Origin of the sequence: Neobacillus drentensis (assembly GCF_021560175.1) — a bacterium.
GTDB lineage: Bacteria > Bacillota > Bacilli > Bacillales > Cytobacillaceae > Neobacillus > Neobacillus drentensis_A.
Genome location: NZ_CP091110.1, coordinates 840686 through 898356 on the forward strand (window position 1 = coordinate 840686; position 57671 = coordinate 898356).

Below are 57671 nucleotides of genomic sequence, written 5' to 3' on the forward strand. Positions count from 1 at the left end.
TTTAGTTATGTTAACTCCTATTTTATTGGTTAATAAAACGTAAATATAACTAAATTAAAGGTAAAATTTATGAAAATAGATAATTTACTAAAAAATAGCGTAAAAAAGTATTGAATGAAAGCGCATCCTCTGATATATTAGGAATATAAAATTTAGTTAATTTAACTAAATGGATTGATGGTGAGAAAATGATAACGATAAAAGATATTGCCGATCAGGCAAATGTATCGACGGCAACAGTTTCCCGGATCTTAAATAATGATCCCACACTTTCCGTATCTGATGATACGAGAAAACGGGTGATTGAAATCGTAAATGAGTTAAATTATAAACCATTGCGAAAAAAGAGTGGGAAAACGGATAAACCTAATGAGAATTTTAATATTGGCGTTATCATGTTAAACGACGAAACGATTGACCCGTATTTTCAATCGATTCGCCTAGGAGTAGAAAGGACATGTAACCAATACTCTCTAAATATTGTCTCGACCATGATGGTAGGTAAGAGCAATATTACTGCAGAAAGCTTAAGTGGACTTGATGGACTAATTGTTCTGGGGGACATCGATATCGGAGATTTAAAAGAAATTTACTATGAAAATAACAATCTTGTTGCAGTAGACTATTTGCCCCAAGATTCTAATGTTGACGTTGTAATTGCGGATTTTGAAGGAGCAACACAAAAAGTCTTAGAGCATTTAATTGAACTTGGTCATACCGATATCGCTTATTTAGGTGGACCAGGGATGGTATTTGGAGTAAGCCGTCAAAAGTCCAAAGAGAAAGTAGAAGCTAGACATAATACATTTGTAAAGGTCATGAAAGAAAAGGGACTTTACAATCCAGACAAAGTCTTAATAGATGATTGGGGTCCGACCAGCGGCTATTCGTTAACAAAACAATTAATCGACAACGGGCAATTGCCAAGTGCGATCGTAGTCGGCAGTGACCCAATGGCGCTTGGAGTCCTCCGTGCTTTGCATGAAGCAAACGTGAAAGTACCTGAAGATGTATCGGTATTCAGCTTTGATGATATCGAAGCAGCTGCCTTTATGAATCCACCCCTCTCAACCGTAAAAGTTTATGGAGATGAAATGGGGAAAACGGCAGTAAAGCTGCTATATGATCGTTTGAAAGGAAGAACGATTCCACTGAAGGTGACTATTCCAACGGACCTTGTTTTACGAGAAAGTGTAAGCGCTAAAAAGTAATAAAAGTGCTCGGAGCGGTTAAGGGTTGTTGAACCGCTCTCCAATCCTTTTGTTAGTTTTAAAAATATTAAACTATTTAAAAATTATGGAGGGTTTTCTATGAAAAAATCAATCTCGTTAGTAGCAACTGGTATGATCGCACTTTCTGTTCTATCAGGCTGCGGGAGTAATGACGAAGCTTCAGGGAGTTCAAATGGTAAAGTGAAGATTGAGTTTCTGCAATATAAAACAGAAGCAAGAGGCACTTATGATGAGCTGATTAAAAAGTTTGAAAAGGAAAATCCAAAAATCGATGTCGTTCAATCCAATCCACCTGATGCGACAACCGTGTTAAAAACACGTGTAGCAAAACGTGACATTCCTGATGTAATGGGAACAGGCGGAGATATTTCTTATTCAGATATTGCAAAGGCGGGTGCTTTTAAGGAAGTTACCAACGACAAATTATTAAATGACATTCAGCCTGCTTATGTTGATATGTTAAAGGATATCTCAAAACAGGATAAAGTCTACGGAATTCCGTATGCAGCAAATGCGGATGCTGTTATCTACAATAAAGCTATTTTTAAAGAGTTAGGCTTGCAAGTTCCGAAAACCTGGGATGAATTTATTGGTGTGGCAGAAAAATTAAAAGCTGCTGGTAAAACGCCATTCTACTTTACTTTTAAGGATGCATGGACTGCACTGCCTGCATACAACGTATTAGCTGCTAATACACAAGGAAATGATTTTTTCAAAAAGTTAGATGATCAGAAAACCAAATTTGTAAAAGGGCACTCAGAAGCAGTGGATAAGTTTTTAGAACTAATTAAGTACGGTAATAAAGATCAAACAGGTAAAGCATACAATGATGGAAACGTTGCTTTTGCAAAAGGTGAATCAGCTATGTATCTGCAAGGGATTTGGGCGATTCCGGAAATTAAAAAGGCCAATCCAAACATTGACCTCGGAGTGTTCCCATATCCTGTAGGTGATTCCAAGGTTGTATCCGGGGTAGACGTAGTCCTAACCCAATCATCCCAAACGAAGCATTCAAAAGAAGCTAGAAAATTTATCGAATTCCTTTTACGTGACGATAATATCAAACAATACCTTAAAGAGCAAAATGCCTTTGCAGCAAAGAAAGGAATTGTCCAAGAAGCGCCTGAGTTAGAAGGATTAAAAGAAAGCATTGCAAAGGGTGCTCTAGTTGATTTTCCGGATCACTATGTACCATCAGCGGTTGCTCTTGACAAACAATTACAAACGTTAGTACAAAACAAAGATAAAAAGAAGTATCTAACAACTCTAGATCAGGAATGGGAAAAGGTAGCAAACAGACAATAATTTTGAGGGAGAGATTGGGGAATCCCAGTTTCTCCGTTTTCAATAAGGGAGTGTAAAGATGAGTAAAAACGAACTTGCCTTAAAAAAGGTTACTAAAAATAAAGCAATTGAATCGGGTGAAAAGAGGAAAAGAATCCAAAGTAAAGACCTCCCCTTCTATTTGATGACAGTGCCTGCTTTTCTTCTTTTTCTTGTTTTCCACACATTTCCGGCATTACAAGGCATTTTTTATTCTTTTACAAATTGGGATGGATTAAGCTTAGATTATAATTTTGTTGGATTAAAAAACTATCTTAATTTATTTAAAGATGGAAATATATTGAACTCATACCTCTTTACTTTTAAATTTGCTATCCTCTCCACCATAATCGTAAATATTTTGAGTCTAGTTATTGCGATGGGATTAAACGCTAAAATTAAAGGCAAGAACTTTTTCAGGGCGGTATATTTCTTGCCCAATGTTCTCGGGGTATTAATTGTAGGATTTATCTTTAACTTTATCTTTTCTAATGTTATTCCACAATTAGGGACGAAACTTGATATTGGTTTTCTCTCATTGAACATTTTAGGCAGCGAAAAGTATGCCTGGTTAGGGATCGTTATTGTAGCCGTTTGGCAAGCATGTGCATTCAATGTCATTTTATACTTATCAGGTTTACAAACAGTTCCAAGTGAACTTTATGAAGCGTCCAGTCTTGATGGAGCGAATAAATGGCAGGAATTTTGGAAGATTACCTTCCCGATGATTGCTCCTTTCTTTACCATTAATATGGTCCTATCTATGAAAAACTTCTTAATGGTCTTTGACCAGGTCGTTGCATTGACCAACGGGGGACCAGGTCGCTCTACTGAATCGATTTCACTATTAATCTTTAAAAGCGGCTTCGCAGGAGGAGAATTTGCCTATCAATCGGCAAACTCGGTTATTTATTTTATCGTGATCGTGGTAATCTCAGTATTCCAAATTAAAGTATTACAAAAAAGGGAGATGGATATGTAATGTTAAGACAGAAGACGAATTGGACCGTTACGATTTTAGTGGCGTTAGGTTCATTATTTATACTATTCCCTTTGTATATTACGATCTCGATTGCTTTAAAATCACCTTCCGAGTTAGCGGATTCGGTTTTGTCTTTACCGACCAGCCTGCATTTTGAAAACTTCACAAAGGCCATTGAGGCAACGAACTTTTTTGCAGCCTTTAAAAACAGTGCCATTATTACAGTGGTAACCGTTGTTTTTACGATTTTGACAAATTCAATGGTTGCTTATGCTATAGCAAGGAATTTACACAGAAAATTTTTTAAAGGATTATATTATTATTTTGTTAGTGCTATGTTTATCCCATTTCCGATCATTATGCTGCCGCTTGTAAAACAAACTTCTGCTTTAGGTATGGATAATCAAGGTGGACTTATATTCTTATATATTGTGTATGGAGCTGCTTTAAATATTTTTATTTACACAGGGTATATCCGCTCAATTCCGAAAGAATTAGAAGAAGCTGCGATAGTGGACGGATGCAGTACGTGGGGAGTGTTTTGGAAGGTCATTTTCCCATTATTAACCCCCATTAATGCAACGGTTGGAATTTTAACCTGCTTATGGGCTTGGAATGACTTTATGCTTCCATTGATTATCTTAAATGATCCATCATCCGCTACCTTGCCATTAGCTCAGTATATTTTCCAGTCTGAGTTTGGTACTGACTTTAACTTAGCGTTTGCATCTTACCTGTTAGCGTTATCCCCAATGGTCATTGTGTATATCTTTGCACAAAAATGGATTATTGGCGGTGTTGTAAAAGGGGCAATTAAATAGAATTAGGAGTTGATTTGTTCGTGGGAATTCAATTTGATTCAAAAAATAAAATCTTTCATTTACAAGCAAAAGGTACTAGCTATGTCATGGAAATTGTCCGTGATGGCTATTTAGTCCACCATTATTGGGGGCGAAAAATAAGAGAATACCGTCATTCCAATTTTCTGCAATCACAAGACCGCGGTTTTTCCGGGAACCCTTATCAGCATAAAGAGGATCGGACCTTCTCCCTGGATACCCTTCCGCAAGAGTATCCACAGTACGGAAACACTGATTTTCGGAAGCCGGCCTATCAAATTCAGCTAGAAAACGGCTCAACGATTACAGACTTGAGGTACCAATCTCATGTCATCTTTAAAGGAAAAGCTCCTTTGGACGGACTCCCTGCAACGTATGTAGAGAGTGATGAAGAGGCAGAAACACTTGAAATTACCCTGGAAGATTCACTAATCGGCTTAAAAGTGGTTTTAAGTTATACGGTTTTCGAACAGTTTAATGTGATTATCCGTTCGGTCCGCTTCGTAAATGAGGGCGAACAATCATTAAAGCTGTTAAGTGCATTAAGTGTGAGTGTCGATTTTAGAGATGCGGATTTTGAGTTTTTACATCTTCATGGTGCCCATGTAAAAGAAAGACATATTGAGCGCCTACCGCTTCGCCACGGAGTTCAGTCAATTGAAAGTACGAGGGGAGCAAGCTCTCATCAGCATAATCCGTTTATTGCTTTGTTAAGAAAAGGTACAACCGAAGATGCAGGCGAAGTTTATGGGTTTAACTTTGTATATAGTGGGAATTTCTTGGCACAGGCGGAGGTTGACCAGTTTAGTAATACCCGTGTCACAATGGGTATTAATCCGTTCGATTTCAGCTGGAAGCTGGAAGCGGGTGAGGTATTCCAAACACCGGAAGCAGTAATGGTCTATTCCGCTGAAGGTCTCGGTGATATGTCACGGACATTCCATGAGCTTTATCGTACCCGATTGGTCCGAGGAACATACCGCGATCAAGAGCGGCCGATCTTAGTGAACAACTGGGAAGCGACGTATTTTGATTTCAATGCTGAGAAGATCCTCGAGATTGCCAAAGCAGGAAGTGAATTAGGGATTGAATTATTCGTCTTGGATGATGGCTGGTTTGGAAAACGAGATAATGATAAGTCTTCATTAGGGGATTGGTTTATTGATCATCAAAAGCTCCCTGAAGGATTAGATAATCTTGCGTTAAAAGTGAAGGATATGGGAATGGAGTTTGGACTCTGGTTTGAACCGGAAATGGTTTCGGTTGATAGTGACCTTTATCGTGAGCATCCAGACTGGTGCCTGCATGTTCCAGACCGCCTTCGTTCGGAGAGCCGCAACCAGTTGATTCTCGATTTTTCAAGAGAAGATGTCTGTAATGAAATTACAAAACGAGTTAGCGATATTTTATCGACGGTTCCAATCTCTTATGTGAAATGGGACATGAACCGCCACATGACGGAAATCGGCTCGGCAGCCCTCCCTGCGGACAGACAAAGGGAAACAGCACATCGATATATGCTCGGTTTGTATAAAGTGATGGAGACGATTACGGCTTCGTTCCCGCATATTTTATTTGAAAGCTGTTCTGGCGGCGGAGGCAGATTTGATCCTGGGATGCTTTATTATATGCCACAGGTTTGGACTTCGGATAATACTGACGCAGTTTCACGTTTAAAAATTCAATATGGTACAAGTCTTGTCTACCCGATTGTCTCAATGGGTTCCCATGTATCAGCAGTGCCTAATCATCAGGTTCATCGGAGCACTTCGATGGAGATGCGCGGTGATGTCGCAATGTCAGGTAATTTGGGGTATGAACTAGACTTAACAAAGATATCAGATGAAGAGAAAGAAACCGTTAAACAGCAGGTTGCTCACTATAAAGAAATACGTCAATTAATCCAGTTTGGTGATTTTTACCGGCTGCAGAGCCCATTCGAAGGAAATGAAACAGCTTGGTTGTTTACTACTAAGGACAAGTCTGAAGCGATTGTCTACTATTTCCGGGTAATAGCTGAACCAGCTGCACCAACAACTGTTATAAGGCTAAAGGGAATTGATGATAAGAAACAATACCGAGTAATCGGAACTGACAAAGTATATGGCGGGGATGAACTTTCCTATGTAGGTTTAAGTATACCTGCTAATATAAATGGCGATTTCCAAAGTTACGTTTGGCACCTAAAAGAGTGGAGTAATTAAGGTAAAAGTGATGAACAACAGTATTTGTTGTTCATCGCTTTTCTGTATTGACTACCCTGAAGAATCATTTTGGGGGTAAACAGTCGTCAATAAGCGCTATTGACTACCCTGATGAATCATTCTTGGAATTAATTGTCTTCAATGCTCTTCCTGAATTAGAAAAAGCATTTGATGAATAATATCCGGAGGAATAAAATGTTTACATTTGATAATAAACTAGAGTTTCATAATAAGAGCAATGACATCCTCACTGTTGGTGAGCTCCTGATTGACATGATATCTGCAGATTATGATGAAGATTTCGAATCTAACACATACCATAAGTTTTTTGGAGGATCTCCTTCCAACATTGCGATGAACGTAAAAAAATTAGGGATTAACTCCCTTGTTGCTTCTTCCGTTGGTAAAGACGGACTAGGCAGGTTTCTTATCAATCATTTAGAAAAATCTAATATAAATACAAGCTGTGTTCAGCAGGTAGATTATGCTACCAGCATGGTATTAGTTACAAAAAGTAAAAATAGTCCTGTGCCTATTTTTTACCGAGAGGCAGACTATCATCTAGACTATACACCAGAGTTAGCGGATGCTATAAAGAATTCTAAGATCATTCACTTTTCCTGCTGGCCAATTTCAAGGATGCCGGTGCGAGACACGATTGAAAAAGTGATTGTCGAGGCAAGAAAGAATGATTTGCTAGTTTGCTTTGATCCTAATTATCATCCAATGATTTGGGAAAAGGGTGAAGATGGCTTAGATTATGTGAAATCCATTATCAGTAAAGTTGATATAGTAAAACCCTCTGAAGATGATGCTGAAAGATTATTTGGAAGAGATACTTATGAAAACCAAATTGAAAAGTTTATCGAGCTAGGAGCTAAGCTAGTCATCATGACCTTAGGTAAAGATGGAGCGATCGTGTCAAATGGCAAAGAGACTATTAAATTAGAAACCTTAGCCAAAGAAGTAGTAGATACGACAGGAGCAGGCGATGCATTTTGGTCGGGTTTTTATACGGCAGTGGTTAAAGGATATCCAATTCAAGAAGCACTAAAGCTGGGGATGGCAGTCAGTGCATATAAGCTGCAATATGAGGGTGCCGTTGTCAATTTACCAACGCTTGAAATAATAAAAGAATTGTATGAATTATAGGGGGGCAAAAGAGATGACTGTTAAAAATCAAGTACAGCTGATTACTTATCCTGATTCACTAGGGGGAAATTTAAAGGTATTAAATCAGGTACTCTTAACGCATTTTGCGGATATTTTCAAGGGTGGAGTTCATATACTTCCTCCATTCCCGTCTTCAGGAGACCGAGGATTTGCTCCCAAGACCTATTTAGAAATTGAGCCAAGCTTCGGTACTTGGGATGACATAAGAGCGATCGGTGAAAACTTTGATGTTTTGGTCGATTTAATGGTCAATCATATTTCCAAGCAGTCTGTCTATTTTCAGGACTTTCTTAAAAAGGGCCGCAAGTCCGAATATGCCGATTTATTTATTACGTTAGATAAGATTTGGGAAGATGGGGAGCCTGTACAAACGGACATTGATAAAATGTTCCTTAGGAGACCGCTTCCTTATTCTACTTTCAACATTGAGGAAACAGGTGAAGAAGAAAAGGTTTGGACGACCTTTGGCAAAACTGATCCTTCGGAACAAATAGATTTAGATGTCAAATCGGAAAAAGTAAAACAGCTTCTTACGGATTTCTTTACAAATTTCAACGAGCAGAATGTAAAAATTGTCAGGCTGGATGCTGTTGGTTATGTGATTAAAAAGCTGGGGACAAGCTGCTTCTTTGTTGAAACTGAAATCTACCAGTTTTTAGATTGGATAATGGACCTAGCTAATTCGTTAGACATTGAATTACTTCCTGAAGTTCATAGCCATTATAGTATTCAATACAAGTTAGCTGAACATGGCTGCTGGATTTATGATTTTATCTTGCCATATCAAATTCTTGATACGTTAATCAATAAGTCTAGTACCACTCTTGTTGACTATTTAAAGAATCGCCCGCATAAGCAGTTTACGATGCTGGATTGTCATGATGGTATTCCAGTAAAACCAGACTTGGATGAATTGATTGATACGAAGGATGCCAGAAAAATAGTGGATGTATGTCTGGAGAGAGGCTCAAACCTTAGCTTGATTTTATCAGATGAGCATAAAGCAGAGGATGGGTTTGATGTGCATCAAATCCGAGGAACGTATTACTCGGTACTTAATTGTGATGATGATGCCTATCTGGCTGCGAGGGCAATTCAATTTTTTGCACCAGGCGTGCCTCAGGTCTATTATGTAGGATTACTGGCAGGAGAAAACGATTATGAAAATGCTGAAAAAACGGGAGATGGCCGTGAAATTAACCGTCATAACTACAGTGTTGAAGAAATCGAACAATCTTTAGGAAAAGAAGTCGTACAACGACTATTAAAGCTGATTAGATTTAGGAATGAGTATGATGCTTTTAACGGAGAGTTTAAGGTTTTAGATTCTGCAAAGGATGAGGTTCGACTTTCTTGGGAAAAAGATGCTCTCTATTGTAGATTATTTATTGACCTTAAGACAAATAAGTCGGTAATATATTATATTGATGAAGATGGTAATGAGAACAGATATTTATTGTAATATAAAGCAGTGACCCAAATGAGGCCCCTTCTCAATTTTGGGTCACTTTTATTTTCTAGACTAGAAAAATCTATAAAAATACAATGGTAGGACTAGAAAGGATATGTTAAATTGAATTAATAATAAAACTAGATTAGAAAAAATGCATAAAACTGTAAGGGTTTACTTAAGCCTTCAGGAGGACTGATATGTTTTTTTCCTTACGTAATCGATTATTTATCGTATTTACTTGTTTATTAACAATCCCGTTAATTATATTGTCCTTTATTATACCAAGCTGGTTCACATCCATCATTGAGGAACAGACGAAAGAACTGACAGTGGAGGCTATGGACCAATATTCGCTTTTTATTGATTCCATCACAACGCAAGCGAAAGATTTAGGGAATCAGGTACTCGTAAACCAAACGACACAAAAATGGATCAAACTAGAAAGCAAGAATGCCAATATATCCGAAGGACAGAGGCTCTTGCAGAAGAATCAACTCAAAATGCTGCTATCGTCGATGATGGTAAACAATTCAAATGGCATGTCGATTTCAGTTGTTTTGAATGATGGCACAGGGACCTGGGGAAGTATCCCAAACTTGAATAAAGTAGATTGGTATAAAGACTATTCTCAAAATAAACAGCGATATATTAGGTCGCATATTGATCTACTTCAGCCATCTCAAGGTCACATTAATAGCTATATCTTACCCCTCTTCGATATGAATACATTTGTTTCATATGGAATGATTAAGGTGAATTTTCCTTCAAAATTGCTTGAAGCATCGTTGAATAAAACCAAGATTGGAAAAAACGGACATGCTTATTTGATCAATCATAATGGCGAAAATATGCTGACTGGAAAGATTCGAACTCCTAAAAAGGTTTTGAAACAAACCTTAATTAAATTAAGCGATGATAAAAATCAAAAGGGATTAGTCGAAACGAATGATCATGGAGAAAAATATTTAGTTTTTTATCAAAAGTTAGGGGTAGGCGATTGGATTTTAATTAGTGAAGTAACTAAGTCTGAATTATTCGCTAAGGTCACGCGTTTACAACGGAATCTGCTGTTAACTAGTGCGATCGTGTTTTTAATAACAATTGCAGCTTCTTACATGATTTCTTCGAATATTGTCAGCCCCTTAGGTAAGTTGGCAAAAGCAATGAGGTATATTGAAAACGGTGATTTTCCCGGTGCCAAACGCTTTATGCCGACCATAAAATCAGCTAATAATGAAGTGGGTTACCTAATAACCGTTTTTAATCAGACGATTGATCGGTTGAAGATTTTAATTGAAACCGAATATGAGGCAAATTTACGCCAAAAAGATGCAGAATATAAAGCCTTATTACTACAAATCAATCCACACTTTTTAAATAATACGCTTGAAATTATTGGTGGATTAGCTATGCAAGGAAAAAATAAACAAGTTATGGATGTAAGTATTTACTTAGGCCGAATGATGAGATACTCCTTGAACACGCACAGTGATGTAGTAAATTTGGGAGAAGAATTAATGTATATCCGCAGTTACACTGAAATAGTAAAGCTAAGATATGAAGATGCTATATCCATTGAGATTGAAGAAGATTTAGAGACAAGAAGTCTCCCTATTATTAAATTTATTTTACAGCCTCTAGTAGAGAACGCTGTGAAATATAGTTTTATTGAAAAGACATCCGCAGAAATCTTTATTAAAACCAAACAAAGTAATCATTTAGTATTTATTGTTATTGAAGATAAGGGGATCGGAATGTCTGAAGAAGTGATCTCCGATCTAATGAGTGTCGAAACGAAGAATGATAGTAATAGTGTCCTCATGAGTAAAGGAAGCAGCATTGGACTAAGGAATGTACTAAGTCGCTTGAAGATTAACTATGGTCCAAATTTCTCGTATAGGATTGAATCTGAAAGGAATGCAGGCACACGGATTACGTTATGCATCAATACAGATCGGGGTGATAGACATGTTGAAGGTGATCATCACAGATGACGAGATTCAAATACGTAAAGGCTTACGAATGAAAGTGAACTGGGAAGAACAAGGATTCCAAATAGCAGGAGAGGCATCCAATGGGGTGGAAGCGCTTGAATTGCTTCAGGATTTGAATATCGATGTGGTTATCACGGATATGAGGATGCCGATGATGGATGGAATTGAATTAGCGAAACGTTGTCAGCAAGAATTTCCGAACGTAAGAGTAGTTGTTTTATCGGGTTATTCTGATTTTGAATATGTAAGAGGTTCATTGAAAGAAGGGGTAAAAGACTACTTGTTGAAACCCGTTGCCCCTGATGAATTAATAGAGGTATTGAGTAAGATTCGTGAGGAAGTGGAAGAAGAGAAGAGGGTCCAAGCGGAATCAGCTCGATTGCGCAGGCTTGTTCATTCTCAGCTTCAAGAAGTTCAGGAGCAATATTTACTTTACCTTGTTAAAGAGGAATGGCTAGAGCTAAACATGGTAACAGAGAGATTGCGCCAATTGCAGTTAGAGGATCTTGTAAATGATGACGGAGAGGTACAATTTGTTACGGTAGAAATAAGAGAGAAAGGATACAATCCGAATCGATTAAAGGAACTATGGCTTCCCTTTCAGATGTTATGTAAGGAAATTGCAAAAGATCATCCCAAAACGTATTCGTTTTATGACCCTAGTTATGCAAATATGATTCACTTTTTACATCTTCTCGATTCCGACAATAGAGACAGTCCTTCAAGGCTAGTAAAAGAAATACAACAGACGATTAAGAGACTCTTGAAATTAGAAACGGTTGTTGGAATTGGAAATGTGATTTGTGGAATCACAAATTTTAAGACAGGTTATATCTCTAGTCTACTTGCATGGAGTCAAAGTCAACTTGGCTCACAATCACAGGTCTTGGATGGGTCGAATGGAAAAGAAGAAGTATTTGAGTTTTCACCTGAGATTGAAAGAAAGTTAACGAATGGAATTGAAAGTGTCAATTACGAGACATTTAAAGAGAATATATACTTTTTATTGGAAGGGGACCGAAACCTCTCGATTATGTCCTTTACCTTTGCGGCCAATCGTGTGTTGTTTTTGTTAGGCTCACTCGCAAGAAAATATAATATGGAAACAAACGATTTTCAAAAGGCAATGTGGAATTGTCAGCAAAGCATTTGGGAACTCAATTCGCAAACTAAAGTAATCGAGCATCTTCTTCAATTAGCAAAGCTAATTATCGAGAAGGTCCATGTAGCGCGTTTTTCAAACGGAAAAATGATCGTAGCAAGTGTTCAGCAATATTTGGAACAGCATTACGCAAATGAAATTTCTCTTTCCATGTTATCGGAACTCTTCCATATCAATAGTGCACATTTATCCGAAACGTTTAAACATACTGTTGGACAGAATTTCAGCGATTATCTTGTTCAATTACGACTACAGAAGGCCCGACAGTTCCTGAAAGATAGAGAGCTTAAAATCATTGATGTGGCAAACTTGACTGGCTTTTCTAACTCAGGGTATTTTAGTACCGTTTTTAAAAAGTATTTTGGACAAACCCCTGTTGAGTTCCGAAATTCACTAGATTCATAAGTTGATTTTTTAAAGCAGGAAGGTGAGGGAATGTAGATGAAAAAATGGTTATCTTTGATTACTTTTACCATTTTAATTATAAGTAGTTCCTTGTATGCGCTATCTTTCCTTGGTACATTCTCTAGCAGTAAAACAGAAAATGTTGAAAAACCAAATAAAACCAACCCAATCGTGCTAACCTTCTGGCGCAATAATGGAAATGCAGCAGAAAATAAGGCATATGAAAAATTAGTTTCTTCTTTCGAAGCAGCTCATCCTGCTATTAAAGTTCATATGAAATCATTTTCTTATAGTGATTATGAAATAAGACTGCGAACCGAGCTTGCCACTGGAAACCCTCCGGATGTGCTGACGATTGACAGCCCGACCTTGGCTCTTTATGCTAATACAGGTTCATTATTATCACTCGATTCATATATGAGAAAAGAGGGACATATTGAGGATATCCCTGAATCGACATTAAAAGGAATGAGTTTTCAGGGGGACATTTACTTGGCCCCGCTCGCTGAATCTAGTATTGCATTATTTTATAATAAGCGGCTTTTTAAAAAGGCAGGCATACCTTTTCCTTCAGGCGATCCCAATAAGCCAATGACATGGGAGGAAGTGCTGCAGATTGCCAAAAAACTAACCCATCCTGAAAAGGGAGTGTATGGGATTGATCCTGCAGATGGCTTTAATGATGGCGAGTCTCCCGCTTATTTTAAAATGCCTCTCCTTTGGCAGTTTGGAGCGGACGCGCTAAGTCCAGATGGTACAACTGCAAGCGGGTATTTGGATTCAAAAGAGGCATTAAAAGCCCTGCAATTTTATCAAGATTTATATTATAAAGATAAAGTTGCCGGTTTTGAATTACCGCCAGACCCATTTATATCAGGGAAACTCGCGATGGCTGTTCTTGGCTCTTGGGGATTGAAGGATTTGGAAAATAGTTCTGAGTTTAAATTAGGTGAAGATTTTGGAGTTGCCCCTTTGCCAAAAGAGAAGGTTCAAGTTGTTCCAAATGGAGGATGGGCCCTCGGTATCTCCTCCAAAACTAAATACTCAACCGAAGCTTGGGAGTTTATCCAATATGTTACAAGTTATGAAGGGATAAAAATGTATGTCGAGGAAACAGGTGATATACCTGCTAGATACTCTGTTGCGAAAGACTTTCCTGAATTTAATCAATATCCTAAAAATATCTTTTTGCAACAAGCACAAAAATTTTCTAAAAACCGCCCGGTTACCGCGGCTTATCCTGTGATCAGCGATGCCCTAAAGACCTTATTTGAAGAAGTTGGACTTGGCGGAAATGATGTAGGGGCTTCAGCAAAAGAAGCGGTGGAGAAAATTAACACTAGTTTAAAACAAATACAAAATCCATAAAAAGTAACCTCTAGTTCAAAACTAGAGGTTTTTTTATTTGTTCAAGTGTAACCGATTTCAAGTGCCGAAAATATTAAATACCCTAAACCGAAAATATTGAAATATTCATAGGAGTCATTTTGTTAAAGTAAAGTCACAAGAAGAAAATACCCCTGAGAGGAGGAAGCAATTGTGGAACAGATATACCAAAAGGTAGAGAATGGTTCAAACGAAGTAAGGAAAGCAGAAGCGGGCACCAAAATGTCGAGGAATTTAAAGTATATGAAGACCAATTATCAATTATATCTCCTTGTTCTTCCAGCCTTAATCCTGCTTATTATTTTTAAATATGTACCCATGTACGGAGCCATCATTGCCTTCAAAGATTTTAATCCACTACAAGGAATTATGGGTAGTCCGTGGATTGGATGGAAGAATTTCGAGAAGTTTATGAGCACCCCAGATTTTATGGATCTCTTAAAGAACACCTTAAAATTAAGTGCCTTTGGATTGATATTTGGCTTTCCTGTACCTATTATTCTAGCACTTATGATTCATCGAATTAAAAGAGTGTCCATTAAGAAAAATATTCAATTAGTCTTATATGCTCCAAATTTTATTTCAGTCGTTGTTGTAGTTGGGATCGTTTTTATTTTCCTATCACCGGTTGGACCTGTTAATCGATTCATCACTTTTTTGGGTGGAGACAGTATCTCTTTCATGACAGAACCTAGTTATTTCAGGTCGATCTATATTATAAGTGACATTTGGCAATTTGCAGGTTGGGCCTCGATTGTTTATTTAGCAGCACTTTCCAATGTAAGCCAAGACTTAATTGATGCTGCAAAAATAGATGGAGCTAATATATTGAAGCAAATACGTCATATCGATTTGCCAACGATTAAACCGATTATGGTGATTCAATTTATTTTAGCTGCCGGAAACATCATGAGCCTTGGGTTTGAAAAAGCGTATTTATTGCAAACATCAATGAACCTTCCTACATCTGAAATATTGCCAACCTATGTTTATAAAATTGGCTTGCAAATGGGGGACTATGGTTACTCAACAGCAATTGGGCTTTTCAACGCCGTGATTAATGTCATTTTACTAATCAGCGTTAACCAAATCGTAAAACGGTTAAACGAAGGAGAAGGTATATAAATCTACTAGATGGAGGTGAGAGGTATGTTTAAGCATCAAACGAGGGCTGATAAAGCCATCTTAACAACAAACGGGATTATCCTGACCTTAATCGTATTTGCTATTTTAATCCCATTAATTTATGTCATTTTGGCATCGTTTACAAATCCAGCAACTTTGTTAAACAGTGGGATTACCCTTAATCCATCCAAATGGACACTTCAGGGATACTTACGAGTATTTAAAGATGGATCACTATTAATAGGTTTTAGGAATTCACTTTTTTACTCCACTGCTTTTTCGATTATTTCAGTCACAATCACGTTATTCGCCGCTTATCCATTATCAAGGAAGGATTTTGTCGGCAGAAAACTGATGATGACTCTCTTTATTATAACGATGTTTTTTGGCGGGGGATTAATCCCAACGTATCTGCTAGTCAAAAATTTAAATATGCTGGATACGATTTGGGCCATTTTATTACCAGGTGCTGTAAATGTATGGAACATTATTTTAGCAAGAGCCTACTTTCAAGGCATTCCAGATGAATTACGAGAAGCCGCTATTGTTGACGGTACATCGGAAATCCAGTTTTTCTTTAAAATATTGCTTCCACTAAGTAAACCAATCATAGCTGTGTTAGTGTTATATCAATTTGTCGCACAGTGGAATTCTTATTTTGATGCCATGATTTATTTAAAGAGCGAGAATTTACAGCCCTTACAAATTGTCCTTCGATCCATTCTTGTTCAAATGCAGCCTAGACCTGGCATGATTCAAGACGCACAAAACACAGCCCAGCTGCAGCAAATTGCGGAAATGGTCAAGTATTCAAGTATTGTCATTTCCAGTTTGCCGCTAATAATAATATATCCATTCTTCCAAAAGTACTTTGAAAAAGGAGTAATGGTGGGTTCAATAAAGGGTTAAAAAATTAATTTTAAACTATTAAATGGGGTGAAAGATCATGAAGAAAAAGAAAAAGATGAGTTTTTTAATAACAGCAGCGCTCGTTACAAGTTTACTAGCTTCAGGTTGTTCGAATTCCGCCAGTTCGAAAAAAGAGGCAGATGGGGCTAATTCATCACCAAAGTATGAACTGAAAAATATCAATTTTCCATTAGATAAAAAGGTGACACTTAAATTTTTAACACAAAGTTCACCAATTGCGCCAAAGGATCCAAATGATAAATTAATTTGGAAAAGAGTAGAAAAAGATACAAATGTTCATATCGATTGGACGAATTATCCTTGGGAACAATTTGGAGATAAAAGAAACTTGGAGCTTGCTAGCGGCGACCTGCCGGATGCCGTTTTTCATGCTGGCTTAAGTGATAATGATATTCTGAGATACGCGAAACAAGGAGTTATTGTCCCTGTAGAAACACTAATTGATAAATATATGCCAAATTTCAAGAAAGTTCTAGATACTCGTCCGGAATATAAAAAATTAATCACTGCTTCGGATGGACATATCTATTCCTTCCCATGGATCGAGGAACTTGGCAGTGGGAAAGAAGCGATTCAAGCGTTAGATGACATACCTTGGATTAATAAGAAATGGTTAGATGAGTTAGGTTTAAAAATGCCGACAACTACTGATGAGTTAGAAAAAGTCTTAATTGCGTTTAAAGAAAAGAAGCCTGAGGGGAAAAATGATATCATTCCGATGTCGTTCATGATCAACCATGGCGGTGAAGATCCGGCTATGCTCTTAGGTGCCTTCGGATCAGGCGATAACTATGATCATTATGTAGTATCTGAAGATAAGAAAGTCATGTATACAGCAAACCAAGAGGGATATAAAAAGGGAATCGAATGGCTTCACCAGCTGCAGCAAAAGGGTTTAATCGATAAGGAGGCCTTTACCCAAGATTGGAATACGTATGTGGCCAAAGGGAAAAACGGTCGCTACGGCTTATACTTTACATGGGACAGAGCCAATATTTCTGGTAATAATGAAGATTATGTTCCACTTCCTCCATTAAAAGGACCAGATGGGCAGATCAATGTAGCAAGGACCAATGGATATGGTTTTGATAGGGGCCGAATGGTCGTAACAAGTGCAAACAAGAATCTTGAATTAACAGCAAAATGGATTGACAAGGCTTATGAACCAATTCAATCTGTACAAAATAACTGGGGTACTTATGGAGATAAGAAGCAACAAAATATCTTTGAACTTACCAGCAATGGTTCTCTAAAACATTTACCGCTTGGTTCCGCTTCACCTTGGGATATAAGACAAAAAACAAATGTTGATGGACCTTTGGCCGTTTTAAATAACTACTATGGAACGGTAACGACCATGCCAGATGATGCTGCTTGGAGACTTGATATCCTGCATAAAATATATGTTCCTTTTATGAAAGCAACCTATAATTATCCACCAATTTTCTTAAGTAAAGACAATCAAGATCAATTAACACAACTAGAGACAGTGGTAAAACCATATGTGGAAAGAAAGAAAGCTGAATGGATTTTAAAAGGCGGTATTGAAAAACAATGGGACGACTATTTAAAACAATTGGACAAAAACGGACTTCCAAAACTATTAGACATTAAACAAAAAGCTCTAGATAAGTATAATGCTGGGGAATAAGTTAGTAGATTATTAAATTAAAGAATGACCTTCCAAGCCGAAACAGAATTTCGTTTCTGTTCGGCTTATTTTTTATAAAGTTAGGTGAGTAGATATGTTTGATGTAACGGCATTGGGTGAAGTATTGATAGACTTTACACCAGCAGGGAAATCAGAAAGTGGTGAAGTTCAGTTTGAAAGGAATCCAGGAGGAGCCCCAGCAAATGTTCTTGCAGCACTAGCTAAGTTAGGAAAAAAAACTGCGTTTATTGGTAAGGTAGGTAATGATCAGTTTGGTCATTATTTACATTCTGTATTAAGTAAGAATGACATTAACACGAAAGGCCTTGTGTTCTCGAATGAGATAAATACCACACTAGCTTTTGTCCATTTAGATGAACAAGGGGATCGGTCTTTCAGTTTTTATCGTAATCCTGGGGCAGATATGATGCTAAAGGAGCAAGAAGTCAATCTAGAGTTAATAGATCATACGCGAATCTTCCATTTCGGGTCGATATCAATGACACACGAACCTGCTGCTTCTGCCACTTTAATGGCGATTAAGTATGCGAAAGAAAAGGGTCATCTCATCTCTTTTGATCCTAATTTAAGAGTGAATCTTTGGGAGAGTTTAAGTCATGCAAAGGCTATGTTTAATGTAGGTTTACAATATGCCAATGTTTTAAAAATATCTGAAGAGGAGCTTGAATTTATCTCCGGCTCGAAAGACCCTCATACGGGAACGGATTATATTTATAAACAATACCATACCGAATTAATCTTCGTTACGATGGGGGCTGAGGGTTGCTATTTTCGATTAGGAGAAAAAGTAGGGAAATGCAGTGGTTATAAGGTGGAGTCAATCGATACAACAGGTGCAGGAGATGCCTTTTTAGCGGGCATCCTTTATCAAATACTTGAGAATAATCGTTTGCTATCTAATTTGAGTTTGGAAGATGTAGAGCAAATGGTATCATTTGCAAATGCGGTAGGAGCATTAGCAACAACGAAAAAAGGGGCGATCCCGGCTATGCCATCCGTGGAAGAAATTAATGCATTAAGAGACAACCAAATTCTATGTGAACAGGAGAATTGAATCATAATGAATAAAATTGATGTGAAAGAAAAATTTCGTCCGCAGTATCATTTCTCACCGGAATCAAACTGGATGAATGATCCAAATGGGATGGTTTTCTATGCCGGGGAGTACCATTTGTTTTATCAGCATCATCCTTACGGAACAACATGGGGTCCGATGCATTGGGGCCATGCCGTAAGTAAGGATTTAATCCAATGGGATCACCTTCCTATTGCATTGGAACCTGACGAGCATGGAGATATTTTTTCTGGCAGTGTGGTAGTTGATTGGAATGATTCAACAGGATTTTTTCAAGGTGCTTCTGGTCTAGTAGCGATTTTTACACATGCTGACCAATATCCGGATTCAGATCGACCAAGGCAGAGACAGAGTCTTGCCTATAGTACGGATCATGGCCGTACTTGGACTAAATATGAGGGGAATCCCGTATTAACGGAGGAATCTATCATAGATTTCCGTGATCCGAAAGTATTTTGGCATGAGGATACGAATAAGTGGACGATGGTTCTGGCTGCGGGGAACCATGTAAGGTTTTATAGTTCAGACAACCTAATATCTTGGGAGTTTGCTAGTGAATTCGGTGCTCAAGCTGGATCCCATGCTGGTGTCTGGGAGTGCCCTGACATCTTTAAGTTACCGGTTGACGGAAATAAGGATTCGAGCAAATGGGTGATGATTGTAAGTATTGGTAATGATACTGCATTTGACGAGGGTTCAAGAACACAGTATTTTATCGGTGAATTTGATGGTATCTCGTTTACCAATGATAACCCTGATGACACAGTTCTTTGGCTTGACCATGGAAGAGATAATTATGCTGGAGTAACTTGGTCAGATATTCCGCATGAAGATGGACGGCGTCTCTTTATTGGTTGGATGAGTAATTGGAAATATGCAAATGAAACCCCAACCGTCGGGTGGAGAAGTGCCATGACCCTTCCGAGGGAGTTATCATTAAAAGAAACCTTCGATGGCGTTAGACTTATTCAAACTCCAGTGGCTGAGCTTGAAAAGATTAGAGGGGAAAAACGGTCATGGGATCAGTTCATTCTTGAACCAGAGGAAAATGTTTCAGTTGACGTTAGTGGAAATGGGTTAGAAATTATTGCTGAATTTGAACTGCAGTCGGCAACAGAATTTGGTATCAAAATTCGAAATTCCGATTCAAAGGAAACCATAATAGGATATGACGCTGTAAATGAATTCCTTTTTGTTAATCGGATTAACTCGGGGGTTACTGAATTTAACGAACATTTTCCTTGTATGCATGGAGCTCCGTTAAAGTCGAAGAATAATAGAATTAAACTGCAAATTTTTGTTGATAGTTCTTCCGTCGAAATTTTTGCGAACAATGGCCAAGTGGTGATCACGGATTTAATCTTCCCTGATCCTAAAAGCACAGGGATTGAATTATATACTACAGATAAGAAAGTTAAATTAGCCTCGTTAGCGATCGTTCGATTGGCTTCGATTTTTTAATGACTACATCCAGTCTTGCTTTTTTTGAACTGCTGAAGTTAATTGTTATTTCATACTAAATGAATTATTTGAGTAAGGGCAGCTTTCAACCTGAGTGAACCTGCCCTTTTTCAGTCATTAATTGAGCATAAAACACATAATAGGAGGGCATTTCATGCAATTAGGCTTTATAGGATGTGGAGTTATTTCAATTGAACATGTTGAAGGATTAGCGGAGTTAAAGAACAAAGGACTCGAAACATTTGAATTGTCAGCAGTATGTGACATTCAGGTTGAAAGAGCTGAACATTTTGCCTTAGAGGTGGAAAAACGGTTAGGAAAACGGCCGGCTGTATATTCTGATTATCGTGTGATGTTAGAAAAAGAACCATTAGATGCCGTATCTGTTCTGGTTAACCATGATTTGCATCATACAGTAGCTGAAGATTGTTTTACTGCGGGGGTAAATGTGCAAATGCAAAAGCCGTTAGCCATTTCCCCTTCATTTGGTCAGAAAATGATTTCTGATGCCAAAAAGTATAATCGTGTCCTAACAGTTTCAGAACCAAGTGTGTTAGGTGCAGCAAATGTTGCAATGGTGAATGCTGTAAAAGATGGAATAATTGGTTCTGTTTCTTTAATCATGGATTATGCGACAGTTTCCCTAAATCGAGGATTTTTCGCTGCTACTCCGTGGAGGCATATGAAGGGTAAGGCTGGGGCTGGCTGGATTAATGATCACGGTGTACATCGAACACACTTCTTTACTGAAATTAATGGTGCGATTGATGAGGTTTTTGCCTATACAGAAATTTTTGAAAAAGAATTAAGTAATGGTGAAGTGACAATTAAACCTACTGGAGAGGATACGGCAGTAACAGTATTCAAATTTAAAAATAGGGGACTTGGTCATTGGATGTGTGCCACATCGGCTCATGGTGAAAGTTCCGGAGGTGTGTGGATTTATGGGAATAAAGGATGTCTTCGTCCGGGACAGCATGTAGCACTTGAAGAGGGAAAAAGAATTCTAATACCAGAGCTAATTGAAAGATATGCATCGGATATTGTTAAACATCCATTAGCCCACTCCTATGTGGAATTATGGGATGCAATAAGTAAAAATAAGATACCTATTTCTAGTGCTCAAAGAGGCCTAGAAGCATTAGGCGTTGTATTTGCTGCACTAGAATCCGCAACAATTGGCCAGCCAGTCAAAGTTAAAGATATCCTAAATGGTAAAAAGCACAAGTATGAGGATACAGTTTTTGATGAGATGGAATCTAAAGAAGTGAAATTATAATTGAGCTCAAATAAAGATATGAATCTAGTAATTAATGTAATTGGAAGAGAGGGCAAAGGATGAAATTGACTTTGAGAAAATGGACTTTTGTATTTTTGTCAATCGTGCTAATCTCGGCTGCAATGGGAACGATTTTTACTCACCCTGCGACAGGCAGGGCAACTGAATCGACAGAAAGCGGGGAGGTTTCAACTATTATTGAAAACACAACCAAAGCAAATACCAATCTAACAGACTGGCAAGTGAAAGGGAGAGGCACATTAGAAGACACAGACCAGGGGCTTTTGCTCACTTCGGAACCTAAAGAGAATGTCATGGCGATATCGGGTGTTACAACTGAAGATTTTATTTATGAAGCCGATGTAAAAATCATCGACAAAAACGCAGACGCCACATTAGTGTTCCGATCAAATGAAGATGGGTGGGACTCGTACATGCTGCAAATCGTGGCAAATGCCGGGATTATTCGTCTTCGTGATGCGCGGGATGAGTCGAGATTAAAAGTGGAACACCAAGTGAACTTGCAAGAAGGAGGAATTTATCATCTAAGAGTAAAGGCGGTTGGTGATCATCTGCAAGTTTATTGGGGGGATCATTATGCTCCTGTCATTGATGTTCATAACAATCTATATAAGAAGGGATTACTTGGTCTCAACGTATGGGATGGATCAGCCTTATTTCAAAATGTAAGCGTTAGCAAACTATCTGCCAATCTTGGCTCCTCTCAATATAAGGAAGGAAGCTGGGAACCAGCCATCAAAGGTCTAAAGGGAATGGTCGTTGATGGGGTGAAATCTAAGCAAATCTTTAAAAGAAGTGAAAGCGACTTTGTTCTTGAAGGAAATATATCATTTGACAAAGATCTGGCGGAAGCTGGCCTTTTATTTCGTACAAATGAGCAAGGAACAACTGGTTACCAAGCGGTACTTATCAAAGAAGGAAACTCAGTCAAAGCTCAATTGGAGAAAGCGGACGGTACTGTACTTAAAACATCAGACCGCGGCTTTCAAACTCAAGAAGGTACGATACACCATCTTGAAATGATAGCAAACGGCAATCAAATTGAACTTTATGTTGATGGGTATACAGATGCAGCTGTAAAAGTGACGGATGCGAGTTACAGTACTGGATTTGTCGGTTTTACTGTTAAATCAGGTACGGGATATTTCCAAGATGTATATCTTGATTCAGTATCTAGTTATTATAAAGAAAAATATCGACCGGATTATCATTATACTCCAGCACGAGGATCTGTAAGTGATCCGAATGGACTTGTTTATTACGAAGGAGAATATCACTTATTCCATCAGGATGGAGGAACTTGGGCTCATGCAGTAAGTAAAGATTTGATAAAATGGAAGCGCCTTCCTATTGCGTTACCATGGAATGATTACGGACATGTATGGTCTGGTTCTGCCATAGCAGATGTAACGAATGCTTCGGGTTTATTCACTAATGCTGGAGGTAAAGGGCTGGTTGCCTACTACACTTCATTTAATCCAGATGGACCTAATGGTAATCAGCGGGTTGGTCTTGCCTATAGTACTGATCAAGGGCGAACCTGGAAATATTCAACAGAGCACCCCATCGTTATCGAGAATCCGGGTAAGAATGGTGACGATTTGGGCGGGTGGGATTTCCGTGATCCAAAGGTGGTCCGAGATGAGACGAACAATCGGTGGATTATGGTTGTATCTGGAGGAGACCACATTCGCTTCTTTACTTCAACTAACTTAATAGATTGGAAGCTTACCGATAATTTTGGTTATGGAGATTATGTTCGCGGCGGTGTATGGGAATGCCCTGATCTATTCGAACTTCCGGTAGACAATACAGGAGAGAAGAAATGGGTTCTGATGATCAGTACAGGTGCCAATCCGAAGACACAAGGGTCCGATGCGGAATATTTTATTGGTAATCTAACAGCGGAGGGTAAATTTATTAATGATAATCCAGCAGGTTCTGTGCTAAAAGCGGATTACGGAAAAGAGTTCTATGCGTCGACGTCCTTCGCCAATATGCCGGATAACCGCCGTGTGATGTTAGCTTGGATGACCAACTGGGATTATCCATTCGCTTTTCCAACGACAGGCTGGAAGGGAGAACTGACCATTCCGAGAGAAGTAAGATTGGTGAAAACTGATGATGGACTCAGACTTGCACAGGCACCGATTAAGGAACTTCAGACCATTCGAAGTACCATTTTTCAAGCGCAAAATAAGGTAGTCAGTCCAATCAATGCTTCGAACTTGATGAAGGGAATTAGTTCAGGAGCTTTTGAAATAGAAGCTGAGATCGAAATCCCTGCTGACAGTAAGACAAGCGAATTTGGATTTCATGTTCGGGAAGGAGCTGGCCAAAAAACGGTTGTTGGGTACAAAACAGAGGAGAATCAATTATTTGTTGATCGTGCTGAGTCAGGAGAGACTGATTTCTCCAGCCTTTTTTCCACTTTACATGAAGCACCTTTAAAACCAAATAATAAACGTATCAAACTAAATCTATTTGTAGATGATTCTTCGATTGAGGTATTTGCTAATGATGGAAAAGTAGTTTTTTCGGATGTTATTTTCCCTGATCCCTCAAGTCGCAGCATGAACTTCTACACAAAGGGCGGCGAGGTGAAGGTTGTATCCTTAAACGTACACTCCTTATCCAATACATGGAACCCATACGGTGATAAGGGTACCAGTATTGTTATGGATTCAAATCAAAGAGAGATGAATATCGGTGATTCTCTGACTTTGTTTGCTTCTGTGAAAAATGGAAAAGGAAAGGGAACACAGCCAATAGAGTGGAAATCGAGTAATCCGAATGTAGTGAAAGTAGCCTCCGCAGCAGACTCCAAAGCCGAACTTAAAGCGGTAAGCAAAGGAGAAGCGGTTATTACCGCCTCTGAACCAGATGGAAAGGCGTCTGCAAGTGTTGTGGTAAGAGTGTATGATGGTGAATTCTATACGAATCTAACAGGATGGAAATCAGATCTTTCTTCCTCCCGCTGGACCATCACCGAAAATGGAATTCGTGGTACGTATACAAGTGATGCAAACTACGTGGCCAAGGAAACAGCAGGAGACTTTACGTATGAAACAGATATGATGCTGGGTCAATCGGGAGGAGCAGGTTCTATTCTTTTCCGGGCAAGTGAAGATGGCAGAAGCGGTTATTATTTCAATCTTGATCCGAATATGAAGGCTTTTCGTCTTTTTTACAAGATTGACGGCTGCTTTGAAGACCGAATGATTATTGCAAAAGTCCCCGCCTTTATTCAACCAGGAAAGACGTATAAAGTTAAAATAGAAGCGAAGGGCCCTCACATCCAGATTTATGTGGATGGACAAAAAATTATTGATTTACAGGATGGGACCTTTGCAGAAGGACATTTTGGGTTAAATGTATTTGGAGGTCAAGCGTCTTATCAAAATGTGAATGTCAGAAATCTGTCTTCGGCAGATTTAACCGTAACAAGCTTTACAAATAAAGTACTAGGTAAAGCGCTATATACAGCTAAGTCAGAGAACGGTGAGCCTGTAACAATAGCTGATGCCGACATAGCGACAAACTGGACTTTAATTCCAACAGGCGACGAATATGGTTCTTATTCCATACGTACTGAAGGCGGTAAGGCACTTGACCTGGATACTGGACAAAATAAAATTCAGCTATACAATTATCTCGGCTATAATAATCAGCGCTGGATTCTTACAAAAAATGATAATGGGTCGGTAACGATTACATCTGTTCATAATGGAAAAGCACTAGAAATATCAGAAGAGGGTATTTTGACCCTAAACGATTCGAACCCAGGTTTAGAGCACCAGCAGTGGTTCCTTTCATCTGAAATAAGGTAGATTTGATAAGAAAAGCATTTACAGTGCCTCTTGCACGGAATGCTTTTTTTTTGTGTTTGTAGGCTGTTTAATACAAAAATAGCAAAATAGTATATGTTTTCATTAGATGGTATATGTTTTATTATCCTTATACGATATAAGATAAGTGTATAAATTTTAAGCGTTTACTTTATGAGTTAGTATTTTTATCAAGTTAATTAATAAAGAGGAGAATGGATATGGCGAATCGAAACTATCAATTAGTGATTGTTGGTTATGGTGGTATGGGAAGTTATCACGGAAAGCTGTTAAAAGAGAATCCAAATATCAATGTGATCGGAACCTATGATATTTCGGAAGAAAGAAAAATCGCTTCCTTGACTGATGGATACGCGGTTTATGAAAGCCTTGAAGCCGTTTTATCAGATCAAGCGGTCGATTTTGTTCTAATTGCCACTCCCAATGATGTGCACAAAGAAATCGCAGTTGCCGCTTTAAACGCTAAAAAGCATGTCATTTGTGAAAAGCCGGTGACAATTTACAGTGAAGAGTTGCTTGAGATTATGGAAGCCGCAAAACTAAATGACCGTGCCTTTATTGTCCACCAGAACCGCAGGTGGGATGAAGACTTCCTAACGATGAAAAAGATTTACGACGAACAGATCATCGGAGATGTTTTTCATATCGAATCACGGGTTCAAGGAGCAAATGGAATTCCTGGAGACTGGCGTCATTTGAAAGAATTTGGCGGTGGGATGCTTCTTGACTGGGGTGTCCATTTATTAGATCAGCTCTTATTTATGGTTGATAGCAAGATTACAAGTGTCTTTGCTAATTTAAGTTACATTCTGGGGGACGAGGTAGATGATGGATTTCAAGTGTTTATTACATTTGAAAACGGTATCACCTCATTGATAGAGGTTGGAACAACCAATTTCATTCAACTGCCGCGTTGGTATACAAAAGGAACCAAAGGTACAGCCGTCATTAACGATTGGGATATTAATGGTAAAATTGTCACTCAGAATCTGGGAGAAATAGAAGCCCCTAAACCGATTAAGGCTGGACAGGGTTTAACGAAGACAATGGCACCTCCTTCTGAAAAAGCTGTGAGTACATCTGATTTACCTAAAGTAGAAAAAACAATGGAAAGCTTTTATGAAAATGTAGTTTCAGTAGTGGCAGGAAATTCAGAACCAATCGTGAAAAACGAGGAAGTTTTACGTGTCCTGCGATTAATGGAAACGATTTTTGAATCAGCCGAAACTAACCAAGTCATTAAAGACTTTGATCTTGTACCTTCAAAATTGAATTAAGTTAGTTCATAAGAAATAGAATGGGCTAGAAAATTGGCGTTTTCTAACCCATTCCATCTATTATTCAAGCCGGCGATACATACCAGGAGCAACACCATACTTCTTTTTAAACACTCGATGAAAATAGGGATAGGTGCCAAAACCACAGTCTTCAGCGATTTGTTCAAGTGTTAGTGCAGTGTACTTCATCCGTTCAAGGGCAGCGGATAAGCGGATTTCCTGCGTATATTCCATGATGGTTTTTCCCACACTGCTTTTAAAAAGATGAACAGATCGGGAGACACTCAATCCTGAATGGCGGGCTACATCCTCGACTTTAAACTGGGTTGTCGCATGCTCCTCAATGTACCTCATCATCCTTGTTACTGGATATGGATAATGATAGGAAGGGACTGTTTCACTAACAGCACGTTCAAGCGTTAAACAAAGAGCTCGGACTAGATAGTCAGCAAGTTCCTCATTCTGATTGGAACCAGGACGTCTCTTTTCAATTAATACCTGACGCCATAGGAGCAGCAGCTTTTCATCCAATTCAATACGGGAAATGGGAGGCTTAGCGGAACGGTTCCACCATTCGTCGAGCCAGGCGCCCTCGCATCCGATATGATAGTCTCCGCTAATTTGCCCTTCATTGACAAGTAGTTCGTAATGATCGCCTGGTTTAATTAGAAGGAGATCGCCCTTCTTAAGTTCCATTTTGGTTCCTTTGACGACTACCTCGCATAGCCCTTCTGTTTGTAGTCGAAAAAGATAGGAAGGGTACCCGGATTTATGTTGGGAGTGATATCCCTTTGTATGATAGGAATAGCCGCAAAAAAGTATGTTTGTGGTCATAATTTTCCTCTTCGAAAAAGATAGCAGAATAGTAGATGTTTTAATTATATCATCTATGTTTAGTTGTAGAAATAAAATATAAGATGTAATCAAATGAGCTAAGTTTCTAGAAATGGAGGACTAAGGATGAGAAATATTCCAGTAGCGGTACAAATGTTCACATTAAGGGAAGAAAGTGCAAAAGATTTTGCAGGTACCCTAAAAAAAGTGGCAGAGCTTGGCTTTGATGGTGTTGAGCTTGCTGGTTACCATGGATTAACTCCGATGGAAATAAGAGAATTATTAGATGAGCTTGGACTTAAAACAGCTGCCTGTCATATGCCGCTTGACCAGTTAGAAAACAACCTTGCACAGGTCATTGAAGATCAAAAGATATTAGGAAGTAAGTATGTTGTATGTCCCTATTTAATGCCAGATCGCCGCAGTGAAAGTGACTACAGAGCCCTTATTTCATTTTTAGAACATGCGGGTGAGATTTGTTGCCAAGAGGGGATTTCCCTTTGCTATCATAATCACGATTTTGAACTTGAGCGCTTATCTGATGGAAGAATGGCACTTGAAGCGATTTTTGAAGAAACAAACCCTGACATGGTAAAGGCAGAGCTTGATATTTACTGGCTGACTAAAGCGGGCCAAAAGCCGGCAGAGTGGATAGAACGATATCAAAATCGAACCCCTTTAATTCACTTGAAAGATATGACGACCGATGACGAACAATTTTTCGCAGAACTTGGCACAGGCGGCGTTGACCTAGAAGCTGTGCTTAATAAGGGTGAACAAGTTGATATTCAATGGTGGGTGGTCGAGCAGGATGTAAGCAGGCGGACACCTCTTGAAAGTATCGAAATTAGTATCAATTATTTGAAAACAAAGCTTCCGCGTCTCTAGTAAATCATTTTGTTCAATATTTTTCACCCTATTTGTCAATGTAAGCAGTTTCAATTATTCTGGTATTCTCTAAAATAATAGATAAAGTGAACAACGAGAAGGAGTGTTCAACATGTTGAATGTAACTATATGGAATGAAAACCGTCATGAACAAAAAGATCCTGTCGTAAGGGATATTTATCCTAAGGGAATCCATGGAGCCATCGCTGAATTTCTTAAGTCGGAAGGCTTTGATACAAGAACAGCTACCCTTGATGAGCCCGAACATGGTTTGACGGATGATGTTCTAAATACCACAGATGTATTAGTTTGGTGGGGGCATGTCGCTCATAATGAAGTAAACGATGAAATCGTAGAGAAGGTTCGCCAGCGCGTCCTTGATGGAATGGGGCTAATTGTCCTTCACTCCGGGCATTTTTCGAAAATTTTTAAGACCTTAATGGGAACAAGCTGTGATTTAAAATGGCGCGAAGCAGGCGAAAAGGAACGCCTTTGGGTCGTGAGCCCGAGTCATCCAATTACAGAAGGAATCCCTGAATATATCGAGTTAGAACATGAGGAAATGTATGGCGAGCATTTTGATATCCCGCAGCCAGATGAACTAATTTTCACTAGCTGGTTTGAAGGCGGCGAAGTCTTCCGCAGCGGCTGTACATACAAGCGCGGAAACGGAAAAGTATTTTATTTCAGACCAGGTCATGAAACTTATCCTACCTATCATAATCAACAAATTCAGCGAGTAATTATTAACGCAGTTAAATGGGCACAGCCAGTTAAACGAGAACGGCCGGTATACGGAAATTCTAAACCAATTGAGGAAATTAAGGGAGGAAACTAAAATGAAAAAGATCAGAGTAGGCGTAATCGGCTGCGGCAGTATTGCCCAGTATCGTCATTTACCAGAGTACCAAGTAAATCCAAATGTAGAGCTTACAGCCGTTTGTGATATTAATCAAGAGCGGGTAATCGAAACAGCCGAAAAATACGCTGTTCTTTCCTTTACGGATTATAACGAGTTGCTAAAAAGTGGTGAGGTGGACGCGGTAAGTGTTTGTACACCAAACTATCTTCATGCCCCTATCACCATTGCTGCTTTAGAAGCAGGTCTTCATGTCCTTTGCGAGAAGCCAATGGCAACCTCTAAAGAAGAAGCTGAAGCGATGATTGCGGCAGCTGAGAAAAACGGAAAAAAATTAATGATTGGTCATAATCAGCGTTTTGTTCCGTCCCATCAGAAAGCCCGTCAGTTGATTGCAAACGGAGAGGCCGGCAGAATTTACAGCTTCCGTACAGCGTTTGGTCACGGCGGCCCAGAAGGCTGGAGTGTTGATGGAAAAGAAAGCTGGTTTTTTGAAAAAGAAAAAGCGTTTGTTGGTGCTATGGGTGACTTAGGTGTCCATAAAACAGATTTATTGCGCTATGTATTAGGGGAAGAAATTGTTGAAATAGGTGCCTTTGTTGAAACGAACGCAAAGGATTTTGCTGACGTCGATGATAATGCCGTTTGCGTATTGAAAACAGAAAGCGGCATCATCGGTACACTTGCCGCCAGCTGGGCTTATACCGGCAAGGAAGATAACTCTACCATTATTTACGGCGAGAAGGCTATCCTACGATTAGAAGATGATCCAATCAATTCTCTTGTTGTTCAATATAGCAATGGCGAAGTAGTGAAATATGAGCTAGGGAAAATTCAATCAAATGAAGCAGGGGGTCAAAACAATACCCATGTCATCGAGCATTTTGTAAATGCTATTCTGCTAGATGAAGAGCCTGCAGTACCTGGTGAAGAAGGAATGAAATCACTAGAGGTAATTCTAGGAGCACTTAAGTCAAACGAAACGAAGCAAATTGTCAAAGTAAGATAACTATAAAAAACTAGAGTTGGCAGCAAACATAGCGGTCAACTCTGTACTATTTAGTGTAATCCATATATGTTAATAAAAGTGAGGAGATTATAATATGAAACTAGGCGTCTTTACAGTCTTATTTGCTGAAAAAACATTTGAGGAAATGTTGGATACTGTTCAACAAGCGGGCCTAAATGCAGTTGAAATTGGAACAGGCTGCTACCCAGGAAACAACCACTGTGATTTAGATTTACTACTAGAAGACGAAAACGCAAGAAGTGAATATAGTCAAAAAGTAGAGGAACGCGGATTAACCATCAGTGCGTTCAGCTGCCATGGTAATCCGATTTCTCCTGAAAAAGAATTTGCTCAAAGCTCACATGAAACACTTATAAAAACAATTAAATTGGCATCGTTACTAAATGTACCGGTTGTTAACTGTTTTTCAGGTACAGCTGGAGACCATGAAGGAGCAAAGTATCCGAACTGGCCTGTTACCCCTTGGCCAAATGAATACGGTGACGTTAAAAAATGGCAATGGGAAGAAAAGCTGATTCCTTATTGGAAAGAAGTTGGCCAATATGCGAAAGATAACAATGTCAAAATCGGTCTTGAACTACATGGCGGCTTTTTAGTCCATACCCCATATACGTTGTTAAAATTACGTGAAGAAACCTGTGATGCAATTGGAGCTAACTTAGACCCGAGTCACTTATGGTGGCAAGGAATTGACCCTGTAGCTGCCATTAAGATTTTAGCAAAAGAAAATGCCATCCATCATTTCCATGCAAAAGACACATACATTGATCAGGAAAATGTGAATATGTATGGATTAACAGATATGCAGCCATATGGAGAAGTGCAAACACGTGCGTGGACGTTCCGTTCGGTTGGATGCGGACATGGCTTAAAAGAATGGTCTGATATGATGAGCGCCCTCCGCACATATGGCTATGATTATGTGGTTAGCATTGAGCATGAAGATCCAATCATGTCGATTGAGGAAGGATTCACAAGAGCAGTGACCAATTTGAAATCTGTTTTAATCCAGCAGCCTGTCTCTCAAATGTGGTGGGTATAATTAACTCCTAAGAATTAACATCTAAGCATTAACATCTAAGAATTAGAGGTGCCATATGAATAAAAAGTGGTGGAAAGAAAGTGTGGCCTATCAGGTCTATCCTAGGAGCTTCGTGGATAGCAATGGCGACGGGATTGGCGATTTAAAAGGTGTGACTTCCAAGTTAGATTATTTAAAAGAGCTTGGCATTGATGTGATTTGGTTATCGCCAATGTTCAAATCTCCCAATGATGATAATGGCTATGATATCTCCGATTATCAAGAGATTATGGATGAGTTTGGAACAATGGCTGATTTTGATGAACTCCTTGAGGGAGCTCATCAGCGCGGGATGAAATTAATACTAGATTTGGTTATTAACCATACAAGTGACGAGCATCCATGGTTCATTGAGTCCCGATCTTCCAAGGATAATCCAAAGCGCGATTGGTACATTTGGCGAGATGGAGAAGGCTTAAAGGCACCGAATAACTGGGAGTCCATTTTTAGCGGACCGGCCTGGAGATATGATAAAGAAACAGAACAATATTTCATGCACATCTTTTCACCGCGCCAGCCGGATTTAAATTGGGAAAACCCTGAAGTCAGAAATGCCTTATATGACATGGTCAATTGGTGGCTTGATAAGGGCATAGATGGATTCCGTGTCGATGCGATTTCTCACATTAAAAAAGAACCTGGATTCCCTGATATGCCAAATCCTGAGAATCTTGACTTTGTTCCATGCTTTCCAAAAATGATGAACGTGGACGGGATTGATGAGTTCCTAACCGAATTCTCACAAAAAACGATTAAAAACTACGACATTATGACGGTTGGGGAAGCTAACGGTGTTGGGCTGGACGATGCGGATAAATGGGTCGGTGAAGACAACGGCTATTTTAATATGATTTTCCAATTTGAATTCTTAGGCCTCTGGGATAAGGATGCAGATGACCGTGTGGATGTACGTGCATTGAAGAAGAATCTGACCAAATGGCAGAAAGGGTTGGAGGGCAGGGGATGGAACGCCTTATTCATTGAAAACCATGACCAGCCGCGCCGGGTTTCTAGTTGGGGTAATGACCGCAAGCTTTGGAAAGAAAGCGCCAAAATGCTGGGTGCCCTATACTTTCTCATGAAAGGAACGCCATTTATCTATCAAGGCCAGGAAATCGGGATGACCAATGTCCAGTTCCCATCCATTGAGGATTATAATGATGTTGGAATGCTTAATTATTACAAGGTTGAAACGGCAAACGGCCGTTCTCATGATGAGATTATGGAGATTATTTGGAAACAATGCCGTGACAACGCTCGGACTCCGATGCAATGGGATGCTTCCAATATGGGAGGATTTACTTCCGCAAATCAAACCTGGCTGGGAATTAATCCAAACTATAAAGTGATTAATGTTGAGTCCCAACTAAATGATCCTGATTCTATTTTATCATTTTATAAAAAGTTAATTCGACTACGGAAAGATAACCCGCTGTTTGTATATGGAACTTACGACTTGTTATTACCAAACCATAAACATTTATTTGTTTACACCCGTCGCCATGGAAGCCGTAAAGCGATTGTGATTAATAATTTTAGTGAAAAATCAACTAGATTTAAAGTTCCAACGAGTGTCTCCTATACGGGTTCTGAATTGGTATTAAACAATTATGACACAGCAGACAAGACATTAAGAAGAGAATTTACCCTAAAGCCTTATGAAACAAGAGTATATCTGTTGAAGTAAAGATGGGGCTTTTTTCAAAACAAGGCTGTGTTAAAGTTTACTGTTGATTTTTAGCATGTTGATTGGAGCGGAAGGCGGCGAAGACTCCTCGAAAATGCTATCGCATTTCCTTCGTGCGTGGGCGGATTCGAGGATGCAAATTCAAAGTCCTGCGGGAGTACGGGGCAGGGGAGACCCCGCAGGTGCAAGTGCGCCGAGGAGGCTCCCCGGCACGCCCGCGGAAAGCGAAGCCGCCTGGAGCGGAAATCAACATTCAAGATTAACACAGCCTAAAACAAAAGACGATTCGAAAATCCGAATCGTCTTTTGTATATCTATCTTTAAACGGTTGCTTTTGCTTTATCAGGATTTGCATTTCTGTTACTCATCTTTCTAATGAAAGGAACAACCCAGCGGTCTAAACCAATTTTACCAGCGTTATAGCCTGCGGTTAAGATGATAAAGCCTAAGAAAATGTCTCTAGGGTTATGAGATACGGTTCCTGCTAGGAAGAAAGTAAAGTTCATGACTAGACCAAAGAACATTGCTGCAGTTGTTAAGCAGCCAAGGATTAAACCTAAACCTATTAAAGTTTCCCCAACCGGTACGACTACATTAAAGATATCAACGTTTGGCAATGCAAAGTGTTTTAAGAAATCAACATACCAGCCAAAAACGACTGCGCCGTCTGGACCTTTTACTGGATTTGCAATCGCTCCTTTTATAAAACCAGAAGCATCGAATCCTCCGCTCGTTAATTTTCCTATACCGGCTGTAACCCAAGAGTAACCAAGATATACACGTAAAACAGTTAAGATCACTGCTGCAATTTTATTCTCTCTTAAAAATTTGTTAAACATAAATGATTCCGCCCTTCTTTTTTTTGTTTGTTCTTTATGGTTCTACTATATTCCTTTTTATTGTTAAAAACATGGTTATAGTGATAAGTTCAAAGTTTGTTCGAAATGTTATGGCAAACTATTGAACGGCCCAAACGATAAAATAAAAAAAGTGGCAGCCAGTTTTTTTGAACTGATTGCCACTTTTTGTTTATACCGAAAGTTCCGCTTTAGCTGCCTTATGTCGCTCCCATGGTTTCATATACCAGCGTTTTAAGGCAAAACAACCGCGCAGCCATTCATCTGCACCCTGGGCAAGCCAAACACCTAATAATCCTAGTCCATAGTGCACTCCAAGCAGATAGCTGAGGGATACGGCTATTCCCCACATCGACAGTATGCCCATCACCACTGGGAAACGAACATCACCCGCCGATTTAAGGGAATTCATTAAAACAATATTCATCGCCCTGCCTGGTTCGACAAAAACAATGGCCCATAAGACAGGCAGGCCGACAGCGATAATTTCAGGGTTTTTTGTAAACGTTTCTAGTAAAGGTGATCCAATTAAAGCGATTATTAACGAGGTTAAGGTGGAGGCAGCCATGGCAATTTTCAAGGTCTTAATGCCTCGCTTTAAAGCCCGGTCATACTGCCTCCCGCCAATGTACCGGGCCACTAACAACTGCGTCCCTTGGGCGATTGCCACAGTAAATAGAAAACAAATATAGTTTATATTTAAGACATAAACACGTGCCGCAAGTGATGCTGTACCCATGGATACAACAAAGCCGGTAATAATCAACTGTGAGAATTGATAGGAAAGATTCTCACCCGCTGAGGGAATCCCAATACCGAGCAGCCCCTTAATATCTTCTGTTTTAGCAGTCATAATATCTTTTAATTCCAGTTTTAGTGCCAGCCGGTTATAGACAAAATATAGTAAAGCACAAACGGCAAAGGCACGTGCCACCACAATCGCCCAGGCCACACCTGTGACACCGGTTATCGGTAAACCGAAAATCCCTGTTATAGCAAGGATATTTCCGCCTATACTGATAAAATCCATCATCATCGTTACAAACATTGATTCTTTTGTATACCCATGGCTTCGTAAGATAGCACTCAATGCAAGAGAAATAGATTCAAAGAAAAGCGAGATTCCGCATATACGAAGGAAGGTCAGTCCGTAGTCATATACTTTTCCATGGATATCAAATAGTTGTAAAAGCTGTTCGCCGAAGAAGAAAACGATGAGTGACACAAAGAGGCCGAACCAAACGTTCAGTCCAAATACTGTGCGTCCTAACTGTCTAGCATCTTTCAAACGGCCGGCACCAAGTTTTTGGCTAATTAAAACGGTTCCTCCGATCGAAGTCACATTAAAGACGAGAATAAATATATTTAAAAGTTGATTGGCAACCCCTACACCGGCAGCCGCTGAATCCGAGAAATGCCCCAACATGAAGGTCGCGATAATACCGATTCCCATATGCAGGGAAAGTTCAATAAAAAGCGGCCAAGAAATACTGAATAGAGATTGTTCTTGATATTGATAGGATTTTTCCGCCAAATTTTTATACTCCTTTGCTCTAGTAACTTTTTCAAACATAACTTCCATTGTACACCCAACTGACTGATAAAAATAGTGGAAATCTCATACGGTCTCTCTTACCATATTCGATATAGGCTTGTATAAGACATGAGACAAAAATAGACTGACTCCTTAATCTGCGAGTCAGCTAGTCTTGAAAAAATGGAGAAGGGATTATCTCCCCCATTTCATTGCAATGGTTAAGGTGCAGCAGTTGACTGATTGCAGTTGGTTAGGGTGGGTGGCAAGGGTAAAATTCACGCCAGTAGGTGTGAATCTAGACTGAACAGGTACTCTTAAACCAATTGATTTTATCAATTGATCAACTTCAGTCTGTTTTCCTTGCTGGGCAGCACTCATAACCTTGCGGGAAAATTGAGCATCACCAAGGCGGTCTAAAAGTATACTTCCCTGCGCCATTAACAGACGAAAGGTTTTGACGGACGTTTCAAATATATTGATATCGACAGGTGGATACATGCGTGGGATGGGAGCGTTTAGTGTATAGGTCGGATAAACCTGATTGGGAGGAATAGCCGGATAATAAAAAGGGTTGTAGTACATGCTTTCTCTCCTTCCATAATAAAAACACAAGGCAATATACGGTATGACATAAGGGGGACTTTTGTTCCGATGGAAGGATGACAGGGGATCGATATAGGTGATATCTATGACTTTAAGTGTATGTTTAAATCCACTAGATTTTTTTAAAGTGGAGGAGTGAGTTAAAATTAAAGGATGAGGATATAGAGAGGAGAGTGATTTCTGTTATTCAGGCCATTATTTTATTTATTCTAGCTGGACTTGCTGAGATTGGCGGAGGATACTTGATTTGGCTGTGGCTGCGTGAGGATAAGCCATGGTGGTTTGGAGTATTTGGCGCAATTGTCTTGGTTGTATACGGTGTAATCCCCACGTTTCAAAAATTCCCTTCGTTTGGAAGAGTGTACGCTGCATATGGGGGAATCTTTATTCTTCTAGCTGTACTCTGGGGGTGGGGAATCGATAAAAAGACCCCTGATGTATATGATTGGATTGGTACGTTAATTTGTTTGATTGGAGTTACGGTGATTCTTTGGGCACCGAGACATTAAGAATTTTTTTCGCTTTACGAAGGTTTTTTCATTCCCTCTAAAGAAATTATGGTATCCTTTGGTAGGGAGGAGATTTACATGCTGCAAAGTTTAAATAAACGACTTGTCAAAATTATGCCGTTGATCACTCCAGTTAGTGTGATTTTAGGCGTTCTTTTAAGCACTCATATAAAAGATTATTCTTATTTAATTCCTTGGATTTTTGCCTTTATGACTTTTGAAGGCAGTTTAAGTTCAAATTTCCGATCATTAAAGGATGTCATTACACATCCATTCCCTATATTCCTAGCCTTGATGATTTTACACGTCCTTATGCCGCTTTGGGCCTGGGGGATTGGTCATGCTGCTTTTTCAGGAGATGCCTACACCATCACTGGTCTTGTTCTCGGCATGGTCATTCCCACGGGTGTCACTAGTTTCATTTGGGTATCGATTTATAAAGGAAACATTCCTTTGGTTTTATCCATTATCTTAATTGATACTTTATTATCACCGATTATTGTTCCATTGACTTTGACATTATTTATTGGTCAAAAGGTCGATATGGATACAATGAGTATTATGAAAGGTATGTTGGGAATGGTGGTCATCCCATCATTGATTGGGATGACTTTAAATCAGCTTACAAAAGGGAAAGTGAAAGAACAAATAGGTCCAAATCTTGCTCCTTTCTCAAAACTTTGTTTAGGTATTGTTGTGATGCTGAATGGGTCTGTTGTGGCCCCTTATTTGAAAAATTTTAGCTTTAAGCTGGTTAGTATTATAGTAGTTGTCTTTTTTATTGCCTTAACGGGGTATTTGTTTTCCTTCTTGATTGGACGCTTGATGAAGAGAGGACAAGGTACTGTTATTACTTTGACGTTTACAGGCGGGATGAGAAATATTAGTGCGGGGGCTGTATTAGCGGTTTCCTTTTTTCCAGCAGCAGTAGCGGTTCCGGTTGTAGTTGCGATGCTATTCCAGCAAGTGTTGGCTTCGTTAAATGGTCATTTTCTTGAGCGTTATTATAGTAAAAAAGCCGTCGACAGTCAGGAATCGATTGCATTATAAATGGGAAAGCCAGTTTCGGAGAAACTGGCTTCTTATTATGCATCTATCCCAATATGCTTAAATGTTGAAACCTGGAATAGCCCTTGATCTGTCAGCTTTAACTCCGGGATGACCGGAAGCGATAAAAAGGATAGTGTTAAGAATGGATTAAGATGGTTGTTAGCTCCAATTTTTTTAAGAGCAAGATGGATCTCATTTAGTTTGCTGTACACTTCCTTGTAAGGAAGATCTGACATTAATCCTGCAATAGAAAGCTCTAAAGAGGCGACTACTTCTCCTTGATTAACGACAACCATACCACCCTGCATATCTTTGATTGCATTTGCGGCCACAACCATATCCTTATTATTGGTGCCTGCGATGATAAGGTTATGTGAATCATGGGCGATAGTGGTCGCGATGGCTCCTGATTTTAGACCCAAGCCTTTCACAATCCCCAAGCCTATTGCCCCTGTCAGCTGATGGCGTTCAATGACAGCCAGCTTTAATTGATCAGCAATAATGGATGGCTGAAATAATCCAAGTTCACACGTATCCACCTGTTCTATTTGATGGATTGTTACGAGACTGTTAGGGATAATTTCAATAATATTCGCCTTCGTGCCCTTTATAAGGAACTGAAAACTATCCTCTTCAAGCTCGTGAAAGCGAACCGATTCTCTTATGGATGCAGGGATGGGGAAAGTTAGAAGTTTGGGTTCATTGATTAGCAAGCCATCCTTGACAACCGCAAGTCCATCTTTGTATACATCCGTTATCCGGATGGTTTCGAGGTTATCAAAAAGGATGAAATCCGCTTTGTAACCGGGGGCAATAGCTCCTTTTTCTTCAAGGCCATAACATTCGGCCGCATTAATGGATGCCATTTGAATTGCAGTGACTGGGGAAATCCCAGAGGCAATCGCCAGCCGAACATTATGGTCAATACTGCCTTCCTGAACAAGGTCGTCTAGGTGCTTATCATCTGTTACAAACAGACAGCGTCTGGCGTTATGCTCATTCACAACAGGGATTAACTGATGTAAGTCCTTGGCAACAGTCCCTTGACGAATCATCAAGTACATTCCTCTACGAAGACGCTCTTTTGCTTCATCAGCCGTTGTACTTTCGTGATCAGTTCGAATGCCCTCAGACATATATACGTTTAAATCATCGGCTTTTAGTCCAGCCGCATGACCATCGATTTTTTTTCCTAAGTTCTTTGCATCTGATAGTTTATCGATCATATCTTGGTCTGCATTTACCACGGCAGGGTAATTCATTACTTCTGCTAAACCGAGGACGCGCGGATGATGATAAAAAGGCTTTAAATCCTCGGCCATAAGAATGGCGCCGGAATGTTCAAAGGCTGTTGCCGGTACGCAGGAGGGAAGCATAAAGTAAAAGTCAAATGCAAGGCCTTCCGTAGAATCCAGCATATATTGAAGACCTGCCGCTCCTGCGACATTCGCAATTTCATGGGGATCCGCAATGACGGTCGTAACCCCATGAAGGAGAAGGACTTTGGCGAATTCCCCGGCTGTTACCGTAGAGGATTCAATATGGACATGGCCATCAATGAAAGCTGGAGAAACATAACTGCCATTTGCATCAATGATATTTTTTCCGCTATATTCTCCTATTCCTGCAAAATATCCGTCTACAATGGCAATGTCAGCTTCGAATATTTCACCGTTAAAGACATCGATTATTTTTCCATTCTTAATGACAGTATCTGCAAGTTCGTTTCCAGATGCCACAGAGATTCTTCTTTCTAATTGATCCATCTTCAACATCCTCTTTTTATCAGATTAATATTCAACCTTAGTGTGTGATTTCTCCCAGGTTCTAAACGGCAAGTCGCCATTTACATGAAAAATTTGTTTCATTGGGATTTTTCGCACTTCGTAAGGTAATGCGAGTTGTTCATAAATAAATTGATCGTCAAAGCCAATTTTTGCTGCGTCTTCTTTGGTACAGGCATAATAAACAGCCTTTGGACGAGCCCAATAGATGGCGCCAATGCACATTGGGCAGGGTTCGCAGCTCGTATAGATGTCACAGTCCTCAAGCTGATAGCTTTTAAGAGCTTGGCAGGCTTCGCGAATTGCCTGAACTTCGGCATGGGCTGTCGGGTCGTTTGAGGCAGTAACTTCATTCCGGCCTCTGCTGATAATTTTCCCCTCTTTGACAACGATCGCTCCAAATGGTCCTCCATGACTGCTCATCACATTGGTGAGAGCTTCATCAATTGCTTCTTCTATAAATTTGTCAGCTGACATTACAATCTCTCCAATCTACTCTATATTAAACGTTGATCATTATAGGTTTATACCTACCTTGTGTTAAAGAGGAAAACAAAATTTTTCCTTTTAAACTTGAGATTTATTATTCTATAACACTCGGATATTTTCTCTTTTGTTGTAAGAATATCTGACAGCTTTTTTTAAAATGAATTCCTTAGAAAAATTCCCAATCATGTCATCCTAAAGAAATCATCGTTCCAGTATGTTTTTAAGGGAGGGAAAGAGGTAACTGAAAGGAAACTAGAGATTCAATCCATCTAGCATGAAACCATCCGGCGGAAAGTACTGAAACCAGTCTTGTGTTTCTAAGAAAAATGAATCGGCAGGTGGCGTGGACCATCTATGATTTTTTCTTTATAATAGAGATACTAATACCAGTTTTGGAGGGCCATATGACTAAATTATTCGTGGATAAGACGATTGAAATTAATGCTCCTGCTTCAAATGTTTGGGATGTCTTAACTAAAAGTGATTTAAATTGCCAGTGGGCGGTCGAGTTTTCCAGCGGTGGTCCAGAGTTTCACTTGGAATCAACATGGGAGTTAGAAAGTCCGGTATATTGGAAAGGTCAGGATGGAACCGTGATTGTCGAAGGAAATGTAACCGCTGTTAAGCAAGATAAACTTCTTCGTTTTACTGTATTCGATGTTCGAATGGCAGAAAGACCCGAGGTTACAGAGGAAGATGGTATCACCTTTCATTTAGCTGAAGTTGAAGGAAAGACGACCCTTCATATTTTACAAGGTGATTTTTCTGCTATGACGAATGGTCAGTTCTATCGAGATGCTAGCGCAGAAATCTGGGATAAGGTCCTGCCAAAGATTAAAAGGATAGCGGAAGAGTTTTAGTAGCTGAGTATTTTTTATACTTGGCCTTTTTTTATTATGGTACACTTTTTATAAAAAGGAGTTTTGGAAACCATGAATATTATTGATCTGCATTGTGATGCCTTGATGAAACTCCAGGAAGCAAAGGGAGCTTTACGATTTGCCGATGCAAAAGAGCTCGATACGAATAAGAATCGGTTACAAGCGGGCCAAGTTAAGGTGCAGTGCTTTGCGATATTTATCGAGCCGGACATTAAAGGAGATCAGAAGTTTCAGGTTGCACTTGAGCAAATTGATTATTTTTATAAGGAAGTTCTCGGTCGTAATCCTGATATGGTTCATATTAAAGCCTGGTCGGATTTTGACCGTTTGAAACTTGGGCAGATAGGAGCGATGCTAACGCTTGAGGGGGTAGATGCCATCGGGAATGATTTAGCGAAGCTTCATATCCTTTATCAATTGGGAGTCCGGTCGGTGGGATTGACTTGGAACCAGGCGAATCTTGCTGCCGATGGTGCAGGGGAACCGCGCGGCGGAGGGCTGACCGTGTTCGGAAAGGAGATTGTTGAGTTTAATAACCAGCATCAAATCCTTACGGATGTATCTCATCTAAGTGACAAAGGAATTTGGGAAGTGATCGAATTAGCCAAATATCCCATTGCCAGCCATTCCAATGCCCGGTCACTTTGCAGCCATCCACGGAATTTAACGGATGAACAGGCGAAGGCGATGTTTGCACGGGGGGGATTGGTCCACGTGGTTTATAATCCTCCGTTTATTAAGGAAAGTGGAGAGGTAATCATTTCAGACTTGGTCAAACATATTGATCATTTTTGTTCCTTAGGCGGTGTAAAGCAACTTGGCCTTGGTTCTGATTTTGATGGTATCTCTACCTTTGTCAAGGAATTGGAAGATGCCTCTAAAAGTCAAAATCTGATCAATGAATTGTTAAAGCATTTTAAAGAGGAAGAGGTACGAGGCTTTGCCTATGAAAACTTTCTTAATCACCGTCCGGGACTTGAGCGGTAATTTTGATTAAAAGGGGATATTATAGTGTATCTGACAATAGAAGAAACAGCGGAATATTTAGCGGTTCCAGAGGCTACCGTCAAGAGCCTGATCCAAAAAAAGAAAATCCGAGCGCTATTTGACGGCGAACAATACCTCATTTACAAAGAACAATTTGCCACACATTTAAAACAAGTAGAAAAATACAAACAGCTCGTCGACGAATACCTGAACGAACCTATCCCAGAAAGTATCGATGTAAAGGACGAGGATTAATGGTGCCTGACACCATTCGTGGACACTGTCCATTTGGAGAGGACGGTTAGGGGTATTTATAGTTTAGTGAGGTGATGAACTTTTGGCTACTATTTTTATTAAAAGGGTTTATGAACCATATGATGAGATGGATGGCTGCAGGATTTTGGTTGACCGGTTGTGGCCGCGGGGGATTTCGAAGGATGCTGCGCGTTTGTCGTATTGGTTTAAAGAGGTCGCTCCTAGTAATGAGCTGCGGAAGTCGTTTTGTCATGTGCCGGAGCTTTTTGATGAGTTTCGTATAAAGTACCTTAAAGAGCTTCGGACGGATGATGAAAAGCGTGAGTTAGTCAGGCAAATACTTGAGCTCGCGGAGAAGGATCGGGTGACTCTTTTATATGGAGCTAAGGAACCGATCTATAATCATGCTCAAGTGTTGATGGAGGAGCTTAGAGGACAAACATTAGAGACTAAAGAGTAAATCTATCCTCATAGAGCGTTCATGAGGACAAAGCCAGGAACTAAAAAGACAATCTGTCTTCAAGAAGCAGAAGGCCAAAATCCCAACGGCCCTCTGCTTTTAATTTTTCCGGAATCGCCCCATGACTTCCATCGTTTGCATGATATTCACAAATGCATGTGGATCGACATTTTTTATCGTGTGCTTGGTTTCATTCAGCTCAAATTTAGTGATAACCGTCGTTAACATCTTCCGTTGCTTATGAGTGTAAGCCCCTTCAACATCCGTTACCGTTACTCCTCTAGCATGGAGCTTAAATAAAGAATCGGTCAGTTCGTGATACTTATCCGTAATAATCGTGATCGTCAACTTATTTTGATTCGTATACACCATATCAACAGCACGGCCAGCCACATAGATCGCAATAATTGTATAAAGAGTAATATTCCATCCGAAAATCAATCCCGAACTCCCCACGACAAAAAGATTCATAATCGTATTTAAAAAGCCAACTTGAATGTTCTTCTTTTTAGCCAGTGTTAAGCTGATAATATCAGTCCCGCCCGTCGACCCGCCTTGGCGGATAATAAGCCCAACAGCGATTCCATAGAGGGCCCCACCGATAATCGAAGATAAAAGAATATCAGGACTAATCGCCCGAATGGGAATGAATCGCATACTAAGCGATAAAACCAATACCGCATAACCAGTAAACAGGACAAATCTTTTCCCTAAATATTTGATCCCAACGAAAAATAGTGGAATATTAATGGCTAAAATAATTAATCCCGTATTGATATGGGTAAAGTGCTGAATTAAGAAGGAGATCCCTGTTACGCCTCCTGAAGTCAGCTTATGTGGAATGAGGAAAGAATTAAAGGAAAAGCCGAAAAGGATGGCCGATAGCCCGATGACGATGATTTGAAAAAGTAATCGAAACAAAGAAAACACCTCAGTCCTATTTAAGCCATTTTTCCACGAGTCACTTGATAGTTATAAAGTCCGAAATCGTAAGTGGGCAAAACCCATTAAGAAGCAGAAAAGTACATCTTATAAAAAACCTCATTTTAGTTTGAGCCTTATACAAATTTTAATGTTATAAATTTGTATAAAAAAATTTTTTCCTAAATAAAAAAACGCCTAGGATCAAAGGCGTCTAAACTTAAATCACATATAAGTATACGGATAAGAAATGGGACAAGGTTCCGAGTAAAATAAAGATATGGAAAATCTCATGAAAGCCTAAATACTTTGTTTCAAGAAACTTCGGCTTTGCCCCGTAAATCACACCGCCTATCGTATAAAAAATTCCTCCGAGGATCAGTAAGAACAGTCCAATTGGGTTTAAACTTCCAGTCAGTGGTGAGAAGACAAACACAATCATCCAACCCATCGCGATATACAAAGCTGTCGAAATCCAGCGCGGACATGCAAACCAGACCATTTTAAAAACAACGCCGCTAATTGCAACCGCCGAGATAATTGAAAATAACATAGCACCTGTCTTTCCGTTCAGACTAATAAAACAAAAAGGCGTGTACGTTCCCGCAATCAGCACAAAAATCATTGAATGATCGAGTCTTCGTAAAAAGGCAATCACCTTATCACGAGCCATCACCATGTGATAAGTTGCTGAAGCAGAGTAAAGCAGGATCATACTGACACCAAAAATAATTACGGCGGTAATCTCAAGCGGGGTTGGGTTTGTCATCGACGCTTTTATGACCATCATGAGTAAACCGACAAATGATAAAACAGCTCCGGCTAAATGGGTTAATCCATTAATGGGTTCTCGGATATAATTATGCATTTCGTTGCCTCCCTAACACAACATGTAGTTTTGATAACTACTTATAATAATACTGATAAAACGTAATCTAGTCAATCTTTATCTCATTATGTATAATAAGAATATCGATTAAGTTAGCGAGGGCTTTTTACATGGAAAACATCAAACAAATCCTTGATTCATTAAGTCTTGAGACCAATTTAACACTGGATGATATTCCAAACATCGATTTATATATGGACCAGGTTATTCAGTTATTTGAAAATAAATTCAATGAGTCAAAGCGGAATCAAGAAGATAAGATTCTTACGAAAACAATGATCAATAACTATGCAAAGGGAAAATTGATTTTTCCGATACAAAATAAAAAATATTCAAAAGAGCATTTGATCCTCATGAGCTTGATCTACCAGCTAAAGGGGGCACTGTCAATCAATGATATTAAAGTGACCCTAAGCGGAATGAATAAAAAAATAATAAATGATGAAATGGATTTAGCTTCTTTTTATATGAGTTACTTACATCTAACCGTCCAAAACATTGCTGATTTTAAGGAAGATATCGAAAAACGGGTAACAGCTGTCATGGAGGAAATTACGGAGGACCAAAAGGAAGACGCAGCTTATTTAGAGAGGGTGCTGATGATTTCATCATTAGTCCATATGAGTAATTTATACAGGAAAGCGGCTGAAAAACTAATAGATGAAATGGTTGTTGAAAAAGAAGGAAAGCGTCAAAAGTAAGGCTTGACGCTTTTTTAATCCTTATAGCGCTGCGGCAGCTGAGTTAATGAATGGTAGATTCTGCTTCAATCCTAACATGTTGTACAGCTTTTCCAACCTCAATTTCTTCCGGATCGCAAGCTTGAATTTTTAGCGAATCAGCACGATTATCGCCGCCGTAAACCTTTATACACGCTCCGCGATTCGTAAAATTCTTAACTGTGATTCTGTTCAGAATTACATTTCGTGCCCGATATTGAACCGCAATAACCGGATTACCTTTAAAGTCGTACTCAGGGCTGCCAACGACTGTAAGTTGATTAACGACCACATTTTTATAAGCGGAAATTACCATTCCACGCGGTGCTGAATCTTTATATAAATCAGAATATACCGGTGCAATTGCTGCGAGATTGGCAGCGATAATATTGTAGGCAGTCTTTGATTCAGCATCATTTAGTTTATGATGACCAATATGCCGGAAGTTAAATGATCGGTTATCATTCATCGATAGGTGTCCGATGATTATTACGTTTGAGGCCGCTGAGGAATTCTCGTGGGCCTTTATTTCAACTCCGCCAAAGCATCGAGCACTTGAATTATTCACTAATAAAACATTTCTAGAACCATCATCGATTTCATATCCGTTCGAATTAGAGAATCCTTGTTGATGGGCCCGGCCGCTTGGGTCACACATATGAGAATTTGAGATGAAAATATAATCACTGTGGTGTGTGGTAATGCCATCATCACCAAAGCCATACCCAGTTACATGATCGAGCCAGACATATTTGCTGCCTCTATGGCCCCGATATCCGTCACCTGCATAATTGTAAAGAGTTGAAGAAATATCAAAACAATGAAGCCCAGGATTAATTCCTTCCACCTCTTTCACCCATCCGTAGGTAACATTGGCGTAGGTTAAACAGCTTGAATGGTTGCCCCATGTACTTGTTTTTGGAATATCACCGAGCCTTTCGACATTCCATTCCAAACTTAAACCTTGGACGAGAAGGTGATGATTGCCTTTCCAATGGTTAGCGTTTGTGATTAATCTTGTACCCTTTGGGGCATTATCATGTAATTTAATCGTGGTGATGCCGGGGCCTGAGCCAACAAGCCATGTCCAAGACGGCAGTGTGATTCCCTTTGTGACATAAATCCCAGGAGGAACCATTACCTTTACCTGCCCACTGCCGAGTGCCTTTTTAAAAGCTGCAGTGCAATCCGTTTTTCCATCCCCAACCGCACCACAATCTACCACATTTATTTCCTTTGTAATCGTTGATAGTAGTCGCTTGTACTCTACATCAAGTTTGTCTTTCCAATCGGGAACGACATTTCCACCATCCTGATCCAGTAAAATGCGGGTGGGTTCTAAAATCTGAGACCGCTTCGCTGTAAGACGGAAAACCCCGCTTTCCAGTTTTTTCGGATTAGAAGGCGATGTACTTGCTTCTGGCTGGGGGGTAATTGACAGGTTCCGGGCTTGCTGAAACAGGGTCTCGGTTTCTTGGATCAGTTCTTTTATATGAAGCTTGTTTTCGGTGATCTGGTCAATAAGCATCTTATTCTGACGCGGATCATGTGTTTTATCAAAATTCAGCATATTTTTCACTCCGTAAAAGCTTATGAAACTAGTATACCCTTTTCAGCCTTTGTCAAAAAGCATGGTCCATTCAAATGCAGTTTCCGAATCTTTTGTGAACAGAGATAATCTTTGTAGGTTAGAGGAATTATTTGGTTTACGATAAAGAGGAATTGAAACTCACCATTCAAAGGAGGGAAAAGAACATGAAAAATAAAAAATCGATCAGCTTTTTAGCCGTACTTATTTCGTTATTGTCTTTTGCTGCCACGACATACGCGCTTGTTTCACATCAAGGTAAAGATCCATACAAATACAAATCAATATTTAGTGAAAATGTGAACATTTATGGAAGGGGACTCTATCAGCATGATTCCGTGTCAATGGCCACACAAGCACTTGCACAAGATTATGTGACCTTATTTTTGGGTATACCATTGCTCATTATTTCACTTGTGCTTACTACAAAAGGATTGGTAAAGGGGAAGCTGCTCCTTACAGGAACGCTTGGCTACTTCTTATACACCTACGTCTCATATTCGTTCCTTTCCATGTACAACTCGATGTTCCTAGTTTATGTCATCATCATGTCAGCTAGTTTCTTTGCGTTTATACTTGCGATGATGTCCTTTGATATTCCTAAGTTACCACATTTATTTAACGAGACACTTCCTGTTACATTCATCAGCAGCTTCTTATTCGTTGTCTCATCTGTATTTGGATTGATGTGGCTCGGAAAAGTAGTACCAGGGGTGATTCACGGTACCCCACCTGACGGCTTGGAACATTACACAACCCTCATTATACAGGCTCTAGACCTAGGCTTTGTTATTCCAGTAGGATTCTTAGCTGCCATATTACTCATCAAACGAAGACCATTTGGTTATCTCCTTGCAGTCGTGATCACCTTTAAAGATGTCACCCTATTAACAGCCCTATCCGCCATGGTTATTCTGCAATACCTAACAGGGATAAAGATCAGTCCTGTCATGATCGTAATCGTCCTCCTCATCAACATCGTTTTCCTCTATACCATGGTACTCATCTTGAAAAACGTAAAAGAGGTGTCAGGCACCCACTTTTTTACAAAAGGATAATTTACAGAAAATGAAAAATACTAACAAATGTTCGGAGGTGGGAATGATGGAACAGAAGGACTATCAAAAAATTTATGAAGAGTATAAGGCACAAGGAGAACAGCAGGCACAAATCGAAGTACAACAAGGCAATAGCTCCGGAAAAGAGGAATTTGTTGCGGTTAGGAAAAATAATGATGGCGACATCATTGCGTTCAGAACGAGTTCAGGGCGGGAATTAGATTACCTAACCGCTTTAAATGAAGCGAAGGCAGGTAAACTCGCCCATGTAGATGTATTTCATAAATATGGCCGAGACATTATTCGGAGTGAGCCGGACGGTATTAAGGAAAATAACCTTGATCAGCTCCCTGAATTTTAATAGTAAGTAAAAATGCGCTTGGGCAACGCCAAGCGCATTCATTCTAATTATTTACCGCTTCATATTGCTTAATTTTATCTTCGTAAGTTAAAGTAACGCCAATTTCATCCCAGCCATTAAGCAGCATTTGCTTAGGGTATGGGGCGATATCGAAGGATAGCTCAAAACCTTCATTGTCGTATACTTTCTGTTCCTCAAGGTCTACTGTTAATGTATATTCAGTGGACTCTGCCTTTTTAATAATTGTCTGAACCTGATCCTCACTAGCTACAATCGCAAGTATGCCATTTTTTACACAGTTGTTTTTAAAAATATCGGCATAGCTAGGGGCAATAATGACTTTAAAGCCGAAATCCTGAACTGCCCATGGGGCATGCTCACGAGAAGAGCCACAGCCAAAATTCTCGCCGGCAACGATGATCGATGCACCTTTATATTTCGGCTCATTCAATGAAAAATCCGGGCGAGGATTTCCGTTGTCATCAAAACGCCAATTATAAAATAGAAACTGGCCGAAACCACTGCGTTCTATCCGTTTTAAAAATTGCTTAGGGATAATCTGGTCAGTATCAATATTAGAACGGTTTATTGGATAAACAAGGCCTTGATGGACGCGTAACGGTTCCATTTTAAATTACCTCCTGTGCAGTAAATTGACGGACATCTACAAAATGACCGGCTACCGCTGCGGCAGCTGCCATCTCTGGACTTACAAGGTGGGTGCGGGCACCATTTCCTTGGCGTCCTTCAAAGTTACGGTTAGAGGTAGAAGCACAGCGACCGCCTGGAGGTACAATATCATCATTCATCGCAAGACACATACTGCAGCCAGCTTCACGCCATTCAAAACCAGCATCGATAAACACCTGATCAATACCTTCTTTTTCAGCGGCAAGTTTAATACTAAATGATCCTGGAACAACAATTGCTGTAACTCCAGGATTTACTTTTCGGCCACGAATAACTTCAGCAGCTTTACGTAAATCGCTTAATCTTGAATTTGTACAAGAACCAATAAATACGTGATCGATGACCACACTTGATAGAGGCTGTCCAGCTTCAAGACCCATATATTCAAGGGCGCGGCTAATTTCGTCTTTTTCACTTGGCTTATCGCTGTCATCAGGGCTTGGTACGTTCGCTGTAACCGGGATACACATACCAGGGTTGGTTCCCCATGTAACCTGCGGTTCAACTTCAGCTGCATCTATTTCCACAACTGTATCATAGACTGCACCTTCATCGGTTGCTAGAGCACGCCATTTTTCGACAGCTTTCTCAAACTCTTCGCCTTGAGGGGCATGTCTGCGACCGCGTAAGTATTCAAAAGTAGTTTCATCCGGCGTAATTAATCCTGCTCTAGCACCCGCTTCAATCGACATGTTGCAGACTGTCATACGTTCATCCATGGAAAGCGAGCGGATGGCCTCACCAGTGTATTCAATTACATAACCAGTACCAAATTGAACACCAAATTTACCAATAATCGCTAGGATTAGGTCTTTCGCGGTAACACCTGTCCCAAGTTTTCCATTAACCTTTACATTAAGGGTCTTTGGTTTTGCCTGCCATAGCGTTTGAGTAGCAAGAACATGTTCCACTTCGCTGGTTCCAATACCAAAGGCAAGAGCACCAAATGCGCCGTGGGTAGAAGTATGACTATCGCCACAGACAATCGTTTTACCAGGCTGTGTAAGGCCAAGCTCGGGGCCGATAACGTGGACGATACCGTTGTCCGGATGATGAATGTCGGCAAGGGTTACTCCGAATTCCTGACAATTTTTTTGTAAAGTATCGATCTGATTTTTTGAAACAGGATCGTTAATAGTCAGCCTCTGGCGGGTTGGTACATTATGATCCATTGTTGCAAAAGTAAGGTCAGGGCGGCGAACCTTGCGCCCGTTCATCCGTAAGCCCTCAAACGCTTGAGGAGAGGTTACTTCATGAACTAGATGTAAATCAATGTATAGTAAATCGGGTTTTCCTGCTTCTTGATGGACAACATGTTGTTCCCATATTTTTTGGATAATCGTTTTTGGCGTTTGCATAGCACACTTCCTCACGATAATAGATTTATTTTTTTATAGATAGAAAAATTGTGGGTAAACCATTAAGACAATGGTTTACCCCGTAATTGAATTAATAATAACAGCTGGCGATACACTTGGATGCATGCTGTGATTTAATATAGTCGACAATCAATTTCGTCATTTCAGCGGTTCCTACTTGGCGTCCTTCTGCGATTTGAAGGTCCCCTGTATGGAAACCAGAATCGAGAACCGACTGTACGGCATCTTCAATCACTTTGGCTTCATTATTTAAATCAAACGAATATCTCAGCATCATGGCAGCTGATAAAATCATCGCAGATGGATTGGCAATTCCTTTGCCGGCGATGTCAGGTGCGGAACCATGAACGGGTTCGTACAGACCAACACCATCTTCACGCAAGCTTGCAGAAGGAAGCATACCTATCGAGCCAGTTAAAACAGAAGCTTCATCACTTAGAATATCGCCGAAAAGATTCTCTGTCACAATAACATCAAACTGTGTTGGATTCGTGATTAATTTCATTGCGGCAGCATCAACTAACAAATGTTCTACCACAACATCAGGATATTGTGCTTTCTTTTCCTCTACGACTTCTCGCCACATCTTACTGGACTCAAGGACATTGGCTTTATCAACCGAAGTAAGGTGCCCCGAGCGCTGCTGAGCAGCCTGAAAGCCTTTATCAACAATTCGCTCAATTTCTTTACGAGTATAAGAAAGTGTGTCTACTACAGCATTTCCATTATCACGCCGTTCACTTGGTGTACCAAAATAAAGCCCGCCCGTTAATTCACGTACAATGAGGAGATCGCTTCCTGCCACCACTTCTTCTTTTAGAGGGGAGGCATGGAGCAGGTTCTTAAATCCCTTAATTGGCCTTAAATTTGCATATAAGTCCAGCGCTTTTCGGATACCGAGCAAACCGCGTTCGGGGCGAAGATGAGAAGGATTTTGATCCCACTTAGGTCCGCCTACCGCTCCTAGTAAAACAGCATCTGCCTGTTTACAGGCATCTACTGTTGAATCCGGAAGGGGAGTGCCATATTGGTCAATGGCTGCTCCTCCGATTTCATGGGTTTCAAAGCTAAAACTGTGGTTAAATTCTTCAGCAATCGCATTTAACACATCTTTTGCTGAATTAATAACTTCCTTGCCAATCCCATCCCCGGGAAGTAAGACAATATGTTTTTTCATTAGAAGCAACCTCCTCATTTTTTTTGTTTTACGAGAGGGCGCCTATGTAGACGCCTTAATTTTTGCTAATACTTTTTTATATGGTTGCAGGTTCTTGAACTACGGCTGATTGGTTAAAAAATACGCGATTGACTGCATTTAAGAAAGACTTTGCTGATGCTTCCAAAACATCCTGTGCAGAGCCGCGGCCCGAGAAAGATGTTCCGTTAACAGTCATTTTTACATGGACTTCAGCAAGTGCATCACGTCCTTGACCGACAGAGCTTAGTCTGAAATCAGTCAAATGAATTTCTTCTGCAATTAGTGCTTCAAGTGTGTTCATCAATGCCTCAACACTTCCAGACCCCGTACGTGCTGTTTCAACACGATCTCCAGATGGAGTTGTTAACGCAACGGTTGCAGTAGGAAGGTTTGCGGAACCATACTGTACTTGGAAGGCAACCAATTCATATTTCTTCACATCAATCGTGGCAGTTTGAATATCAGTCAGAATAGTAAATAGATCCTCATCCGTCACTTCTTTTTTACGATCAGTCAATTGTTTAAAGGCTGTAAATGCTTCAGCCAGTTTTTCAGGTGATAGGGTATAGCCCATTTGCTCAATCTTATCTTTAAAAGCATGGCGGCCTGAATGTTTTCCAAGGACTAAATCATTGGATTTAACACCGACTAATTCAGGGGTAATAATCTCATAAGTTAACGCATTTTTTAATACGCCATCCTGATGGATTCCTGATTCATGAGCAAAGGCATTTCTGCCTACGACTGCTTTATTGGGTGGAACTATCATGCCTGTTAATCGGCTGACCAGATCGCTTGTGCGTTTGATTTCTTTTAATACTAGATTCGTAGTAAATGGATACTTATCTTTACGGATATTCAAGGCAACGGCAACCTCTTCTAAAGAGGCATTACCAGCACGTTCACCAATACCGTTAATTGTACCTTCAATTTGCGTTACTCCGTTTTCAATTGCTGCCAACGAATTGGCAACAGCCATACCTAAGTCATCATGACAATGACAGGAGAGGGCGGCTTTATGAATATTAGGTACATTTTCTCTGATGTAGCGGAACATCCGGCCATATTCTTCAGGTGTGGTATAACCTACCGTGTCCGGAAGATTAATAACGGTTGCTCCGGCATCAATGACCTTAGTAATAATTTTGACTAGAAAATCCAGATCAGAGCGGGAGGCATCTTCTGCAGACCATTCAATATGCGGGAATCTCTGTTTCACATATCTAACCATGTCTACTGCTGTGCTAACGACTTCCTCTGGAGTCTTCATCAGCTTATATTGCATATGGATAGGGGAGGTAGCAAGAAATACATGCAATCTTGGTTCGGCTGCATCTTTTAACGCATCCCACGCAATGTCAATGTCCGATTTAGTTGCACGTGCCAAGCCTGTAACAGATGAATTTTTGATCGTCTGAGCAATGGCTCTTACTGCGTCGAAATCGCCTTGAGAGGAAGCCGGAAAGCCGGCCTCCATAATGTCAACCCCAAACCGCTCTAGCTGTCTGGCGATTTCCAATTTCTCAAGCTGGTTTAAATTTACACCAGGAGACTGTTCTCCATCACGTAAGGTTGTATCGAAGATGTTAACGTGAACCATTTACCACCACTTCTTTCTTTGCATTTACAGGCTTTTTAATAAATGGCATTAATGCACGAAGCTCGCGGCCAACAACCTCGATTTGGTGATTGTTTTCAGCACGGTTAATTGCATTGAATTGTGGGCGGTTTGTTTGGTTCTCTAAGATCCAGCCTTGAGCAAACTTACCAGTTTGGATATCTTTTAATACTTCTTTCATACGTGCTTTTGTCTCTTCGTTTACTACACGTGGTCCAGAAACGAAATCTCCCCATTGTGCAGTGTCAGAGATAGAATAACGCATGTTTTCTAATCCACCTTCATATAAAAGGTCAACGATTAATTTTAATTCATGTAAACACTCGAAATAAGCAACTTCAGGCTGATAACCAGCTTCTACTAATGTTTCGAAACCAGCTTTGATTAGGGCAGTAGCACCACCGCAAAGCACCGCTTGTTCTCCGAATAAATCTGTTTCTGTTTCTTCTTGGAAAGTCGTTTCCAATACACCTGCACGTGCAGAGCCAATACCTTTTGCATAAGCAAGAGCAACATCACGTGCTTGACCAGTGTAGTCTTGGTAAACTGCATATAGAGCAGGAACTCCAGCACCTTCTGTATAAGTACGGCGAACTAAATGTCCTGGGCCTTTTGGTGCTACTAGGAATACGTCAACATCAGCAGGAGGGACGATTTGGCTGAAGTGAATGTTGAAGCCATGAGCGAAAACTAGAGCATTTCCTGCTTCAAGGTTATCTTTGATGCTTTCTTCATATACTTTTGGCTGCATTTCATCTGGAAGAAGAACCATTACTACTTCTGCAGCTGCAGTTGCTTCTGCAACAGGGCGTACATCTAAACCATCTTCAACTGCTTTATCCCAAGATTTCCCTTCACGTAAACCGACTACAACATCAAAGCCGCTTTCTTTTAAGTTTAGTGCGTGAGCATGACCTTGAGAGCCATATCCGATTACTGCGATTTTCTTTCCTTGTAAAACTGCCTCTTGAATATCTCCGTTATAAAGTACTTTTACCATTATGAATCATCCTCTCAAATATATTGTTATTTTAATAGTGAATGTGTTGCTAGATCGTTTACTTGCGGCTGGTGCCCGCGTTGGAGGGCAGTCAGTCCGGTTCTGGCAATTTCTTTAATACCGTAAGGGCGGAGCATCTCAATCAGGGCATCGATTTTATCAGGACGACCTGTAATTTGAACAGCGAGACTGTCCTTACTTACATCAATAATTAAGGCACGGAACGGATCAATAATTCCGTTGATTTCACTGCGCAAATGGCTGCTTGAAGCTACTTTAATTAAGGCCAGCTCACGAGCGACAATTGCCTTATCAGTAATATCGGAAACTTTTAAAACATCAATTTGCTTGTTTAATTGTTTCGTCACCTGCTCAAGGCGTTGTTCGTCTTCCACCTCAACCACCAAGGTCATTTTTGAAATGCCCTCAGTTTCGGATGGACCAACTGAAATGCTTTCAATATTGAACTGGCGTCTTTGCAAAAGGCCGGTGACCCGGTTTAAGACACCGCTTCGGTCTTGAACGGTTGCTGTTATGATCCGTTTCATGGTTTCACCCCTAACATTTCATGAATTCCTTTACCAGGGGCAATCATCGGGAATACCTTTTCTTGCTGAAGAACACGGCAATCAACTAATACCGGACCGCTATGAGCAAATACTTCTGGTAAAACGGCAATTAATTCTTCCTGATTGTTCACCCGATAACCTTTAATCGAATAGCTGTCAGCCAGTTTGACAAAATCAGGCTGTGTATGAAGAATCGATTCAGAAATTCTGTTTCCGTGTAATAGTTCCTGCCACTGGCGAACCATTCCAAGTGCGCCGTTGTTGACAATAATAATTTTTACCGGAAGATTTCTTTCATAAATAATCGATAATTCCTGAAGTGTCATTTGGAAGCCGCCATCACCCACAATCGCAACGACTGTACTATCCGGCTCGGCGATTTGTGCGCCAATTGCAGCAGGGAAGCCAAAGCCCATTGTTCCAAGTCCACCTGAAGTAATCCAACGATGCGGCTGCTTAAAGGTGTAATATTGTGCGGCCCACATTTGGTGCTGTCCGACATCCGTTGCGACAATGGCATCACCATTCGTTACTTTATGGACTGCTTCAATCACCCATTGCGGACACATTCCGTTTGGATCATGTTTATACCAAAGCGGATACTCCTGTTTGTTCTGGGTTAGTTTTTCCAGCCATTCACTAGCATTAGGTGATTCAATTTCTTGATTAAGCAGTTCACTAAGTGCCTCTTTCGTATCAGAAACGATCGGAAGATGTGTTGGAACATTTTTACCAATTTCAGCTGGATCGATGTCAATATGAGCAACCTTCGCAAATGGGGCGAAGTGTTTAAGATTGCCTGTTAGCCTATCATCGAATCGGGCCCCAAAGTTGATAAGCAGGTCACACTCGTAAATGGCCATGTTAGCTGCATATGTTCCGTGCATTCCTCCCATTCCTAACGAAAGGGGATTATCTGCAGGAAAGGTACCAAGTCCAAGTAAAGTAGTGATTACTGGGATTTGGTGTTTTTCCGCAAAAGCAGTTAATTCAGCTGATGCTCTACCATGGAGAACACCGGCACCTGAAAGAATGACAGGCTTGATTGCTTTTGAAATGGATTCGGCAAGTTTTTTAATTTGTAATGGATTTGGCTTTGTTGTTGGCTGGTATCCAGGCAAATTAATGCTCGCTTCTTCAGGTTCTTCTGTTAAAAATCCGGCGGAAATATCTTTAGGGACATCGACTAAGACAGGCCCTGGCCGTCCGGTAGAAGCAATATGAAAGGCTTCCTTGACAATGCGCGGTAAGTCTTCGATCGATTGTACCTGATAGTTATGTTTCGTAATCGGTGTGGTAATCGCCATAATATCCGCTTCTTGGAAGGCGTCTGTTCCGATGATGTTTCTTGCAACCTGCCCAGTGAAAATAACAAGTGGCAGAGAATCCATCATTGCATCGGTTATGCCTGTTACAAGGTTAGTTGCTCCTGGTCCAGATGTGGCAATGACGACTCCAGGTTTGCCGGTAACCCGGGCATACCCTTCAGCTGCATGGATCATTCCTTGTTCATGTCGGAAGAGAACATGCTTGATTCTATCCTGTGCGCGGTAAATGGCATCATATATTGGAAGCACTGCACCACCGGGATATCCAAACAGGGTTTCTACACCTTCTTCTTTTAGTAAGTCGATGAGAAGGTCTGCACCGGTTCTCGGCTCTGTAGTTGTTTGGATGTCAAGCTTTTTTGCTTCTACTTTCACGTCATAATCCCTCCTTAAGGGTATTTGAAAATTTAAAAAATTTACGGTAGATTGTTGTCTTTTATTTTGATTGGCGCGTTGTTCTTATTTTTGGAATAATCTCTATTTTGTAGAATCATATCTTATTTTTGTAGAATAATCTACAAATTTTGTAGAATCTTTTCATAATTCGTAGAATTTTGTAGATTCCCAATCTAGCCTTCCAATTGATCTGCTTCACCATAGTAAAAAAGACCTATTCACCTCGAATTAACTGCAATCAAGACAACATAGCAGAATAATCGGGGAGAAAAGGTCTTTCATTTCTCGGTACCACCCGTTTTTTACAGTATCCTTACGAATACTGTCTTAGGAAGCGACAACTAAAAAGATTCGCTTCTTTTGGTAACAGGTGCTTAAAATATACACCTGATTGAGCCTACTTATTACCCATTTCAGCCCAACACTCAGGGATGATGTCAGAATAAGTTGTATTACTGGGCTTCCAGCAACCCCAGCTCTCTGAAAATACAAGTTCTTATTCCTTTATTCCCGTCATCGATTTAACTATTATTTTGTCAAATGGTCTTCATTTAACACTTCTAGTACCTTAGCTTCCTTTTGGAAGGGGAGAGGTACTAACTTTTCCCGTATTTAGCTTGGTACCTCAACGGATGGACCGCAGAACCAGTACGATTGCTAAACTATATTTTCATAATTCCGCCAGTATTGGCAGATGTAACAAGCTTTGCATATTTTGCTAGATAACCCGTTTTAATTTTCGGCTCAGGTTTTACCCATGCCGTACGTCTTTGGGCAAGTACTTCATCATCAACCACAAGTTCAATTGAACGAGCTTCAAGGTCGATTAAAATTTTGTCACCATTTTCAACGAGACCGATTGGTCCGCCTTCTGCTGCTTCTGGTGAAATATGACCGATCGAGATTCCACGGCTTGCACCTGAGAAGCGGCCGTCTGTGATTAGGGCAACTTCTTTTCCTAAGCCCCGGCCCATAATAGCGGAGGTAGGAGCAAGCATTTCTGGCATTCCTGGTCCACCTTTAGGACCTTCGTAGCGGATAACCACTACGTGGCCTGCCTTTACAGTACCGTTATTAATGTTTTCTTGTGCCTCATCTTGGGAATCAAAGACAATCGCCTCACCCAAGAAGGTTTTAATGGAAGGATCTACAGCGCCAACCTTGATTACTGCACCATCTGGAGCAATGTTTCCATATAGGATGGATAGTCCACCAACTGGGCTATATGGATTATCTTTTGTCCGGATGACAGCTTCATTTGTGATTGTTGCTTCCTTCACATTTTCACGAAGAGTTTTTCCTGTAATCGTTAGGCAGTTATCATG

49 protein-coding genes (1 of these 49 cut by a window edge) are annotated in these 57671 nt (G+C 40.0%); 32 read left to right on the plus strand and 17 right to left on the minus strand.

Features of this window, described 5'->3' with window-relative positions:
• Window positions 1-188: 188 nt before the first annotated feature.
• The 18 genes from L1999_RS04015 (at window position 189) to L1999_RS04100 (ending at window position 26841) form a co-directional block, all read left to right on the plus strand.
• Window positions 189-1211 carry a LacI family DNA-binding transcriptional regulator gene (locus L1999_RS04015; RefSeq protein ID WP_235742397.1) on the plus strand — a complete coding sequence of 341 codons (1023 nt, stop codon included), beginning with the start codon at window positions 189-191 and terminating at the stop codon, window positions 1209-1211.
• Between the two features lie 99 nt (window positions 1212-1310).
• Entirely contained in the window at window positions 1311-2537 is a 1227-nt protein-coding gene (locus tag L1999_RS04020) for an ABC transporter substrate-binding protein (protein ID WP_235742398.1), read from the plus strand.
• Between the two features lie 163 nt (window positions 2538-2700).
• On the plus strand, window positions 2701-3537 hold the full coding sequence (locus L1999_RS04025; protein WP_235744242.1) for a carbohydrate ABC transporter permease: 837 nt from the start codon (window positions 2701-2703) through the stop codon (window positions 3535-3537).
• Window positions 3537-4358 carry a carbohydrate ABC transporter permease gene (locus L1999_RS04030; protein WP_235742399.1) on the plus strand — a complete coding sequence of 274 codons (822 nt, stop codon included), beginning with the start codon at window positions 3537-3539 and terminating at the stop codon, window positions 4356-4358. The genes L1999_RS04025 and L1999_RS04030 overlap by 1 nt, the downstream gene beginning before the upstream one ends.
• A 20-nt stretch (window positions 4359-4378) precedes the next feature.
• Window positions 4379-6580: an alpha-galactosidase gene (locus tag L1999_RS04035; RefSeq protein WP_235742400.1), complete on the plus strand. Its 2202-nt coding sequence runs from the start codon at window positions 4379-4381 to the stop codon at window positions 6578-6580.
• Window positions 6581-6775: 195 nt separating this feature from the next.
• On the plus strand, window positions 6776-7732 hold the full coding sequence (locus tag L1999_RS04040) for a carbohydrate kinase family protein (protein WP_235742401.1): 957 nt from the start codon (window positions 6776-6778) through the stop codon (window positions 7730-7732).
• Window positions 7733-7745: 13 nt separating this feature from the next.
• A complete protein-coding gene (gene gtfA, locus L1999_RS04045) occupies window positions 7746-9215 on the plus strand; it encodes a sucrose phosphorylase (RefSeq protein ID WP_235742402.1) in 1470 nt (489 codons plus the stop codon).
• 188 nt (window positions 9216-9403) lie between these two features.
• Window positions 9404-11200, plus strand: a complete 1797-nt coding sequence (locus tag L1999_RS04050; protein WP_235742403.1) for a sensor histidine kinase — start codon at window positions 9404-9406, stop codon at window positions 11198-11200.
• Window positions 11175-12767 carry a response regulator gene (locus L1999_RS04055; protein ID WP_235742404.1) on the plus strand — a complete coding sequence of 531 codons (1593 nt, stop codon included), beginning with the start codon at window positions 11175-11177 and terminating at the stop codon, window positions 12765-12767. Before L1999_RS04050 ends, L1999_RS04055 begins: the two co-directional genes overlap by 26 nt.
• Before the next feature lie 36 nt (window positions 12768-12803).
• Complete coding sequence (locus L1999_RS04060; protein ID WP_235742405.1) at window positions 12804-14135, plus strand: ABC transporter substrate-binding protein; 1332 nt, start codon at window positions 12804-12806, stop codon at window positions 14133-14135.
• A 240-nt stretch (window positions 14136-14375) separates the two neighbouring features.
• Complete coding sequence (locus tag L1999_RS04065; RefSeq protein ID WP_235744243.1) at window positions 14376-15278, plus strand: ABC transporter permease; 903 nt, start codon at window positions 14376-14378, stop codon at window positions 15276-15278.
• A gap of 24 nt (window positions 15279-15302) precedes the next feature.
• A complete protein-coding gene (locus L1999_RS04070; RefSeq protein ID WP_205175424.1) occupies window positions 15303-16187 on the plus strand; it encodes a carbohydrate ABC transporter permease in 885 nt (294 codons plus the stop codon).
• 37 nt (window positions 16188-16224) lie between these two features.
• The gene (locus L1999_RS04075; protein WP_235742406.1) at window positions 16225-17859 is read left to right on the plus strand and encodes an ABC transporter substrate-binding protein; all 1635 of its coding nucleotides are present in this window, start codon (window positions 16225-16227) and stop codon (window positions 17857-17859) included.
• 94 nt (window positions 17860-17953) lie between these two features.
• Complete coding sequence (locus L1999_RS04080; protein ID WP_235742407.1) at window positions 17954-18934, plus strand: carbohydrate kinase family protein; 981 nt, start codon at window positions 17954-17956, stop codon at window positions 18932-18934.
• Window positions 18935-18940: 6 nt separating this feature from the next.
• A complete protein-coding gene (locus L1999_RS04085) occupies window positions 18941-20416 on the plus strand; it encodes a glycoside hydrolase family 32 protein (RefSeq protein ID WP_235742408.1) in 1476 nt (491 codons plus the stop codon).
• A 154-nt stretch (window positions 20417-20570) separates the two neighbouring features.
• A complete protein-coding gene (locus tag L1999_RS04090) occupies window positions 20571-21695 on the plus strand; it encodes a Gfo/Idh/MocA family protein (RefSeq protein WP_235742409.1) in 1125 nt (374 codons plus the stop codon).
• A gap of 59 nt (window positions 21696-21754) precedes the next feature.
• Window positions 21755-25546 carry a GH32 C-terminal domain-containing protein gene (locus L1999_RS04095; RefSeq protein WP_235742410.1) on the plus strand — a complete coding sequence of 1264 codons (3792 nt, stop codon included), beginning with the start codon at window positions 21755-21757 and terminating at the stop codon, window positions 25544-25546.
• Window positions 25547-25764: 218 nt separating this feature from the next.
• Window positions 25765-26841 (plus strand): Gfo/Idh/MocA family protein, encoded by a 1077-nt coding sequence (locus tag L1999_RS04100; protein ID WP_235742411.1) that lies wholly within the window; start codon window positions 25765-25767, stop codon window positions 26839-26841.
• 60 nt (window positions 26842-26901) lie between these two features.
• On the opposite strand, the gene L1999_RS04105 is transcribed toward L1999_RS04100, so the two are convergent.
• Window positions 26902-27675 carry an AraC family transcriptional regulator gene (locus L1999_RS04105; RefSeq protein WP_235742412.1) on the minus strand — a complete coding sequence of 258 codons (774 nt, stop codon included), beginning with the start codon at window positions 27673-27675 and terminating at the stop codon, window positions 26902-26904.
• Between the two features lie 126 nt (window positions 27676-27801).
• On the opposite strand from L1999_RS04105, the gene L1999_RS04110 reads away from it, so the two are divergent.
• The 5 genes from L1999_RS04110 (at window position 27802) to L1999_RS04130 (ending at window position 33220) form a co-directional block, all read left to right on the plus strand.
• Entirely contained in the window at window positions 27802-28563 is a 762-nt protein-coding gene (locus tag L1999_RS04110; protein ID WP_235742413.1) for a sugar phosphate isomerase/epimerase family protein, read from the plus strand.
• 112 nt (window positions 28564-28675) lie between these two features.
• Complete coding sequence (locus L1999_RS04115) at window positions 28676-29401, plus strand: ThuA domain-containing protein (RefSeq protein ID WP_235742414.1); 726 nt, start codon at window positions 28676-28678, stop codon at window positions 29399-29401.
• Window position 29402: 1 nt separating this feature from the next.
• Window positions 29403-30431: a Gfo/Idh/MocA family protein gene (locus L1999_RS04120; RefSeq protein ID WP_235742415.1), complete on the plus strand. Its 1029-nt coding sequence runs from the start codon at window positions 29403-29405 to the stop codon at window positions 30429-30431.
• A 94-nt stretch (window positions 30432-30525) separates the two neighbouring features.
• Window positions 30526-31494, plus strand: coding sequence for a sugar phosphate isomerase/epimerase family protein (locus L1999_RS04125; RefSeq protein ID WP_235742416.1), 969 nt, complete (start codon window positions 30526-30528; stop codon window positions 31492-31494).
• A 55-nt stretch (window positions 31495-31549) separates the two neighbouring features.
• Complete coding sequence (locus tag L1999_RS04130; RefSeq protein WP_235742417.1) at window positions 31550-33220, plus strand: glycoside hydrolase family 13 protein; 1671 nt, start codon at window positions 31550-31552, stop codon at window positions 33218-33220.
• A 320-nt stretch (window positions 33221-33540) separates the two neighbouring features.
• On the opposite strand, the gene L1999_RS04135 is transcribed toward L1999_RS04130, so the two are convergent.
• The 3 genes from L1999_RS04135 to L1999_RS04145 all read right to left on the minus strand — a co-directional run bounded on the left by L1999_RS04135 (window position 33541) and on the right by L1999_RS04145 (window position 36196).
• Complete coding sequence (locus L1999_RS04135) at window positions 33541-34059, minus strand: DoxX family protein (RefSeq protein WP_235742418.1); 519 nt, start codon at window positions 34057-34059, stop codon at window positions 33541-33543.
• A 190-nt stretch (window positions 34060-34249) separates the two neighbouring features.
• The gene (locus tag L1999_RS04140) at window positions 34250-35611 is read right to left on the minus strand and encodes an MATE family efflux transporter (RefSeq protein ID WP_430540004.1); all 1362 of its coding nucleotides are present in this window, start codon (window positions 35609-35611) and stop codon (window positions 34250-34252) included.
• Window positions 35612-35806: 195 nt separating this feature from the next.
• Complete coding sequence (locus L1999_RS04145) at window positions 35807-36196, minus strand: YuzC family spore coat inner layer protein (RefSeq protein WP_235742419.1); 390 nt, start codon at window positions 36194-36196, stop codon at window positions 35807-35809.
• Between the two features lie 194 nt (window positions 36197-36390).
• Here L1999_RS04145 and L1999_RS04150 point away from each other — a divergent pair, with 194 nt between their 5' ends.
• Window positions 36391-36726 (plus strand): YnfA family protein, encoded by a 336-nt coding sequence (locus L1999_RS04150; RefSeq protein WP_235742420.1) that lies wholly within the window; start codon window positions 36391-36393, stop codon window positions 36724-36726.
• Window positions 36727-36804: 78 nt separating this feature from the next.
• Window positions 36805-37776 (plus strand): bile acid:sodium symporter family protein, encoded by a 972-nt coding sequence (locus tag L1999_RS04155; RefSeq protein WP_235742421.1) that lies wholly within the window; start codon window positions 36805-36807, stop codon window positions 37774-37776.
• 35 nt (window positions 37777-37811) lie between these two features.
• On the opposite strand, the gene ade is transcribed toward L1999_RS04155, so the two are convergent.
• Window positions 37812-39542, minus strand: coding sequence for an adenine deaminase (gene ade, locus L1999_RS04160; RefSeq protein WP_430540005.1), 1731 nt, complete (start codon window positions 39540-39542; stop codon window positions 37812-37814).
• Window positions 39543-39566: 24 nt separating this feature from the next.
• Window positions 39567-40037: a nucleoside deaminase gene (locus L1999_RS04165; RefSeq protein ID WP_235742423.1), complete on the minus strand. Its 471-nt coding sequence runs from the start codon at window positions 40035-40037 to the stop codon at window positions 39567-39569.
• Window positions 40038-40453: 416 nt separating this feature from the next.
• Between L1999_RS04165 and L1999_RS04170 the strand changes: the two genes are divergently transcribed.
• From L1999_RS04170 to L1999_RS04185, 4 genes are all read left to right on the plus strand, one after another.
• On the plus strand, window positions 40454-40909 hold the full coding sequence (locus tag L1999_RS04170) for an SRPBCC family protein (protein WP_235742424.1): 456 nt from the start codon (window positions 40454-40456) through the stop codon (window positions 40907-40909).
• A gap of 72 nt (window positions 40910-40981) precedes the next feature.
• On the plus strand, window positions 40982-41917 hold the full coding sequence (locus tag L1999_RS04175) for a dipeptidase (protein WP_235742425.1): 936 nt from the start codon (window positions 40982-40984) through the stop codon (window positions 41915-41917).
• A 24-nt stretch (window positions 41918-41941) separates the two neighbouring features.
• Window positions 41942-42172, plus strand: coding sequence for an excisionase family DNA-binding protein (locus L1999_RS04180; protein ID WP_235742426.1), 231 nt, complete (start codon window positions 41942-41944; stop codon window positions 42170-42172).
• Window positions 42173-42254: 82 nt separating this feature from the next.
• Entirely contained in the window at window positions 42255-42632 is a 378-nt protein-coding gene (locus L1999_RS04185; protein ID WP_235742427.1) for a DUF488 domain-containing protein, read from the plus strand.
• Between the two features lie 99 nt (window positions 42633-42731).
• Here the strand turns inward: L1999_RS04185 and L1999_RS04190 are convergent, their stop codons facing one another.
• Window positions 42732-43553, minus strand: a complete 822-nt coding sequence (locus L1999_RS04190; RefSeq protein ID WP_235742428.1) for a YitT family protein — start codon at window positions 43551-43553, stop codon at window positions 42732-42734.
• A gap of 220 nt (window positions 43554-43773) precedes the next feature.
• Complete coding sequence (trhA, locus tag L1999_RS04195; RefSeq protein ID WP_235742429.1) at window positions 43774-44421, minus strand: PAQR family membrane homeostasis protein TrhA; 648 nt, start codon at window positions 44419-44421, stop codon at window positions 43774-43776.
• A gap of 131 nt (window positions 44422-44552) precedes the next feature.
• Here trhA and L1999_RS04200 point away from each other — a divergent pair, with 131 nt between their 5' ends.
• Window positions 44553-45143: a DUF1836 domain-containing protein gene (locus L1999_RS04200; RefSeq protein ID WP_235742430.1), complete on the plus strand. Its 591-nt coding sequence runs from the start codon at window positions 44553-44555 to the stop codon at window positions 45141-45143.
• Window positions 45144-45186: 43 nt separating this feature from the next.
• Here the strand turns inward: L1999_RS04200 and L1999_RS04205 are convergent, their stop codons facing one another.
• Window positions 45187-46731, minus strand: a complete 1545-nt coding sequence (locus L1999_RS04205; RefSeq protein WP_235742431.1) for a glycoside hydrolase family 55 protein — start codon at window positions 46729-46731, stop codon at window positions 45187-45189.
• Between the two features lie 185 nt (window positions 46732-46916).
• Here L1999_RS04205 and L1999_RS04210 point away from each other — a divergent pair, with 185 nt between their 5' ends.
• Together L1999_RS04210 and L1999_RS04215 are read left to right on the plus strand one after the other, a co-directional pair.
• Complete coding sequence (locus tag L1999_RS04210) at window positions 46917-47807, plus strand: hypothetical protein (protein ID WP_235742432.1); 891 nt, start codon at window positions 46917-46919, stop codon at window positions 47805-47807.
• 46 nt (window positions 47808-47853) lie between these two features.
• The gene (locus L1999_RS04215) at window positions 47854-48168 is read left to right on the plus strand and encodes a DUF3892 domain-containing protein (protein WP_235744245.1); all 315 of its coding nucleotides are present in this window, start codon (window positions 47854-47856) and stop codon (window positions 48166-48168) included.
• Between the two features lie 43 nt (window positions 48169-48211).
• On the opposite strand, the gene leuD is transcribed toward L1999_RS04215, so the two are convergent.
• From leuD to ilvD, 8 genes are all read right to left on the minus strand, one after another.
• Window positions 48212-48796 (minus strand): 3-isopropylmalate dehydratase small subunit, encoded by a 585-nt coding sequence (leuD, locus tag L1999_RS04220; RefSeq protein WP_235742433.1) that lies wholly within the window; start codon window positions 48794-48796, stop codon window positions 48212-48214.
• Between the two features lies 1 nt (window position 48797).
• The gene (gene leuC, locus L1999_RS04225) at window positions 48798-50216 is read right to left on the minus strand and encodes a 3-isopropylmalate dehydratase large subunit (RefSeq protein WP_235742434.1); all 1419 of its coding nucleotides are present in this window, start codon (window positions 50214-50216) and stop codon (window positions 48798-48800) included.
• A 91-nt stretch (window positions 50217-50307) separates the two neighbouring features.
• Window positions 50308-51414 (minus strand): 3-isopropylmalate dehydrogenase, encoded by a 1107-nt coding sequence (gene leuB, locus L1999_RS04230; RefSeq protein WP_235742435.1) that lies wholly within the window; start codon window positions 51412-51414, stop codon window positions 50308-50310.
• A 76-nt stretch (window positions 51415-51490) separates the two neighbouring features.
• Complete coding sequence (locus L1999_RS04235) at window positions 51491-53035, minus strand: 2-isopropylmalate synthase (RefSeq protein WP_235742436.1); 1545 nt, start codon at window positions 53033-53035, stop codon at window positions 51491-51493.
• The gene (gene ilvC / locus L1999_RS04240; protein WP_235742437.1) at window positions 53022-54053 is read right to left on the minus strand and encodes a ketol-acid reductoisomerase; all 1032 of its coding nucleotides are present in this window, start codon (window positions 54051-54053) and stop codon (window positions 53022-53024) included. Before ilvC ends, L1999_RS04235 begins: the two co-directional genes overlap by 14 nt.
• Before the next feature lie 26 nt (window positions 54054-54079).
• Window positions 54080-54601, minus strand: a complete 522-nt coding sequence (ilvN, locus tag L1999_RS04245; protein WP_215041310.1) for an acetolactate synthase small subunit — start codon at window positions 54599-54601, stop codon at window positions 54080-54082.
• On the minus strand, window positions 54598-56325 hold the full coding sequence (gene ilvB / locus L1999_RS04250) for a biosynthetic-type acetolactate synthase large subunit (protein WP_235742438.1): 1728 nt from the start codon (window positions 56323-56325) through the stop codon (window positions 54598-54600). The genes ilvN and ilvB overlap by 4 nt, the downstream gene beginning before the upstream one ends.
• 683 nt (window positions 56326-57008) lie before the next feature.
• On the minus strand, window positions 57009-57671 hold the 3' portion of the coding sequence (ilvD, locus tag L1999_RS04255; protein WP_215041308.1) for a dihydroxy-acid dehydratase. Its footprint extends 1008 nt past the window's final position; only the last 663 of its 1671 coding nucleotides appear in the window; its start codon lies off the right edge, out of view — the gene reads right to left on this strand; the stop codon is at window positions 57009-57011.

Coding starts and splice junctions, on each gene's coding strand:
- L1999_RS04090 (WP_235742409.1), top strand. CDS start 20,571: ATGCAATTAGGCTTTATAGGATGTGGAGTTATTTCAATTGAACATGTT.
- gtfA (WP_235742402.1), top strand. CDS start 7,746: ATGACTGTTAAAAATCAAGTACAGCTGATTACTTATCCTGATTCACTA.
- L1999_RS04210 (WP_235742432.1), top strand. CDS start 46,917: ATGAAAAATAAAAAATCGATCAGCTTTTTAGCCGTACTTATTTCGTTA.
- L1999_RS04055 (WP_235742404.1), top strand. CDS start 11,175: ATGTTGAAGGTGATCATCACAGATGACGAGATTCAAATACGTAAAGGC.
- L1999_RS04145 (WP_235742419.1), bottom strand. CDS start 36,196: ATGTACTACAACCCTTTTTATTATCCGGCTATTCCTCCCAATCAGGTT.
- L1999_RS04125 (WP_235742416.1), top strand. CDS start 30,526: ATGAAACTAGGCGTCTTTACAGTCTTATTTGCTGAAAAAACATTTGAG.
- ilvC (WP_235742437.1), bottom strand. CDS start 54,053: ATGGTAAAAGTACTTTATAACGGAGATATTCAAGAGGCAGTTTTACAA.
- L1999_RS04085 (WP_235742408.1), top strand. CDS start 18,941: ATGAATAAAATTGATGTGAAAGAAAAATTTCGTCCGCAGTATCATTTC.
- L1999_RS04060 (WP_235742405.1), top strand. CDS start 12,804: ATGAAAAAATGGTTATCTTTGATTACTTTTACCATTTTAATTATAAGT.
- L1999_RS04215 (WP_235744245.1), top strand. CDS start 47,854: ATGGAACAGAAGGACTATCAAAAAATTTATGAAGAGTATAAGGCACAA.
- L1999_RS04175 (WP_235742425.1), top strand. CDS start 40,982: ATGAATATTATTGATCTGCATTGTGATGCCTTGATGAAACTCCAGGAA.
- ade (WP_430540005.1), bottom strand. CDS start 39,542: ATGGATCAATTAGAAAGAAGAATCTCTGTGGCATCTGGAAACGAACTT.
- L1999_RS04200 (WP_235742430.1), top strand. CDS start 44,553: ATGGAAAACATCAAACAAATCCTTGATTCATTAAGTCTTGAGACCAAT.
- trhA (WP_235742429.1), bottom strand. CDS start 44,421: ATGCATAATTATATCCGAGAACCCATTAATGGATTAACCCATTTAGCC.
- L1999_RS04070 (WP_205175424.1), top strand. CDS start 15,303: ATGTTTAAGCATCAAACGAGGGCTGATAAAGCCATCTTAACAACAAAC.
- L1999_RS04030 (WP_235742399.1), top strand. CDS start 3,537: ATGTTAAGACAGAAGACGAATTGGACCGTTACGATTTTAGTGGCGTTA.
- L1999_RS04100 (WP_235742411.1), top strand. CDS start 25,765: ATGGCGAATCGAAACTATCAATTAGTGATTGTTGGTTATGGTGGTATG.
- leuB (WP_235742435.1), bottom strand. CDS start 51,414: ATGAAAAAACATATTGTCTTACTTCCCGGGGATGGGATTGGCAAGGAA.
- L1999_RS04040 (WP_235742401.1), top strand. CDS start 6,776: ATGTTTACATTTGATAATAAACTAGAGTTTCATAATAAGAGCAATGAC.
- L1999_RS04065 (WP_235744243.1), top strand. CDS start 14,376: ATGTCGAGGAATTTAAAGTATATGAAGACCAATTATCAATTATATCTC.
- L1999_RS04110 (WP_235742413.1), top strand. CDS start 27,802: ATGAGAAATATTCCAGTAGCGGTACAAATGTTCACATTAAGGGAAGAA.
- L1999_RS04235 (WP_235742436.1), bottom strand. CDS start 53,035: ATGGTTCACGTTAACATCTTCGATACAACCTTACGTGATGGAGAACAG.
- L1999_RS04080 (WP_235742407.1), top strand. CDS start 17,954: ATGTTTGATGTAACGGCATTGGGTGAAGTATTGATAGACTTTACACCA.
- leuC (WP_235742434.1), bottom strand. CDS start 50,216: ATGCAAACGCCAAAAACGATTATCCAAAAAATATGGGAACAACATGTT.
- L1999_RS04015 (WP_235742397.1), top strand. CDS start 189: ATGATAACGATAAAAGATATTGCCGATCAGGCAAATGTATCGACGGCA.
- L1999_RS04165 (WP_235742423.1), bottom strand. CDS start 40,037: ATGTCAGCTGACAAATTTATAGAAGAAGCAATTGATGAAGCTCTCACC.
- L1999_RS04025 (WP_235744242.1), top strand. CDS start 2,701: ATGACAGTGCCTGCTTTTCTTCTTTTTCTTGTTTTCCACACATTTCCG.
- L1999_RS04120 (WP_235742415.1), top strand. CDS start 29,403: ATGAAAAAGATCAGAGTAGGCGTAATCGGCTGCGGCAGTATTGCCCAG.
- L1999_RS04105 (WP_235742412.1), bottom strand. CDS start 27,675: ATGACCACAAACATACTTTTTTGCGGCTATTCCTATCATACAAAGGGA.
- L1999_RS04050 (WP_235742403.1), top strand. CDS start 9,404: ATGTTTTTTTCCTTACGTAATCGATTATTTATCGTATTTACTTGTTTA.
- L1999_RS04075 (WP_235742406.1), top strand. CDS start 16,225: ATGAAGAAAAAGAAAAAGATGAGTTTTTTAATAACAGCAGCGCTCGTT.
- L1999_RS04095 (WP_235742410.1), top strand. CDS start 21,755: ATGAAATTGACTTTGAGAAAATGGACTTTTGTATTTTTGTCAATCGTG.
- leuD (WP_235742433.1), bottom strand. CDS start 48,796: ATGGAACCGTTACGCGTCCATCAAGGCCTTGTTTATCCAATAAACCGT.
- L1999_RS04205 (WP_235742431.1), bottom strand. CDS start 46,731: ATGCTGAATTTTGATAAAACACATGATCCGCGTCAGAATAAGATGCTT.
- L1999_RS04115 (WP_235742414.1), top strand. CDS start 28,676: ATGTTGAATGTAACTATATGGAATGAAAACCGTCATGAACAAAAAGAT.
- L1999_RS04155 (WP_235742421.1), top strand. CDS start 36,805: ATGCTGCAAAGTTTAAATAAACGACTTGTCAAAATTATGCCGTTGATC.
- L1999_RS04170 (WP_235742424.1), top strand. CDS start 40,454: ATGACTAAATTATTCGTGGATAAGACGATTGAAATTAATGCTCCTGCT.
- L1999_RS04130 (WP_235742417.1), top strand. CDS start 31,550: ATGAATAAAAAGTGGTGGAAAGAAAGTGTGGCCTATCAGGTCTATCCT.
- ilvN (WP_215041310.1), bottom strand. CDS start 54,601: ATGAAACGGATCATAACAGCAACCGTTCAAGACCGAAGCGGTGTCTTA.
- L1999_RS04135 (WP_235742418.1), bottom strand. CDS start 34,059: ATGTTTAACAAATTTTTAAGAGAGAATAAAATTGCAGCAGTGATCTTA.
- L1999_RS04020 (WP_235742398.1), top strand. CDS start 1,311: ATGAAAAAATCAATCTCGTTAGTAGCAACTGGTATGATCGCACTTTCT.